This is a genomic window from Haloferax sp. Atlit-10N (assembly GCF_003586325.1).
Lineage (GTDB): Archaea > Halobacteriota > Halobacteria > Halobacteriales > Haloferacaceae > Haloferax > Haloferax prahovense.
The window spans coordinates 114,395-170,347 of record NZ_PSYX01000007.1 but is presented as its reverse complement, the minus strand read 5'-3'; the positions used below and the strand labels follow the sequence as shown (position 1 = coordinate 170,347).

Sequence of the window (55,953 nt, the reverse complement as noted above, 5' to 3'; positions counted from 1 at the left end):
CGCGCGGTGAGCGTCTTTCCCGACCCGGTCTTTCCGAAGATAAACAGGTGGGTCGGTTCGCGTCCGAAGATGGCGGGGTTGAGCGCCTGTGCGACTTTCGACATGTGCTCGTCGCGGCCGACAATCTTGTCGGGACCGGGGAGATGAGAGATTTTGAGGATATCCTCGTTCGCGAAGATAGGCTGGTCGTAGCGGAACAGCGGGTCGCGAGTCCCGCCCTCGCTCTCGTCCGATGTCATGTGAGTTCGGTATTCATACTCACCCGTAATAAAGGTGAAGGGGTGGACTCGCGTTTGTAACAGCGACAAATACGGCCGTTTGAGCGGTATTTCAGTCCCGGTTTTGGATTCGACGATCAACGAGTAGTATCGCGCAAGTAAGGCTGTCAGACACCACCCTCGCGTTTGTAACGCGCGAGACGGTCTCGGGGGAACCACTCACTGGAGGGGTACGCTCGCGTTTGTAACTCGAGTCGCGAGAGACCACCCTCGCGTTTGTAATTGAACGGGGGGAGTACCGTCGCGTTTGTAACGTTGAGCGTCGAAAGCACCGGTGCAGACACACCACCCTCGCGAATGTAACGCGAATCGGCGTGGGGGTGGTCCGCAGGTCGAGTGATTTCCGGATGTTTTTGCTTCTATATTTACAAACGCGAGGGGGGTGTGTCGAATTCCTCTAGGGTCTGGCGTAGCCGTTACAAACGCGAGGGGGGTGTGTGTGTACTCCCGAGCGCAGACGGACGAATCATGAACAACACCCATTTCGAAGAACAGCCACGACACCTCGACACGCATCCAACGACGCGATGCCGTTCTCCTCACTGACGCACCGAACTAACACTAGTAGCTAGACTACTAGTTCTACTACTCAACACAACACCACAACACCACAACAACAAGCAACGAATCAGAGACTAAAGGAAACAGGACGGACGAGAAGCGGGAGCCGACGGACAACAACCCGAAAACAGCCACCGTCAGCACCGATACCGTCTCCCGACCTCCAGTTAACCGCCTTCCCAGCTTCGCCAACACGCCAGTACGTCACCCGGTGTCTCAACGGCCACCGAGTACCCGTCGACTACCCACCGAGTGCTCACCCGAACAGTCCGAGCTCGCGAACGTCCTCGTCGACCGTCTTGAGCGCTGCTTCGGCGTCGGCAGTCCGCTTCGCCCCCGTAATCACAATTTTTCCGCTTCCGAACATGAGGACGACGACGCTCGGTTCGTCGAGACGGTAGACGAGTCCGGGGAACTGCTCGGGTTCGTACTCGACGGCTTCGAGACCGAGACCGATGGCCAGCGCGTTCAGGTTGAGCGCCTCGCCGAGGTCGGCGCTCGAAACGATGTTCTGGACCGTAATATCCGCATCCTCGGGAACGGGCACGCCGAGGTCGGTGAACTCGTCGAACAGCGTTTCGATGGCCGTGCTCACGTCGTCGACGCTGTCCGCGCCGGTACAGACGATTTTCCCAGACCGAAAGACGAGACACGCCGACTTCGGGTCTCGGGTTCGATAGACGAGTCCGGGGAAGTTCTCGGGGTCGTAGTCCGTCCCGTCCATATCGAGCGAGAGTCGTTCGAGGTCGAGTTCGACCGGAACCTCCGTCGAAGCGACGACGTTCTGAATCTCGATGGACCCGACGGCGTTCTCGTGCGACATCTTGTGGATTCGTTGACACTCGCTCGACTTAAACTACCGGGGTCGTTCACACGCGTTAATCACCGGACAACTAGACAACTGGACGGCTAACCCACCGCTGACCGGGCGGCCGGCGTACTGGGCGAGTTGAGACCGGCGGTCGGACAACAGTCGGGACGGGCTCCACATGAGATAACCAATGAATACCACTTCATCATAATTCTTTTTAGCGTCTTCTTCGATTACTCGCCATGGCGTTCACAGACACGATACACGACGAGGCCGACGAGTTCTGGTCGGCCATCCTCGACCATCCGATGGTCGTTCGACTCGGGGAGGGGAGCCTCGACGAGGAGCCGTTCCGCTACTGGGTACGGCAGGACTACGTCTACCTCGTCGAGTACAGTCGGCTCTTCGCGCTCGGTGCTGCGAAGGCCCCGACGCTCGACTCCATGGGGACGTTCGCGAGCCTCCTCGAATCGACCGTCAACGAGGAGATGGACCTCCACCGGAGCTACGCCGCCGAGTTCGGCATCGACCCCGCCGAACTCGAAGCCACGAGGCCGTCGCCGACGACCCGGGCCTATACTGACTTCCTCGTTCGTACCGCGACGCTCGGCTCCTTCGGCGACATCGTCGCCGCCCTGCTTCCGTGTATGTGGGGGTTCAACGAGACGGGACGCCGGCTCGCCGACGCGGGGGCTCCGGACCACGAGCAGTACGCCGCGTGGGTCGAGATGTACGCCGGCGACGAGTTCACCGAACTCACCGACTGGTGTAAGTCGCTCATGGACGACGTGGCCGCGAGCGCGACCGAGTCGGACCGCGAACGCTACCGCGACCTGTTCCGCACGTCGGCGCAGTACGAGTACCTGTTTTGGGACGCCGCCTGGCGGCGAGAGGAGTGGCCCCTATGACCGACACGGACTCGTCGACCCCCGAGACGTACGACGAGTTCGCCGCGTCGCGGTCCGACCCGCGCTTTACCGACTGGCTTCGCGAGCGCGCGGGCGACTCGTGGCGCGACGCGACGAGACATCGACTGACGCGGGAACTCGCCGCCGACGAACTCACAGACGACGTGTTCAGACAGTACCTCGTACAGGACTACGCCTTCGTGGAGACGCTCGTCGGCGTCTTCGGCCACGCCGTCGGTACCGCGCCGACCATGGAGTCGAAGTCGGAACTCGTCTCGTTCCTCGGCGTTCTCACCGACGACGAGGACGACTACTTCCTCCGGGCGTTCGACGCGCTCGACGTGCCCGAGTCCGTCTACTCCGACCCGGAGACTACGCCGGCGACGCGCGCCTTTATCGACCTGCTCGAACGCGCCGCGGGGCAGGGCGGGTACGCCGAGACGCTGGCGGTGCTCGTCCCCGCCGAGTGGGTCTATCTGTCGTGGGCGACCGCCGCGGCTGCGACTGACCCCGCGACCGATACCGGTGCCGACGAACCACCCTCGCGGTTCTACCTCTCCGAGTGGGTCGACCTCCACGCGGTCGACGACTTCGCGGCGTTCGTCGAGTGGCTCCGGACCGAACTCGACCGCGAGGGCGCGGCCGCCTCCCCGCGTCGGCAACGGCGGCTCGAGCAGTTGTTCCGTCGCACGGTCGAACTGGAAGTCGCGTTCTTCGACGAGGCGTACGAACTGGCTCCGTCCGGCGATTTGACGGTACCTACGACTTCGTCCGCGTCCTCGAAGTCGAGCGGTCGCTCTTCTCAACCGGGTGACGGCCGATGGTGAGTTCGACCGTCGCGCTCGGCCTGACCGTCGCGACGCTCGTCGCCTTTACCGGCGTCGGCGTGTGGTTCTCCCGCGGTCGCGTCGGCTCCGTCGAGGACCTCATCAGCGCCCGCGACTCCGCGGGGAGCCGGCGGACGACGGCGACGCTCGTCGCGTCCGTCATGGGCGTCTGGGTGCTCTTTTCGGCTCCGGAGGCGGGTGCGAGCTTCGGTATCGCGGCCGTCGTCGGCTACGCGGTCGGCGAGGCAGTCCCGATGCTCGTCTACGCCCGCCTCGGCCCGCGAATCCGGGAACTCATCCCGGAGGGTCACTCGCTGACCGAGTACGCCCACGCCCGGTACGGGTCAGCGATGTACGCCTTCGTCCTCCTCGTGAGCGCGCTCTACATGTTCATCTTCCTCGCCGCCGAGCTGACCGGCATCGCGGGCGCGCTCTCGCTCGTCGCGGGCGTCCCACAGTGGCAGACCGCGCTCCTCGTCGGCGGCTTCGTCCTGCTCTACACGAGCTACGGTGGCCTCCGGGCCAGCATCGCGACCGACGCGGTCCAAGCGGTCGTCGTCATCCCGCTCTTGCTGCTCGCGTTCGCCGGCGCGCTTGTCGCGCTCGGCGGTCCCGCCGCCGCCATCGACGGTATCACGGCGACGAACCCCGCCCTTCTCGACCTCGGCGCGGTCGCCGGCCTACAGTTCGGCCTCGCGCTCGCGTTCGCCATCCTCGGCGCGGAACTCATCAACCAGACGTGGTGGCAGCGCATCTACGCGGCCGATTCGTCAGAGACGGTCGGACGGAGCTTCCGTACCGCGGCGCTCGCCAACGGCGCCATCGTGTTCGTCACCGCCTTCTTCGGCGTCGTCGCGGTCGGTAACGCCGCCGTCGTCACCGACCCCGCGAGCGCGGGCTACAACGCCGACGCCGCCTTCTTCGTCCTCCTCGGCGAGGCGTTCCCCGAGTGGCTCGTCCTCGCGGCGGTCCTCCTCGCGCTCCTGCTCGTGATGAGCTCCATCGACACGCTGTTCAACGCGCTTTCGAGCCTCGTGACCGCCGACCTCGCCCGCCTGCTCGCGGAACCGAGCGACCGCCACCTCGCGCTCGGGTCGAGAGCGCTCACAGTCGTCGTCGCGGCCGCTGCGATTTACGTCAGCCTCCGGGCCCAGAGCGTCCTCCGGCTGTTCTTCTTCGCCGACCTGCTCGGCGCGGCCGTCGCCTTCCCCCTTGTCTACGGGCTGTACTCGACGCGAATCACCGGCCCCGGCGCGCTCGCGAGCAGTCTCACCGGACTCGCCGTCGGCCTCGCGTTCTTCCCCGACCTCCGCGGCGTCATCACGTCGATTCCGGTCGTCGGCGGCCTGCTCCCCGCCGCCGACCCGCTGTATCTCAGTTCCTTCGGCGGGGCGTTCGTGGTGTCGACGGCGGCGGCGCTCGTCGCCGCCCGACTCACGGACGCCGGGTTCGACCTCGGTCGGCTCTCGCGGGAGATTCGCCGGTTCGACGACGGCCGAACTGAGGCGCCGTCGTCCGACTGAGGCGCCGTCGTCTGACTCTCTCGCCTCACTATCCTGGCTGGACGGCTTCAGTACTCGCTGACCGTCACGGTCCCCACCGAGACTCGGACGAGTTCGTTTTCGGGCCACGCGGATTCTTCGGCCCCGTACTTCCGGTTGATTCGCCGGGTCGCGTCTTTCCGGGGGTCGTCGTCGGTGACCACGGTGGCCGTCCCGAGAATCGTCACCTTCCACTGCGCCTGTCCGTTCTCGTCTTTCTGGATTGAGAGCGCGACGCGCGGGTTCTCGCGGATGTTTTCGAGCTTTCGACCCGTGGTGAGAACCTCGATTACTCCGCGGTCGTCCGCGTAGTCGAACCAGACGGGTGCGACGTGGGGACGGTCGTCGACACTGGTCGCGAGGTGCGCCATGAGCGGTTCGCTCGTCACGAGCGCCGCGGCGCGTTCGGAGAGTCCTGCCATATGCTAACTATCGTCGTGTCGGCGTAAAACGGTGACTTCGCTCCGGTTTTACAAACGCGAGGGTAGTCCCCGCGCTGCTGGTCACGTCCCGTCGAGTCGCTGGTCGCGCCACGTTCCGCCTCGTGGACGCTCGCGACTCCCGTAATCTCGCTCACCAATCTGCCCTGTTCACTCGCTCCTAACGCCAGCCGAAACGCGGTTTGGCTCCGTCCAAATTCGGTGAAATGGGCCTCATAACGGGTTCATAACAAAGTGGTATGACGCGACAGTTCAGGCACCCCACTCATGAGTATCGAGGTTCGACGGGCGACTGGAGACGACGTCCACGGCTGGGACGCGTTCGTCGAACAGTCCCCGCACGGCAACGCGTTCCATCAGTACGACGCGCTTGAGATTCAGGCGGCCCACGCCGGCGCGGAGTTGATACCGCTCGTCGGACGCAAAGGTGAGGAAGTCGTCGGACTGTTTCCGATGTTCCGCATCGACAAAGGACCCATCGCGACGGTGTTCTCGCCGCCGCCGGAACTGCGAGTCGCGTATCTCGGACCGGTCCTGTTGAACATGGATCACATGAAACAGCGAAAGCGCGAGGGCCGGCACCACGAGTTCATCGACGACTGCCTCGAATGGGTCCGCGACGAAGTTCGACCGCGCTACACCCATATCCGCCTCGACGGCCGGTACGACGACCTCAGGGCCTTCTCGTGGAACGACTACGCGATAACGCCGCAGTACACCTACCACGTCGACCTCTCGCCCGGCGCCGACGACGTGTTCATGAGTTTCAGCAGCGATGCCCGGTCGAACATCCGGAACGCGCCCGACGACGCGTACACCATCGAGGAGGGCGGTCCCGAGGAAATCGAACAAATCGTCGAACAGGTCGCCTCGCGCTACGAGGCACAGGGCATCTCGTACCGGTCGACCCCGTCGTTCGTCAAGGACCTCTACACCACCCTCCCCGAGGGACAGATTCGACCCTACGTTCTTCGGACCGACGGCGAGTTCGTCGGCGGCATCCTCGCCGTCGACTACAAGCAGACGGTGTCGCGGTGGCAGGGCGGCGTCCGTGCCGACGTGGACTCCGAACTCGCCGTCAACGACCTGCTCGACTGGCGCATCATGCGCGACGCGATGGACCGCGGGCGGACGACCTACGACCTCGTCGGCGCGAACAACCGCCGCATCAACCGGTACAAGGCGAAGTTCAACCCCGAACTCCACCCCTTCTACAGCCTCGAACGGAACGCGGCGGGGATGAAGACGCTCGCGCACCTCTACAAGACGATTCGCGAGGGCGTGTAATACTTCGCAGATTGGCCGTTAGAGCCCCGCGTAGGGGTCGGGCTTCGCCTCAGTCAGGCGGTCGACCTGCTCGTCCGTGAGGTCGATAGTCGCGGCTTCGAGGTTCTCTGTTAGCTGTTCGACCGTGCGCGCGCCGACGATGGGGGCCGTGACACCGTCGCGGTGCATGAGCCACGCGAGCGCCGTCTGGGCGGGCGTCGCGTCGACTTCCTCGGCGACCGCGTCGAGTTCGTCGTGCACGTCGAAGTTCTCCGCCGTCAGATACGACTCCTCGAACCGGCTGGACTCCGCGGCGCGGGACTCGCCGGTGAGGCCGTCCTCGCGGGTGTACTTCCCGGTGAGGAAGCCCTGTCCGAGCGGGCTCCACGGACAGACCGCGATGCCGTACGAGCGAGTCATCTCGAGGTAGTCTCCCTCGATTTCGCGGTCGACGAGGTTGTACCGCGGCTGGGCGACGGTGAACGGCTCCCAGCCCTCGGCGCGGGCGATTTCGTTCGCCTTCGCCACCTTCCACGCGTTCGGTCGGAGGGTCGACGCGCCGAGGTAGTGGACCTTTCCGTCCTCGACGAGGCCGTTGAGTGTCTTCATCATCTCGCGGGTGGGCGTCTCGTCGTCCCAGCGGTGGATGTAGAGCACGTCCACGTAGCCGGTGTCGAGGCGGTCGAGCAGGGCGTCGATGCGGTGACGGATGTTCTTCCGGTTCGTCCCGCGGCTGTTCGGGTCGCCGTCGCGAATCTGCCAGTAAATCTTGGACGCGATGGTGAACCGTTCTCGGTCTCGGTCTTCGAGCCAGTCGCCGATCCAGCGCTCGCTCGCGCCGCCGCCGTAGATGTCCGCGGTGTCGATGAAGCGTCCGCCGGCCGCCTCGTAGGCGTCGAGCAGTTCGTGCGCGCGCTCCTCGTCGATCTCGACGTTGCCCTGTTCGGTCTCCTTGCCGAACCGCCACGTCCCGAACTGGAGTTCGCTCGTCTGGAGGCCCGTCTCGCCGAACGGCACGAAGTCCAGGTCGATGTCTTCGGGTGTCGTCATGCCCGCACAGATACGCCGAATCGACGCAAAAACGTTGGGTAGCCGGAAGGCGATTGGGGTGAGTCGCCGCTGTCTCCGCTCTCAGGCGTTCGCGCGAATCAGCGACTCCAGTTCGTCGCGCACCTCACCCGCGTCGGTGGTCCGGACCGTCGTCTGGACCGTCCGCTCGTCCAAGTCGCTAAGCTCGCTCAGCACGCCGCCGCGACGGTCGACTTCGATGTGCAGTTCGAGCGCGTCTTCGCCCGGTCGCGGCACGACTTCGAGCTCGTCCAACTCGCCGGCGAACGGCCCCGACGTGGGTCGGAACTCGAACTCCTGGACGAAGCGCCGAGTCGCGGTGAACACGCCGTGGGGGTCGGCCTCGCACTCGGCGCTGTGCAGCGAGAAGCCGAGGTCGTCGAGCGCGTCGAAGACGGCTTGAAGCCGCGGCGTCGGCTGGACGTTCAGGTAGTCTTTGTCTTCGGGGTCGACGGCCAGTTCGATGTCGAGTTCGGTTTCGACCCACACGTCGACGTTCCCGAGGGTGACGGGCGTTCCGCGAGGGATGTCGAGCGAGACCGCTCGCGTCTCCCGCTCGTCCGGTTGGATAGTGAGGCTCTCCGCGAGGGTGTACTGCGCGATATCGACCTCTCGGTAGCCCTCTTCGGTCCGGTAGCGGGTCTCCAGTTCGAACCGAATCTTCCCGATTTCCTGTTCCGTCGAACCCCCTTCGATGTGCACTTCTGCATCGACCGTCTCGCCGGCGCGGACGGTGTCGGAGGGGAGGACGGTATCGACGGTTGCGTTGCCGATTCCGATTCGTGCGAGGACCTTCTTCATGATGCACGCCGACCGTCTCGCTCGCGGTGTAAGTATCTCGTGGCCTCGCGCGATTCTCGTGACGGATACGTGCGTCTCAGGAGTCGAACGGGCGTTATATAGTCGAGCATTTTCGCGTGTCGCAGGGTAGTCACCCCCGACCCCCGCGGAGGGTCACGGGTCGGCGGGTCGGTGTCGCGCCGCCTCGCGCTAGGTTCGGTGGCCGGCCTTTGCGCTCGGTCTGGATGGCGCGACACGCCTCACGTCACGTACACGTCGCCTTCGACTTCGTAGAGGTAGCCCTTGTTCAGGAGCTCGTCGACGGTTTCGGGGTCTTCGCCCGCCGAGCGCACCCGGCGGCGCGCGTCCGCCACGGGCATCCCCGAGTCGCGGTCGGCGACGAGAGGCCGAAGGTGTTCGAACGCTCGCGTCGCGCGAGGAGAAAGCGGCGTGTGTCCGCCCTGTTTCGATGTCATCGAGTCCTCTATTCGCGACCACGGAACGCTCCGTAAAGAAGGTGGGTGCCGATTCGGTCTCTCGCGGGGTGGCCGGGTTCCGTCGCGCTTCGCTCTCCGTTTTCGACTCCGTCGGCGAGCCCCGCCCGAGGCAACCCATTGGCCTCGTTCTCCATATCGACAGTGCTGCCGAAAACGGTGTATCGGTCGACCTTCTCGCCGCGAAGGAGGTTCACCGTGCACACTGCGAAACAGTAGTTATCGGCGGAACCGAGCCAGGATGTATCCTCACCGCTGTCCGAACCGGTGACCCCGAGTGGACGAGAATCACCCCCGACGGTGGGCGATGACACGCTACCGGCTGAACCATGATGGCTGTTAACATCGTGGAGCACGATATCTGCGTATGTCTCGTCACGTGGCTTCCTTCGACATCGACTCAAAGACCGATTCGTACGCCGCTCGACGCATCTTGGAGCGAGTCTACGATACGATTCGAGAGGAGTCGTCGAGCGGCCGAGATGACTCGACCGGCACAAGCGAACTCCTCGAATCGTTCAAAACGCTCCGAGACGCAGCGAAACGTCCAACGGCAGGCAAGCTAACGATTACCTACGAACAATACGACGACGGATTCGAGAACTGAGCTCGCGGAACATCCGTCGCCGGAAGAGACGCGCAACCTCAGTGTCCCGCCCGCCAGCGTCCCCCAAGTTCTTCACGTTCGCGATCAGTATATTCTCCACTCCGAAAGACGGTCACACGTCCGTTCTCTTCGCTCAGCGTTACACTGGCAAGAACTTCTTCTCGGAGAGATACTTCTAACGCACTGAGATGTTTGGTTCCCATCCAAGCGGCAGAGGCGATGGGTGTCTCTTCGACCGCTTCAGTAGTATTTGGAGTCCGAACGCGAACCATCTGTTCTTGGATTGTCTTATCTGCGGCAATAACGACTGCTCCATCGCAGCTGAATGCCACGTTGCGGGCTGCGTCGATGAACTCATTGGATGTGATGCCGACTGACCGGCACTGTTTGACGGGCCACGTGTTGTCTCCCAGTGGATCGGTGTATTTTCCGAAATCTATGTCCGCGACGACAATAAAATAGAGACTCGGTCCGGTCACGTATGGTTCGTCCCACCGGCTGAAAGAGAGGCTCAAACTCTCCGCGACATATCTGAGGATGTCGATAGTCTCTGGAATTGTGGCGTACTCCGCTTGACTGTCGTTAGCTTCTACGATAGCTCTCTCACCGACATACTCGATGTACGGGGAGACGCTGTTTGAATGCTCTGCCCGTGATAGAGACGCCTAAGGGACATCACCGCTGACGTACCTACCATCCGTAGACGCTGTACAAACACTCATTCGGCTTGCACCCCTTCTAGAAGCATGGCCGAATTTCCAGACGAACGACAACTCGTACTACGGGCGCGTTCCCGGTTGGACCAGTGGACGAGAAGTGCCAGGATGGAGGCGTACACTGAACTGTTCGAAGGTGACGACCCCATCCTCTCCCTCGAGGAAGTGCAACTGCTCGATGCGCTCGACTCCGAACTGGAACGAGAGGGAGGCGATGGTGTCTGGGGAACCGATCAGTACGGAATTCACACGGCGGGAACCTCGAGTTCGGACTCCTCACTCGGCGTCGTCTGTGTGTACCACCCACAGATCACCAAAGACTCCGTCCTTCGCGGGGCAGACGACCTCGACGACGAGGCCGAAGAGCGACTCAACGCGGCACTCTGGCGGTACAGTGAACGGGTTGCGACGCTCATCGAAGAGGCACTCGGTGAGTTCACCCGTCAAACACAGAGCTGAGGTTCGTCTCGCCACTTTTACTACACTATCTCCGGTGTGCGACTACCGTCTGGTTCGCCCGTGTTCCGGTTCGAGATTTAAAAATACGTCTTCCTCAGCCCCGCACTCTGGACAGGCGTGCATGAAGTGGAGACCGTCCTCGTCGCGCTTTTCGATCCGCCACTCCGACTGAGCGCGGGCTTCGTTCCCGCATACTGGACAGCGTTTGGGATGGTCTTGGAGATATGTGCTCATGAACTCGATGAACGATTTCGTCCCATGGCGGTATGACCGCATATCCGCATGTATACTGCGGCCACGCTATTAGTTATCACTCACCTGATTGGCCGTTTGCACGCGGGAGAGTGGGCGATAACCGTTGCTGAACTCCTCGAACTGGATTCGATATCGACTCCTCCGAAGCACCGAATTACCCGCCGAGAGTCGTGATCTAGACGTGTCTCGGTGAATCCCTGTTTCGGAGTGCGGATAGTGTGTCCGCACTGTGCGAACGGACGACAGGGTAAACCGTCTCCCCGGCGTATCTCAAGTGGTAGCCGTACTGCCGAACCGGTGACGACGCGTGTCGATGCAGTCCGTGTCTGCCAGACGGATATGGGCCACTCGGTAGAACACACAGCAAGCCGACTCACTTTCCGCTCGCTGCGTCCGGTACACCAAAGCCGCCAATTATGACTGAACACACAAAGAAAACGATAGAAACGCGAACGATCGACGGCGTCGAAGCACTGGTCAACGTAGATTCGGAAGAGATCTTCATCGATCTCCCCGCGTCGAATCCACGGTACATCCGCGTTCAGAAAGGCGGCCGTATCCAAGAAGGCGACGTCGGTACTCAGTCAACTGCTGAGATGGCTGGGCCGCTACTCACGCACTGGGTCGTCGAATCGATAACCGAAGAAACCGTAATAGGGAGAGATACCGAGACCAACGAGACACGGGAATGGGACCGCGAACAGCTCATTCAGCGCCTTGGGACCGGTGGACTCAGCGCAGAGCTGGCGACGTTCGGACGGGTAAGCGTCACCGAACTCGAAGAGTGGCGCGGGAGGCACACCTCCGAAGGTTCTGAAGAGGCTAAGCCGTACGTGGTTGTTACTGCGTACGGCAACAATGGGGAAAAGTTCACACAACTGTACGCGGCGACCGAGACTGGCAACTGGGATTCACTAGAAGTAGTACAGCAAGATTCACACGTCCAGGCGCTCAGCGACGAGCTACGGACACGCTTCGACGACGCCGTCCGCGAGGCGCTCGAAGTCGAACAACGGTATCAATAGATTCGCCCTTAGTGCAATCTGCCCCTCACGGATTATCGGTCAACCGACCATACTGGTTGTCCGTCGATCGACGCCGACCAGCCCTCTCGTGGGAAGGTGAGTTCGTCACCCGCTGAGCCACCAGCCGTAGAGGTGCTCTTGAGACTCAGCGTCGGATTGCTTCTTCGACTGACCGTACGTCTTCCCCTTGAGGAGTTGGCGTTCGACCGCGTTCGCGGCGAGTCGGAGCGCGTGGGTGGCACCGTAGCCTTCGCCATCGGCCGTGAAGTAGCCGCGGTCAGTCACCAGTCGAATCCGTGCCAACACGAGTGGTACACCCCGGCTCTGTTCTTTGTGTTCCTGTAGTTCGATACTGGCCTTGATGACGCTCATCTCGCCGTACTTCGAGGTGACGCTCTCGATCAACGTGGAGACGTCGTCGTAGTCCATCCCCTCTAGCAAGTCGAGTCCGAACACTTGCACGGCGTTCCGGTCGTCGCGTTCCCAGGTGAGCGCCTCAATGACGTCCGTCTTCGTGATGATACCGACTGGGTCGCCCGTTTGGTCGGCCGTGACGACGAGCGATGAGACCTCGTGTTCGAACATCGTTTCGACAACCTCGTCGAGGGGGGCGCTTCGGCGGACCGTCACAACTGCATCGGACATCAGATTCCTGACCGGAAGGTCGAGCATCCGGTCTGAGTCGCCCTCACGAGCACCGAATCCACCGTGAGACCCTCCAGAGCGTCCGCGGCCACCGAAGCTGCCCGACGACCCACCCTGGCTCTTGCTTCCACCTCGCGTCGTGAATTCGATAACGTCGTACAGACTTACCATCCCCACAAGGTCGTCCCCGTCGATAACAGGGAGGTGGGCGATACCGGATTCCCGAAGCACGTTAAGGGCTTTTCCGATCGTCGCCTCGGGAGTCGTGCTGACGAGCTTCGGCGAATACGCGTCTTCGACGGTCACGGCATCGAGAAACGGACGCACGGCTTCGAGGATAGCATCTGCGGTCACCACACCGAATATACGCTCTTCATCGAGTACGGGAAGCGTTTTGGCGTCGCTCCCGATCATGAGTCGCGCGACCTCCCGAACGTCCTCGGTGCGTTCGACGGTCGGGACGTGCTGGGCCTGTGAGCCGACCTTTGCGGAGGGCTGATTGGACGAGGAAGCCAACTGTCGGCGGCTGACGACACCACGATACTCGTCACCGTCAGTCACCACGACGGCATCGAGTTCTTGATTCTCGAATGCGCCGGCGACCTTCGACAGCGGCGTCCCGATATCGAACTCGGTGAACTTCGTGGAGAGAATTTCGGAGATATCCATGAGTAACTCTCTAGTGAGAGGGGCGCTGGACGGTTATGCCTGTCCCACACTTGGGGGTCGGAGGTGTTCGAAGGGCGGCGTTAGGTCGACGGAGAACGCCAGCAGTGTAACGAGAAGGCTACACCCGACGGCGACGACCCCCGTCGCTAGCACACTCACGTCGCCACGCGAGGCAGCTGAGTGCGTTCAACCGCCGAATCCGGCCGAGTGATGTCCACGACCCGGTCCGTGTGAACGCTCTTCCTTCACGAATCGTCGGTGCGCCACCCGCGCGGCAGTACGTTCATCCCTACTCACCACGAAGTGTTCTCTCATGCCGGTCAACGTTCTCGTCGCCTTCGATGGCTCTCCGCTTTCAGAGCGCGCGCTCGCATATGCCATCGAGACCTTTCCGGACGCGTCCATCACATCGATGTACGTGATTAATCCGCTCGACTCGGTTATCGACGTGGAGGCTGGCGGCTTACCAGTCGCCGAAGACTGGCACGAGAATGCGAAAGAAGTCGCAACCGAAATCCACACGACGGCCACGGACCTCGCGGCGGAACGGAATACCGAACTGGTTACCGTCACGGAAGTCGGCAAACCGGCACGAGCAATCTCGGAATACGCCGACGACCACGACGTCGATCAGATCGTCATGGGCAGCCACGGCCGCTCGGGAATCGACCGTGCGCTCCTCGGGAGCGTTGCCGAGACGGTTACCCGCCGAGCGCGGATTCCGGTGACGATCGTCAGTTGAACCATTCGGACCAGAAGGACTCGAGGGCGGTCGATAGTGGGGACCCGCTTCGTCTGCACTGAGACAGGGACACGATGACAGACCGACAATACAGAATCAGGATGCAGTGTATGGAGAGACCGCGTGACCGTTACTAAATCACCCTCGCTCTCGACGTGTGCTGTCCAGATCGAACGACGAGGCGGTCGCGGCGAAGCGGGGGCGCGAGCCCTCGCACGACACCTCTGGGACACGCCCGGCGTCCACGACGTCGACGTCTCGTTCCGAACGGGGAGCGTTCGAATCACCTACGACGAGAGCGTCACCTCGGAGGAACAGCTTCGAGAAGCGGTTCGCGACCGCGACGTCTCGATTCGGGACGACCCCGACACGGCACCCGGCGAGGCGACCACCCGCTCGGACCTCAGGCGGGAGGCCGTGTTCGTCGGGCTGACGCTGGTCGGCATGGTGACCGGCCTGGCGACGGGATGGCTCGGTGGACCGTCACTCCTCATGTGGGCCGGCTACGGCGTCGCGTACGCCTTCGGTGGCTGGTACGGGCTCAAGGGGGCGATCGAGACGCTTCGTCACGGCGCTGTCGACATCGACCTGTTGATGATCGTCGCCGCGCTCGGGGCGCTCTCTATCGGCGCACCGTTCGAGGGAGCGATGCTCCTCTTCCTGTTTTCGCTGTCGAACACGCTCCAGCACTACGCGATCGGCCGCTCGCGCCGGGCGATCAAGTCCCTCGTCGAGATGCGGCCGGACGAGGCGCAGGTCCTCCGCGATGGTGCGGAGGTGACGGTTCCCATCGAGGAGGTCGCCGTCGGCGACGTGTTCGTCGTCCGCCCCGGCGACAGAATCCCGCTCGACGGCATCGTCACGTCCGGCGAGGGAACGGTGGACCAAGCCTCGCTCACCGGCGAATCAGTTCCCGTACCCAAGGTGCCCGGTGACGAGGTGTTCGGCGGCACGATAAACGAGAGTGGGAGCCTCGAAATCGAAGTCACGCGGCAGGCACACGAGTCGGCGATCAGCCGTCTCATCCACATGGTCGAACGCGCTCAAAGCGAGAAAGCCCCGACACAGCGGCTCATCGACCGTCTCGAACAACCGTACGTCCTCGGCGTGTTCGGGCTCACGATTGCAGCTATCGCCGTTCCGGTCGCGCTCGGGAACGACTTCACCGGGACGTTCTACCGCGCGATGACGCTCATGGTCGCCGCCTCGCCGTGTGCGGTCATCATCTCGACGCCCGCGGCAGTCCTCTCAGCTATCGCCTCCGGAGGCAGACAGGGCGTCCTGTTCAAGGGCGGCGAGCACGTCGAGACCGCCGCGCGTATCGATGCGGTCGCCTTCGACAAGACCGGGACGCTCACGCAGGGAGACACGCAGTTGACTGACGTGTTCGTCCGTGACGGCACGGCAGACGAGACGCTGACCGAGGACGAACTCCTCTCTATCGTGGCCGCGGTGCAGGCCCGCTCGGAGCACCACCTCGCCCGTGCGACGGTACGGGCGGCAGATGCTCGCTCACTCGACGTCCCCGACGCGGAGCGGTTCCAGTCGGTCGCCGGGAAAGGGGTCAAAGCGGACGTCGACGGCACGACGACGCACATCGGGAACCGCAGTTACTTCGAGACCGTCCTCGGGGACGCGGCGATCGACGGTCTCGAACCGGGCCTCGACCGTCTCCAGACGTTAGCGGCGGAGGGGAAAACGAGCGTCCTCGTCGCCCGAGAGCACCACGGCGACGTCAGCGTGTCGGGGTGGCTCGCCTTCACCGACACCGTTCGCCCTGGCGCGGCCGAGATGATCGACGACCTCCGCTCGCTCGGTGTGGAGCACATCGTCATGCTGACGGGCGACAACGAGCGCGTCGCACAGCGCATCGCCGACGAAGTCGGCATCGACGAGGTACAAGCCGAACTGCTCCCGGAGGAGAAAGTGGCGACCATCGAGGACCTGGTCGGGCGATTCGAGAACGTGGCGATGGTCGGCGACGGCGTCAACGACGCGCCGGCGCTCGCCACGGCGACCCTCGGCATCGCGATGGGCGGTGCGGGAACCGACGTCGCGCTCGACACCGCTGACGTGGTGCTGATGGGCGACGACCTCAGCAAGATTCCCTACGTGCTCGGTCTCGGACGCAGGACTCGCCGGACGCTCACCATCAACCTCGCAATCGCCTTCGGCGCGATTGCACTCATGGTCGGTGCGATCCTCCTCCGAGGTATCCCGCTCCCGCTCGCAGTAGTCGGCCACGAGGGCTCGACGGTCATCGTCTCACTGAACGGCCTTCGGCTGCTCGGCTTTCGTGGGTGAGCACGTCACGGGCGACGGAGGCGAACTCCCCCAGGTCGCTCGGAGGACCGCCGGTCTGTCGCGATGACGAGAGGCCGGCGGGCTTTCCAACCAGCCTGTTCATCTACACGCAGGCCGTACGTTCCAGTATGAAGACGGTTCACCGGTTCCTCGCGGCTGCGGGCTTCGTCGCGCTGTCCGGTATCGTGAGCTTGCTTGCCGCGCCATCGCTCCCCGCTGAGCTCGTCACGAACTGGGGGTCGGGTGGCGAGCCCAACGGGACGATGCCGAAGCTGCTTGCCCTCTGGCTCATTCCCGCTCTGACCGCGGGGCTCCTTGTCACGTTCGCCGCCATCCCGCGAATCGACCCGCTCCGAGAGAACATCGCCGAGTTCCGGTCCTACTACGACTGGTTCGTCGTCATCTTCACCGTCTACATGTCCGTCGTTCACGTCGGCATCGTCGCCTTCAATCTCGGCTACGAGTTCGACTTCACCTCCCTGATTCTCGTCGCCGTGGCTGGGCTGTTTTACTATAGTGGCGTCGTACTCGCGCACGCCGAGCAGAACTGGTTCGTCGGTATCCGGACGCCGTGGACTCTCAGTAGCGAGGAGGTCTGGGCACGGACTCACGCACTCGGCGGCCGACTCTTCAAACTCACCGCCGTCCTCACGCTCGTCGGTCTGTTGTTCGGTGACTACGCGCTCTACTTCCTCCTCGTTCCTGCGCTTTTGACAGCCGGCGTTACCGTCGTCTACTCGTACTACCTGTACGAGCGAATCGACGGAAGCTCGGATACCGCCCCGGGCTCGAATCTGTGAGTCACTCTGAGAGCAACAGGTGCGGCGTGCTGAATAGCGCGGCTGGACGTCGCACCGGTCGCTTGTCTCGCATCGTTTAACGCGAACCGGCCGTCTGGTGGATGAGCGAACCTACCTCTCGGTTGGACGACTGTCGTTGGTTACGTTCCCGTCTCCTGACGACTCCTGCGGTCCCGTTCGCCCTCACTCCCACGGGTTCGTCTCCAGCGCGTGGACCAACAGAATCGCCCCGACGGCGATGCCGACGAGGACGAGCGCGACCGGGAACGCGGCGTCGAGGCCGGTCGAGAGGTACGACACCCAGATCTGCACCGGGAGCGTCCGCGGGTAGTACGCCAGCATGAGCGTCGCGCCGAACTCGCCCATCGCCCGCGCGAACGTCAGGGTCACCCCGGCGAGGATGCCCTGCTTCGCCAGCGGGAGCGTCACGCGCCGGACGCTCCCGATGCGGTCCTCGCCGAGCGAACGGGCCGCCGCTTCGAGTTGCCTGTCCACGCCGTCGAAGGCCGTCTTCGCGGTCACGACCAGAAATGGCGAGGCGACGTAGGTCTGCGCGAGGACGACCCCGACCAGCGAGCGCGTCAGCGGGACGCTCGTCAGCTGACCGAGGCCCGCGGGGCCGACCAGCTTGAGCAGTAACATCCCGCTGACGACCGGCGGGAGGACGAGCGGGAGCATGACCATCGCCAGAATCACGTCGCGGCCGCGGAACGACGTGCGCGAGAGCCAGTAGGCCAAGGGGAGGCCGAAGGCGACGGCGACCAGCGTGCTCAGCGTCGCCGCGACGACGGAGTTGGTGGCGGCGGTCACGACGACGTCGCTCGTCACGTCGCCGACCAGCGACGCCGGCGACTGCGCGAGGACGAGCGCGCCGATGGGAAGCAGGTAGTAGACGAGGAGCATCCCCGCGAGAAGCAGGGTCAGGCCTCGCCACGTCTCGGGGAGGAGTCGCGTGACGCCGCTCTCGCGGCGGTTAGGCGCTCGGTGGGACATCTCCGAAGTAGTGTGGCTGGCTCGCGCGCACGGTGAACCCGGAGGGTTCGAGGAACTCGTCGGCGGTCCCGACGAGCGCCCCGAACACCGACTTCGCCGCCGTCGTGTCGGTCCGTCGCGTCGCGGCGTACCGGATTGGGCCGCCGCGGACGGTGACACCCTCCGGGAGCGTGTAGGAGACCGTCGCGTACGCCGACGCGTGTTCGGGGTCGCTCAGGTTGATTTCGGCCGGGAGTTCGAGGTACGGGTAGTCGCGTTCGACGGCCATGCTCCGGTAGACGAACGCCGCGTCGATGCCGCCGGCGTCGAACTGCGCGAGCAGTTGCGTCTCGGGGTAAATCTGGTCGCGGCGGAGCAGGTCGTTGGCGAGCGCCGGCCGGCCGTAGTAGTCGGCGGCCAGCGCGAGCGCGAACCGCGTCCGGTAACCCAGCGGGTCGAGGTCGGGGTCGGTTCGGCCGAGGCTGACGCCGTCGTCGAGGAGGGCGTCGGGCCACGACGCGGCGTCGGCGACTCGCTCGCCGCCGTCGGTCTGGGGGTTGTACGCGACGACGAGCGCGTTGTTGGCGAACGTCGCGTACCACGGGACAGAAAGCGGCGCGTCGAACAGCGTCGGGTCCGCGAGGGCGACGATGTCGGGGTCGCGTTGGTCGTCGTCGACCATCCGCGCCACGCGGGCGGAACCGTGTGCCTCGACCTCCACGCGGGTTCCCTCGGGCGATTCGAACTCGGCGGTGAGCGCCCGCTGGAGGCTCCCGGCGGCGAGAATCGACACGGTCGGCGTCGACCCGGCTCGACCGAGACAGCCCGCTGTCGCGGTGAGGCCGGCCGCCGCGACCCCACCGACGGACGCGAGGAACGCCCGCCTGCTCGACCCGTTCGCGGAGTCGCTGGTGTTCTCCGCCGCGTCCGTTCGGGTCGGCCGACTCCGTCTCTCTCGCGTCATCTGGTCAGGGTCTCTTGGAGATGTCTTCGAGCGATTCGGGGTCGGTAGACGGGTCGAGCGCGCGTGCTTCGACGGCGCGGACGCCTTTCACCGTCCGCGACCCGTCGACGTCGGGCGCGATAAAGCGCGTCTCGTAGTCGTGCTCCTCGCCTATCGGCGTCCCGTCGCGGGCGTAGGCGAGCACGGCGTCGAGAGCGTCGTACACGTCGATACAGACGCGATACCCGTCGGCGCTCTCGACGACGAGGTGCGTCGTCTCGTCGTCGAGGTCGACGTCATCGAAGAGGTCGAAGACCGGAACCCCGGTCCACGTCGCGGTGTGGCGCGTCCCCGACGCGCACGCGACCGTCACCGTTCGGTCCTCAGCGGGGAAGTCGAGTAACTCCGCGCCCGACAGCCACGCTCGGTGGTCTCCGCGGAGGAGAATCGGCTCGGACGGGGCGGTCGCCGGACGCGACCGGTCGTGTTGTGCGTGCATGCGTATTCACTAGTCCGATATTGGTTGATTCTAACGGTGTGTGTAACCTCAAACAATTAAGGGTTTATAACTGTCTGAAAATGAGTCTCCCGACGTGCTGGGTAGACGGACGTCGGAACCCGGGCGCGCGGTTTCGACTCGGTTGCGAGTCGGCCGATTCCGACGTCCGAACATTCATTATTTCAAGAATGTATGTTTAATCTATATGTTTGGGGTCCAGTCCGAGTTGGCGGTGTTCGTCCTCCTGATGCTCGTCTGGACCGTCTTCGTGCTGTATTCGGCCTCGGTGTTCACGTGGTTCGTCGAGGTGCTCGTCCTCGCGTGGCGACAGACCATCCCCGCCGGGGACGTCGCCTACGGCTACGACGACATCCAAGTTCGCATCATCACCATCGACGCGGCCAACATCGTCCAATCGACGGTGAATGCGGTCCCCGACGACCTCGCCGACGTTCGGGTCGTCGCCGAGAAGCCGATTTCGGTCGACGGCGCGACGGTCCACGCCGTCCCGGAGGAGTTCACCTGCACGGCGTCTCACAAGGGCCGCGCGCTCGAATGGGCGCGCCGCGAGATTCCCTGCGACAAGGAGTTCGTCCTCTACCTCGACGAGGACACGCTGATGGCGAACTTCGAGGGGTTGCCGGAGGGCGACATCATCCAGATAACCGAACTGCCGGTGTACACCGGGTCGTGGGTAACGTACCTCTCAGAGGTGTTCCGTATCGGCTACCAGCGCGAACAGCGGGCGTTCGGCCGCTTCAGCTTCCCGCTGTACGCGTGGGGCGGCGGCATCGCGATTCGGACGAGCCTCGAAAACCGCATCACGTGGGACTCGAAGACCATCACCGAGGACACGGACTTCGCGTGGCGCGCCGCCGCCGCCGCCGACCTCGATTTCAGCGTGCTGAACTGCAAGTTCCGCAATCAGGCCCCGCCGTCGGTGATGACGATGCTCAAGCAGCGTCGACGGTGGTTCTCCGGGACGCGACAGGATTCGGACCTCCTGCCGCTGCACTATCAGCTGTTTCTGCAGTTCCGCCTCGTCGCGTGGGGCTTTTCGCCGCTCATCCCGCTGATAACGCTCGTCACGTTCGTCATCCCCGGCGCGCTCCCCGACTTGGTGCTCTATCGGGTCGGCTCCCTTCTCGAGTTCGCCACGCTGTTCGTCGTGACGGGTGCTGGCGTGGCAAGTTACTGGTCGGAGTCGAAACTCACGCTCCTCGCGGTCCCGTGGACGCCGATTCTCGTCGTTCTCAACACGGCGGGCGCGCTCTGGGGGTTCGTCTCCCCGGTCGAGCACTTCGCCGTCACGACCAAGGTGCCGCTGGAGACGGTCGAAAAGCGCAACCCCGCGTTCGAGCCCGGCTCGCTCACGAAACACGACGGGCGGAACGACTTACCCGAGCATCTGGACGTGAACCGGCTCACGAGCGAACTCCGCGAATCGCTTCACATCCCTGATGATTGATGTGAGACTCTCGTTCCGTCTCGTTCCCCGGGACCCGATGATCACGGGCCCAACGACCCTCCGGTGGCTGGCTCTCGCGCCGTGACAATCGAGTCGCCGATTGATGCCCTCGCAGCGCGTCTCTTCGCGCATGAACGCGCACGCGAACACCGGCCCCGACCGCGCTCGCAAACACGAGCCCTTCCCGGCGTACGGGCCCGTGGACGCGGCGCTCGGGTTCGTCGTCTTCTATCTGTTCGTCGAGCGCGCCACACCGACTCTCGTCGACACCGTGACGGGTGTCGTTCCCGGGCTCTCGGCGTCGGCGGTCGGCTTCGGACTCGCGGCGTTCTTGTGGTTCATCTTCGTCGTGACGACGCTCGACCAACTCCGCCGGCAACTCGCGGCGCTCGGGGTCGTCGCCGGGGACGCCGGCCGACCCGACCGCGTAGCGTCGGGATGGGCCGTCCCCAGCGTCCCGCGACTTCTCGTGTACGCCGTCGTCACCGTCGTCGGCGGCTCTATCGCCGTTCTCACGTTCGACCGCGCCGTCGATGCGGGCATCGCGTTCATCCGGCTCGCCACGGACCTCGGTGTCGGCGTATTCCCGTTCGGCGCGTTCCCGCTCGTCGAGTTCCTCGTCATAGTCGTCTTCTTCGTCGCGTTCGGCGCGGCGACGCACTCGCTCGACAGGGTCGTCATCGGGAGCGTCAGGACCGCGTTCGCGACGGTCCGCCCGTAAATCCGTCAGCGGACACGACGTTCTCTCCGGCGAGACGTATCGAACCACAAGACTGTTATCCTAGTTTTCTGATTGACAGAGACGAGAGTCCCCATGAAGCGTCGTACGTTCCTCCAACTGACCGGCCTCGGGGCCGTCGGCGGACTCGCCGGCTGTCTCGGTTCGAACTCCCCTCCCCCGCGAAAGTCGAGCGTCGTCTCCGACTTCGAGGTCTCCGACGGCTCGCTCGTCGTCGACCTCGCCGACCAGACGTGGGTGATGTCCCGCTACGAAGCCAACGAGCAGTCGTCGCTGTCAGGGTTCGACCCGCAGTCGCTGGCCGCGCTCAGCCCCGTCGGGGTTGCGAGCGCGAAAGGCAAGGGCGGCGGCGGTGGCGGCCGCGGCGCGACCGGCCGCGGCACGGGCGGCTACGCCTCCGCCCCGCGGACGGTCCACGGCCACGCGTGGTACCACGGCGGCGACTACGCCGACGACTGGTACGAGAACAACGCCGGCAAAGTGAGTCGGTTCCCCGTCGGCGTCGCCGCGCTCGGTATCGCCTACCTCGGGTCGACCGCGGCGATGCGAGACGACGCGCCCGACGCCGGCCCGGTCCCGTGGGACCGTGAGATACAGGACCCGAACGAAACCGTCGAGTACGACATGGCGAACGGGAGCCAACTCGGACGAGACGGCTGGTACCGCGTCGGCGCGCACGTCGTCGGCGACGACGTGAACCACGACTTCCGCTGGGAGTGTTACGACCTCGAAGTCACCGACGGTATCGGTGACGTGGGATACTCCATCGAGGAAGAGTGGAAAGTCTCTCCGCGCATCTGAGCGCGGCTGACGCGCGCTTTCCCTCGCCCTCTATCATTCACCCACTCGCCCTTCATCGATGTCCAACACGCGAATCGACACGGCGACGCTCCTGACGCTCACCTTCGTGGTGTCGTTCTGTAGCTTCGCCTACGAGTTCGTCTACTCCGAACTGCTGACAGTGATGTACGGCGGGACGGTCACCCAGTACGTCATCACGGTCGGGCTGTACTTCTTCAGCCTCGGCATCGGCGCGGCGCTCTCGGACGACCTCGACGGCGCGAACCTCGGTGGGAACTTCTTCCGCACCGAGGTGCTCCTGGCCGCGGCCGCACCCGCGGGCTTCCTGCTCATCGTCGGTCTCAACAGCGTCCGCATCCCGCAGGCGGTGCCCGCGGAGGTCATCTGGACCGTCGCCCGCCTCCCCGTCGTCGTCGTCGGATTCCTCTCGGGGTTCGAACTCCCGCTTTTGACCCGCATGTTCGACGAACTCGACGACGACGGGTCGGCGACGCCCTCGTGGCTCCGAACCGCAGGCGCGCGAATCCACGATTTCGTCGTCGCCGCTGTCGGTACCCTCTGGACCGTCGAGCGGACCGAGGGCCGCAGAAGCGGGCTGTCTGTCATCCTCGCGATGGACTACGTCGGCGGCCTCGCCGGTGCCGTCGTCTACGCCCGCGTCCTCTACCCGGGTCTCGGCCTCATCCCGACGATATTCGTGCTGGCGCTCCTCAACGGGGTCGCCGCGCTCGTCTTCGTCGCCCACTTCGGCGAGTGGTCGTGGTGGCCCTTCAGCGACGCCGCCCCGTCCGCAAGCCCCGCCTCGTCCGCCAGCGCCGCACACGGCGGGAACGCGACCGACAGCGCCCGAGCCGACCGGTCGCTCTCGGCCGCCCGGGTCTCGAAGACGCTCCTCGTGGTCTGTCTCCTCTTGACGGCGACCTACGCGGGCGTCGTCGCCAAGCACGACGTCGCCGACGAGCGCCTGTCGCAACTCTACCTCGAACAGCAGATAGAAAACGAGTATCCGCCGGGCGCGATGCGCGCGACGGTCACCTCACAGGAGACGACCGCCTACCAGCACGTCATCAGATACAACCGCACGTGGACCGGCACCGGCCCGAACCCGCACTTCGACGGGCGGACGGAACAGTGCCTCCGCCTCGGCGCGGCCGTCCAACTCTGCGAGAGTTGGGCCGACAGCTACCATCGGGGACTAGTCGACGTGCCGATGTCGCTGGTCGAACCCGGCCCGGAGACCAAGGTACTCGTCGTCGGCGGCGGCGACTGGATTGCCATCGACCACCTGCGGGAGTACGGCGTCACCGTCGACCACGTCGACCTCGACGGCGAGTTCATGCGCGACGCGAAGACGGACCCCTTCTTCGGCCGCTGGCACGACGACGCCCACGAGTACGACCGGCTGAACACGACGGTCGCCGACGGCTACCGGTACCTCCAAGAGACGAACGAGACGTACGACCTCGTGTTGCTCGACGTGCCCGGCGCGACCGACGACGACCTGCTCACGCTCTACTCGACCGAGTTCTACCGCTCCGTCCGGACCCACCTCTCCGAGGACGGCGTCGCGGTGACGTGGGGCTACTCGCCCGACGCATACCCCGAACACCACAAGGCGTTCGTCAACACCGTCGGGGCCGCGGGTTTCACCCAAGAACTTTCCTACTGGGTGCGCGAGGACCTCGACGACGACGGCGAGACCGAGCGCGTCGAGCAGTTCTACGTGCTCGCGCCCGGCGACCGGCCCCGGCTCACCGGCGACGGCGCGACCCGGTACGTCCGCGCCCGCGAGGAGCACTACGGCTCCGCCGAGTGGCACGCGGTCCCGCACTACCGCGGCGTCCGCGAGAACTCCATCTTCCACCCGAACTACGACATCCTCGTCGACACCTGATTTCCCATGCCCTCCCAACCACCTTCCACCACCGAACCGCCCGCCGCCTCCGCCCCGTCTCCGCCGGCCGAGACACCGACCGAACTGTACTTCGGCTACAGCGCCGACGCGCCAGACCTGACGACCGTGGACGTGAAGACGGTCTCCCCGGCGACGCTCGCGGGCGAACCGGCGGTCCTCACCGTCATCGGCGAGTCCCACTACGTCGGCCTGCCGGCGCTCGACTTCCACGAGCTGTGTTCGTGCAAGCCGCTACCACACGAGCGAACCCACGAGACGCCGCTTTCCGTCGGCTCGGAACGCGAGTTCAGCTTCGAGAGCGACCGAATCGACGCCCAAACGGTCGTCGAAGGCCGGCCGCTTGACGCCTTCCCCGGTCCGGACGACGCGACCGTCGCCTATCGGTTCGGCCCGGAGGCGTGGACCACCATCCGCGTCGGCGACGGCGGCTACGAGACGTACCACACCTACCCGGAGCACGACCTCGCGCTGTACACCGAGACGACGATGACGCCCGAACGAGAGGCTCAGCGATGACTCCCGAACGAACTACCCAACGATGACCCGAAACGCCACCACCTACGACGGCGACGTGACGCTCAACGGCTCCGAACGCCCCCCGGTCGAACTCCGCGACCCAGCGGACGTGTTCGTCGGCGGCGCGAGCGTCGCCGGCGACCTCACCGTGCAGAACGCCGAGTACGTCTTCACCCACGCGCCGGTGACCGACGACGCGGCCGTCGGCGACGCGACCGTCGAGACCGAGATTCGCGGCAGCCTCGAAGACGGCTACGTCCAGTCGGTCGACGGCGACGTGCTCCTCGGCGACGCCGAAGACGTGTTCATCGCGGCCGCCGCCGCCGACGGTGCGGTCTCGGCACCCGGTGCGGAGAACGTCTACGCGGGCGAGGCGACGCCCGGCGCCGCTCCCGACGACTACGACGTGTCCACCTTCGGCTGGAAGCAGTCGGGGAGCGCGACCGACCCCGATACCGGCGTCTACGCGGTCGGCATGGCCCACGACATCGACCTCACGAAGGTCAACTCCGACGTGGAACTCTACCTCGTCGGCCACGGCCACGAGGTGCGGGTCGAGGGCCGGGGCGCGGCGGTCTCCGTCCACTTCGTCGGCTACGACAACACCGTCAGCGTCGGGCCGTACCTCGCGTCGAGCGTCGAGACCGACACCGGGTTCGACAACGCGGTCGACGCCGACCCCTACCCCGCCGAGGACCTCGTCGAGATGTCCCGAAGCGAGGCCTACTCGAACGCCGGGTTCGGCCGCCGCAAGGTGACGTTCCAAGAGCCGGCCGACGGCGACGAGTGGTGTCCGAACTGCGGCAAGCCCGCCGAGGCCATCATCGAGCGCCACCAGATGGAGGCCTTCTTCCTCTTCGGCTGGCCGCTTTGGAGCTTCGAGCAGAGCACCAACCCCGCCCGCGAGTGCGAACACTGCTCGCCCAACGCGATTCACGCCGAACTCTCGGCGTCCGAGCGCCGCGAGATATTCGACTGACGCCGACGGCGGTCCGAAGATATATATCAAAACACCAGACAATGTTGCACATACGACTGTCCGCGCGTTCGACCGTCGCCCCGAAGACCGAACGCGCCCGCCGGGTCTGCACCCTCAGCTGCACCCGCCACACCCGCTGTCCCCGGCACACCCGTCCACCCCTCCCCAGCCATGTCGAGAAATGAGTCCACGCCGGCGTTGATGTCCTCCTCGTCGTGCCGGTACACGTTCGACCCGTCGGTCCAGACCGACGCCCACCTCCAGACGACGTGGGAGTGCCCGCACGAAGCCCACCCCGAAAGCGAGTTCTGCGTGTTCCACATGAGCCGCGACGAGCGCGCCTCGCTCGACGTGACCGGCGACGACATCGTCGGCGAACTCCGGACGAACCTCCAGTCGCCCGACACCCGCGTCAACGAGTACGTCGGCGCGGACCTCCCGCACCTTTCGCTCACCTACCAGGACATCAACGGCGCGACGAACCACGTCCTCAACTTCCAGCACGCCGACATCGAGGGGTTGGACCTCACTCACGGCCGCCTCGACCAGGGGTTGATTCTCCGCGAGGCGACGGTCGGCCGCCTCAAACTCGACGAGGCGGTGGTCACCGGCGACGTGGACGCTCGGGAGGTCACCGTGACCGGCGCGGTGACGACCAACGAGGCGACGTTCGAACAGGACGTCCGCTTTTCGGAGGCGGCCTTCCGCGGCGAGGTCCGCTGCGACGAGACGGTGTTCCAGGGCGACACCAGTTTCGCAGACGCGACGTTCCACGGCACGGCGCGCTTCCGCAACGTCGAGACCAGCGGGAGCAGCCACGTCCTCGACGACAACATCACCTTCGCGAACGCGACGTTCCGCGACGACGCGAGTTTCAGACAGGCCATTTTCAATTACGTGACGTTCGAGGGCGCGCGGTTCACCGCGGGGTCGGATTTCGAGCACGTCGAGTTCGAGGGCGACGCGCGGTTCGACGGCGTCCGCTTCGACGAGATGGCCGACTTCGACGAGGCGCGGTTCGACGACGACGCGAGCTTCGCCGACGCCCGGTTCATGCAGTTGGCCGAGTTCCGCGGCGTCGAGTTCAACGGCGGGAGCCGGACGACCCACGACGACGTGACGTTCGAGGGCGCGACGTTCGAGGGCGAAGCGGACTACAAGCTCGCGCGATTCCGTTATTCGGACTTCAAGGACGCCGTGTTCAAGGGCGCGGTCAACTTCGACCGCGCGACGTTCACCGCCCGCACCGACTGCTATCGCCTCCGCGTCGACGGCGCGTTCGACCTCTCTTTGGCGTCGTTCGGCGGGCAGGCGAACTTCGACGAGAGCGAGTTCCGCGACGCCGTCGTCGCCGAGGAGGCGACGTTCGGGTGCGACGCCTCGTTCGAGGGGGTCGAGTTCGAAGCGAACGCTCGGTTCGGCGAGGCCCGGTTCGAAGAGGACGTGAGCTTCAAGACCGCGGCGTTCCACGGCCTCGCCTCCTTCCGCGGGGCGTTCTTCGAGGGCGAACTGCAGCACCTCGAAGCCAACGCCTCGTTCAACGAGGCGACCTTCGAAGCCGGCGCGGAGTTCGAGGCGGCGAACTTCACGAGCGCGTCGTTCTGGGAGACGACGTTCCACGACCGGGCGGACTTCCGGCAGTCTGACTTCGAGACGGCGCGCTTCCGCGTGCTCGTCGGCGACCGCGACACCTACCTCGACTTCACCGACGCGACGCTCTCCGGCGGCACGATTTCGCAGGGCTCCGGCGAGCCGACGCCGTACGACCTCACCCGCGCGACCATCGGCGACCTGACGCTGGAGGGCGACGGCAACGAACACCAACTCTTGGACCACTTCCGCTTCTGTCTCACCGAGTTCGACCGCTTCGACTTCAGCGACCACCACGGCTACCTCGAACGCAACGACTGGACCATCCACGACTTCGTCGGCAACGGCGCGACCGGCCAGTTCGCCGTGGAACTGACGCCCGATATCATCGAAGAAACGTACCGGAAGGCGCAGGACAGCGCCAACGCCGTCGGCGACACCCCGGCGAGCCGCGAGTTCGAGTTCAAGCGCTACTACTACAACCGCCAGAAGAACTTCGACATCATCCTCAACGAGTACTCGCTGAACACGTGGGCCCGCGGCAAGAAGGTCGCCAGCGTGGGACTGAACACGCTCATGCAGGTCACCTGCGGCTACGGTAACCGCCTCCCGCGAATCGCGGCGTTCACGTTCCTCCTTCCGGCGCTGTTCGGACTGTGTTACGCCCTCGGCGGGCCGTTTCTGACGCAGGCTGGGAGCGTCTTCGACCCCGCCGCCGTCGACAAGACGACGATGGAGGTGCTCTTCGACAACGTCTACTACAGCTACATCAGCTTCAGCACGGTCGGCTACGGCGACATCAACCCGCTCGGCCCGGCGGCGCGCGTGCTCGCGGCGAGTCAGGGGATGTTGAACGGGCTGTTCTTCACCCTGCTCACGTTCACGCTGTTCAAGCGCGTGCTCGGCGGGAGCTAATCGAGCCGAGTCGCCCGCGTCCCCTCCTCACTCGTCCGACCGCTCGTACACGTCCGGTCGCGCGTGCTGGAGCGTCTGCATGTCGCGGCGGATGTCATTCAGATGCGACAGGTCGATAGTCGCCGTGACGACCTCCTCGCGGTCCTGCGCCTTCGAAACCACGTTCCCCCACGGGTCGACGACGAGCGTGCGGCCGTAGGTCTCGACCCACGACGGCTTGTCCCCGATTTGGCCGGGCGCGATGACGTACGCCTGGTTCTCGATGGCTCGGGCGCGAAGGAGCGGCTCCCAGTGGTCTTTTCCGGTGTGCATCGTGAACGCCGCGGGGACGAGAAGGACGTTCGCGCCGGACTGCGCCATCGTTCGGTAAAGCTCCGGAAACCGGAGGTCGTAGCAGATAGAGAGGCCGAACGTCGCGAGGTCGGTGTCGACCGTCACCGCCCGGTCGCCGGGGGCGACGTGGTCGGACTCGCGGTGTTCGACGCTCCCGCCGATTTCGATGTCGAACAGGTGGACCTTCCGGTAGGTGTCGAGCACCTCGCCGCTCGGGCCGATGAGCGCCGACGTGTTGTAGACCCGGTCGCTGTTCGGAATCCGTTCGAAGAAACTCCCCGTGTGGACGAAGACGCCGTGTTCGCGGGCCTTCTCCGAGAACCGTCGTACGGTGGGTCCGTCAAGCGGCTCTGCGACCTCGGCGAACCGCTCTTCCGGGCCGATAAAGGTCGTCATCTCCGGGAACGCCACGAAGTCCGCACCGTCGGACGCGGCCTCGTCGAGGAGGCCGAGCGCCCGCTCAACGTTCGCCGCCTTGTCGTCTCGCGAGTCTAGCTGGCACGCGGCCGCCACGAATCGGGACATCTCGTCGGGAGGCTACGTGGACCGACGATATGGTAGTCACGGTTACTCGCTCGGGTCGAACTCGAGGTAGACCAGTCGCTCGTCGCCGACCGTCCATCCGCGGTGTCCCGGCGGGATGGTCGCGGCGCAGCCGGCGGCAATCTCCGTCTGCGTCCCGTCGTCCAGTTCGAGGCCAAGCGTCCCCGAAACGACGTAGATGTCATGGGCGTTCTGGCAGTAGGCGGCTTCCGCTCCATCGTGGTCGGCTTCCGCTCCCCATTCCGGCTCCAGCGTCGCTCGCGTGACCGCCACGTCGCTTAGGTCGACCGACTCCGTGCGGCCGGCTTCGAGCGCTGTCGGGTTTGTGTCGGAAAGCTCTGTGACGACCAGCTCGTCAACTTCTGTACTGTCTGCCATGGAAGACGTTCTCCGGGGATAGTCGTCTCTTTTGTCGCTACTGAAACTCGCGACAGAAATATAAAAATGTTTATCACTATGTGTTAATATACAAATTCCGACAGTATTTGACGAGTGCTCTGTCGGCTCGACGGTCTTCCGTCTGGAATGGTGTCCGGTGCGACCTAGAAGCCGACTCCGAATCGGCAACCCCCGCCAAGCTATATGAACTTTCAGCCGACTTACATAGTTGAATATGGTTTCGACTCCTCGCGTTCGAGCCCTCCCCTCGTCGTGGCAATTCGCGTTCGTCGGGGCGGTCGTCTCGCTCCCCGTCAGTACGGTCCTGAACCGACTGCCGAACTCGGAGGCGACCGTCGGTGCCGGTATCATGATATTCGGGGCGTTCGTCGCGGGCGCTATCGCCGCAGTCCGCTCGGCGGACCCGGACGCCGCCGGACTCCGCGCCGGTTTTCTCGGCGGCGCGCTCGAACTGCTCGTGTTCATGGTGACGTCGGGAACGACGACGGCGTGGCCGCTGTCCAGAGTCGCGTTCTTCGCACTCGCCAGCGCATTTGTTCTGTGTCTCGCCCCCGTCTTCGGTCTGGGTTGCGGTCGAGTCGGTGGGTGGGTGGTACGCTCCGTCGCTTCACGGTGGAACTCTACTGCGAGTACGTCGTAGCTTCCTTGTGATTCCTTGTGCAGAATTACCAAATAATAAAGATACACAGATAACTGATGTGTTGGCTATAATACTCGCTTTTGGGTTCGAACATCGCCTCCGTTCTCACAGCGAAGTGATTTCGAACTCGTTCAGCAACAATAGTCACGTTTGTTCCTCTGTGGGGAACAGAATCGTTGCGACGCGCGCTCCTGTTCTCACTCCTCGACGGGTTCGAGCGGGTCGGTTTTCCCCCACCGCGCCGACGCGCCCTCGGTCGGTGTCGCCCACCCGACGGCGTTGTCGATGACTCGCTTGATCTCGTCCTGGTGGAAGATGGGATACTCCTCGTGGCCCGGTCGGAAGGCGAAGATTCGCCCGCGGCCGCGACGATAGCAGACGCCCGAGCGGAACACGTCGCCGCCTTCGAACCACGAGATAAAGACGGTTCTGTCTGGTTCCGGGATGTCGTACGGCTCGCCGTAGGTCTCCGTCGCCGGGATGACGAACTGCTCGTCGAGGCCGTCGGCGATGGGGTGGCCGGGGTCCGCGACCCAGACGCGCTCGCGCTCGCCGCCGTGGCGGTACTTGATGTTGCAGGTCGTGCCCATCAGCCGCGTGAACGGTTTCGAGTTCTTCCCCGAGTGCAGCGGGATGAAGCCCATCCCCTCGTGGACGCGGTCGACGACGCGCTCCGCGACGGCGTCCGTCACCTCGTCGTTGGCGCAGTGGGACCACCAGACTAGCACGTCCGTCGCGTCCAGTGTCTCCTCGTCTAAGCCGTGTTCGGGCTCCTGTAACGTCGCCGTCCGAACCTCGCGGTCCGGCCCCTCCAGATGTTCCGCGATGGTGCCGTGGATTCCCTTCGGATACCGCTCTGCGACCTCTGGTTCTTCCCGTTCGTGGACGTTCTCGTTCCAGACTGTGACTCGTGTCGGCATGCGCCATAGTGTTCGCCCCCGTTGATAAATTCTCCTCCCGAGCGAGATATTGGGTATCAATCGCTGCTCTAAACTGTTCCCCTAAAGGGAACTTATTGTCAATTGTCGACACATGGGCTGTAGCTGCAGAATCTGGAATATTGTGGTTTTGAACGCCACGTGACGAGGGAATATCCTCGTTTTCCCGGCCAACAAGCATTACGATTATATGGTTGTAATCTATCTGCGGAACCGCCTCCTCGATGTTCCCGAGACGGCTTTGAGAATAGTTCTCGATTAATAATTCCCAATAGGGGAACGCCACTCGACTCGATTCCAACTCTCGTGAGTCACCTCCACGTCGAATCGCCCGCCTCGGACCTCACCAATCCTTCTCTTGAATATCTGCCGGTACACCCCGAATATCGTCGTTCCCTCGAAGGGAACGAGAATTGCTATATTGATTTTTCGTGCGCTTCTCCCGAACCCCGCGCGTCGCCGCCGCGGGACCTTACGACGCCGTTTCCGACCACGGGCGTTCGTAACTCGGGTCGTCGACGAAGCGGTCGAGACCGGCGCGAATCGACATCCGGCTTCCGGCAGGGAGCCGCACCCGGAGCGCGCCCGTCCCTTCGTCGCCGTCACTTGCGCTGTCGGAGTCTTCCTCGCCGACGCCGCGCTCCACGCCGTCGGTCTCGACCGTAGTAAAGCGGTGTTCACCGTACGCGCCCGCTTGGACGACGACCTCTTCCTGTCTCGCCCCGGTGTTGACGAGCGTCAGTTCGATTCCGTCTTTCGTCACCGACTCCACGAGCGCGGCGACGCCTGCCGGTAGTCCTGGCCGTTCCCGGCGCGCGTCGAAGTGTCTGACCTGCGCCATCACGAGGCCGCCGTAGTAGACGGGTTGTGGCGCTCCCATGGTGAGTTGGAGCAGTGCCTTGTGGAACGCCGGGTTTCGGTCTCTGAGGTAGTCTTCGTCCACGGTCGTCGGCTCGTTCCCCTCGGCGTCGAACAGGCGCAGTCGCTCGTCGACGTGCTCGCGCGTCGCTTCGAGGATTCGGTCCGGGTAGTCCTGGAACTCCCCGTCGAGGTAGGCCAGCCACGCGTACTCGTGACCGTCGTCGTGTTTCGTCTTCGCCCGCGGGTCGACGCGTCGCCAGTCCTGTTCTCCCCAGTCGCGGAGCCGACGCAGTCGATTTCGGTCCTCGTCACGCATCGACATGTACCAGAGGTGAACCGCGTAGGGGTCGTCCGTAAGCGGCTGGAACTCGTACCAGCCGTCCCGCCACAGCACCTCCCCGTCGTCCTCCGTGAGGACGCCCGAGGCGTCGTAGTGGTAGTCGCCCTCGCCGCCGTACTTGTGCGGGATGTGGAGGGTGCTGTGTACGTCGTCTTCGGCGACCTCGATGCCGTTTTCGATGAGCACGTCGAGTTGCGACCGCGGGAACTCGAGGTACTCCCGGTCGCCTTCGAGCAGGACCGCGTTCTCGGCGGCGACCGTCGGCCCGATGCCGATGTAGTGCCACCCGCCCCACGACCAGCCGTAGTAGCCGCCGTACCACGACCCGTCTGTGTACTCGCCGATTTCGCCGGAGCGCCCGACGTTGTCGGGGATGATGCCGCCGTTTTCGGCCGTCCGCTCCCGCCACGCGTCGAGGTAATCGGTCACCCACTCGCGGTAGTCGTCGTCGCCCGTGTGGAGATAGGCGTTCGTCATCAGGCTCGTGATGTTGAGGTTCAGTGGGATGTCGCCCTTCGCGCAGCGCTCGTTCAGCACCTCGAACAGGCGCTCTTCGTTCGCCGGGTCGAGGAGGTCCGCGGCCTCGTCGAACTCTAAATCCCGCCACGGGAGGCCGTGTCTGGCCCAGCGGTAGTCCGCGCCGTAGGGGTGGTGTTCGTAGGCGGAGAAGTCGCAGAACTCCGGGCCCATGCTCCCGTTCATCGGCCCGCGAACCACTCGGTTTTCGGCGTCGTAGTTCCCCGTGTCCGAGTCGGCGGTGTAGAGGTCAGCGAACTTCGTCGCTCGGTCGACGACCGCGTCGTCGTCGGGCGCGGCGAGGCCCATGTTGTACGTGTAGAGGTTGCCCTCCCCGAGGTGGAACCAGTCGCGACACTGTTCGAACTCGTCGACGACCATCGGATGGCCGAACGGCGTCTCCGTCGCCGCGCCGCGTTCCAACGCGGACTCGTACACGCGACGGGCGTGGTTGAGCAGGCGTTCGTCGCCGCCCATCGCGTACACGAGCGGCCAGTTGTAGAACCCCTCGACCACGTCGTCGAAGCCGTCGACGCCCACGTGGTCGTCTGGCGGCCAGAACGGCTCCCCGTCGGGGCCGGTGTAGTCGTCGACGAACCGGTCGACTGCGTCGGCCGTCAGGTCGAACAGTGCTCGCTGTTTGTGCGCCCACGTCGGCGGTCGAGTCGCCTCGGCGGTCGCTTCGAACTCGCGCATGCCACCATACCCCGCGTCTCGGGTGATGAATATTTGGGTCGCGCGAGTCGCGGCGCTCCGGTCGGTTCGGGCGACGACGATCCGTCCGGCCGCGTTGTCGGCGAACCACTCGATTCAGTTGTCACTCGCCGTGCCGACACCGCGCGGCTCGACCTCGTCGCTACCGCGGTTATGCCAGTCGCTCTCGCGGCCCTCGGTCGGTCGGTCGCTGGTTGTCGTCGGTCGTTGGTTGTCGTCGCTCGGCGTCTTCTGTGGGTCGCGTTCAGTCGATGAGGCGCTCGATGTCGTCGTCGAGCTGGTCGTACAGCTCCTCCGCCTGGCGCTCGTCTTCGGCCGACAGCGGGCGAATCGGCTCGCGGACGTTCCCGCCGCGCAGGCCGGCCAGTTCGAGGCCTTTCTTCACCGCCGGGACGCTGATAGCGCCATCGAGGGTGTTGTTCTGTCCAGTCTGGTCGCGGAAGTTCTGGTAGGGCAGACAGATGTTCCGAAGCTCACGGGCGCGCTCCCAGTTCTCTTCGGTGAGCGCCTCGAACAGCGCGAGGCCGACTTCCGGCCGGAAGTTGCTCACTCCCGCCGAGAATCCCTCGATGCCCTCGTTCCAGAACGAGACGGCGAAGGGTTCGGCGAGGCCGTCCACCCAGACCACGTCGTCGCCGGTGGCGCTGGCGGCCGCGCCGAGTTTCACGGCGTCTTCGATGGCGTACTTGATGCCGACCACGCCGTCGAGCCCCGCGAGGTCACGGAGATAGTTGATTGACGGGTCGAATCCCTTGACGTACGGCACCAGCGGGGCCGACGAGGCGTCTGCGAGCTTTTCGTAGTAGCGAAGCAGGCCGCGCTCGTGGACGTACGTGTGGTCCGGCGGCATTATCATCATCCCGTCGACGCCGATGCGGTCGTAGGCGTCGATGAGTTCCCGCGCACCCGTCGTGCTCCCGCCGACGCCGGCGAGGACGCACACGTCGGAGGGGAGCGCATCGACGGCCGTCTCCGTCACGTCGACGCGTTCCTGCTGGGACAGCGAGTGATACTCGCTGATGTTCGCCGACGCGAGGAACGTGCGGATTCCCTCGTCGTAGAGGGTCCTCGCGTTCGCTGCCAGTTCGTCGTGTTCGATGTCGAGGTCGTCGTCGAACGGGGTGAGGAGCCCGGCGGCGACGCCGCGCAGGTGCTCGCGCACACCGCTCTCTGCGAGTGGCATACCCGAACCACCGTGCACTCGCGCATAAAATCTTCGGACAGGGGGGTCGCACGCGACGACGAGCGCCCGAGGACCGTCAAAACAGTTATCTGCCCCATCTCTGTAGTCGAACCCATGCCGCGTCAGACAGACTCGTCTCCAATCGCCGTCGGAGTCGTCGGCCTCGGAAGCCTCGGTCGTCGGCTCTGTCAACAGTTCGTCGAACTCCCCCGGTCGGAACTCGTCGCCATCTCCGACGTGGACCCAGACGGCCTCGCCGAGGTCGGTGACTCCTTCGACGTTCCCGAGGCGCACCGCTACCCGTCGTTCGAGGCGTTCCTCGATTCGGCCCCGATGGACGCCGTCGCCGTCGCGACGCCTAACGGCCTGCACTACGAGCAGACCTCGGCCGTGTTGGACCGCGGCCTGCACGTCCTCTGCGAGAAGCCGCTCGCGACCGACGCCGAGGAGGCCTACGAACTCACGACCCGCGCCGAGGCGAGCGACCAAACCGTGATGGTCGGCTACCAGCGACACTTCAATCCGGCCTACAAGCGCGCCCACGACCAGTGGGCCGAGGGCGACCGCGTCCCGCGATTTATTACCGGTGAGGTGACCCACGACTGGCAGTCCTACTACGAGAAGGAAGACGACTGGCGGATGAACCCCGAACTGAGCGGCGGCGGTCACCTCCTGAACGTCGGCACGCACGTCATCGACGCCATCCTCTGGACGACCGGACTCACCCCGACCCACGTCAACGCCTACGTCGACTTCCACGACGACGAGCAGGTGTTCGACCGCCAGTCCTCCATCATCATCGAGTTCGCGGAGGGCGCGGTGGCGAACGTCTCCGACACGGGCGTCGTCGCGCGGACCCGCGAGCACGTCCACATCTGGGACGACGAGGGGGCGATATACCTCGAAGGCCACGAGTGGGACGACCGGACCGGCTACGTCATCGACGACGAGGGGACCGAACACCATCCCTACGACGGCTACGAGCGGTGGCTGAGCAAGGGCACCGCGTTCCTCGACGCGATAGAGACCGGCGAGACGCCGCCCGCGACCGCCCGCGACGGCCTCAAGGCGGTGCTCATCACGATGGCGGCCTACGAGTCGGGTCGGCGGAACGAACGCGTCGCACTCGACGAACTCTACCCGTTCGCGTCCGACGTCTTCCAGTAGCGCGCCTTCGTTCTCTCTCGACTGTTTCCACTCCGCGTTCTCCCGCGCGAGGCGGAGTTTTATCGTGGTGGCCGATTTTGTAGAGGTATGCGAATCGCGACTATCAGCGGATACGCTCTCTCGTCACCTATCGAACCGCCGCAGGACCGACCCTTCCACGGCGGCGTCCGTCGCCTCCTCAAACGCGACGTGGTGCTCGTCGTCGTCGAATCGGCCGACGGAACCCGCGGCATCGCCACCGCCGGCGCGAGCAGTTCCGCGATGCGGGAGTACTTCGAGGGCGAATCGCAGGGCACCTTCGCGGACGTGGTAAACGGGGCCGTCGCCGACGCGCTCGAAGGCGAGACCGTCGAGGAGGTCGAAGACGCGCACGCGATGCTCCGCGACACCGACCTCCCCGACCGACTCCGCCATCAGGCCATCTCGGCGCTCGACGTGGCCCTGTACGACATCCGCGGGAAGGAGGTCGGTGCGCCCATCTACGAACTGCTCGCCGACGAGTACGGCACCGACCCGACGACGGAGATGCCCCTGTACGCCAGCGCCGGGATGTACATGGAACCCGAGGGGTACGCCGAACAGGCGGCGACCATCCGCGACCTCGGCTTCTTCGGCTACAAGTACCGACCGGGCATCGGCCCCGACGGGGACCGCCGCACTGTCGAACTGCTCGCCGACGTCGCGGGCGACATGGAAGTGATGCTCGACGTGCACACCTGGTGGAAGATTCGCGACGGCTACGACCGCGAGACGGTCGAAGACCTCGTCACCTTCGCCGCCGAGCGGGACTGCTACTGGGTCGAAGAGCCCGTCTCGCCCGACGACCACGCGGGCTACGTCGAACTCGCGGAGACGGGCGCGCCGCTGGCCGGCGGCGAGAGCGAACCGACGCCCGAGGGCCTCGTCGCGCTCGGCGAGACGGGCGCGGTCGACTTCCTGCAGGGCGACGTTCGGCACCACTGCGGCTACACCGGCTGTCGCCCCGCGGTCGAGTCCTGCGTCGGCCGCGACGTGGAGTTCGTCCCGCACAACTTCGGGACGTGGGTCGGCCTGCTCGCCAACGCGCACCTCGTCGCGGCCGCGCCCGAGGTGTCGCTCCTCGAATACCCGGTCTTCGAGGACGACCCGCTCCTCGACGCCGAGACCGACCCCGGAATGTACCCCTTCGACCTCGCGTTCGACATCATCGAGGGCCAACCCGCCGTCGAGGACGGCGTCCTCTCGCTGTCCGACGAGCCGGGACTGGGAATCGAAGTGAACTTCGACGCGCTCGACGACTACCCGTTCCGCGACGGGCCGTGGACCGAGTTCCACTACGACGAGGACTGAGTCGACGGTTCGAAGCGACTCGCCGCCTTCGTCCCGTCTGTCTCGCCGCGTTCGCCGTCTGCACAAGCTATAATGCGTCTCTCCGTGGTACATTTTTCATGCACGTAACCGACATCGAAGTCATCCCGATATCGCACCGCCTCCCCGAGGGCGAGGGCCTCGGCGACGCGCGCGGGTTCGGCCACGACAGGGCGACGACGCTCATCCGCGTCGACACCGACACCGGCGACGTCGGCTGGGGCGAGGCGTTCGCCCCGGGGAGCGTTATCGCGCCCGTCGTCGACGAGTTCTTCCGCGACGACGTGGTCGGCATGGACCCCTTCGACGTGCGGCGCCTCGCGGAGGCGTCGTACACAGACCCATACCACTTCGGCGGGAGCGTCTTCGTCCAGAGCGCCCTCAGCGGCATCGACGTGGCCCTGTGGGACCTCGTCGGCAAGGCGACCGGCAAGCCCGTCCACCGACTCCTCGGTGGGACGCCGCGGGAGACGCTCACCGCCTACGCCTCGACGATGTACTTCACCGAGGCGGACCGCGACATCGCCGAGCCGATTCGGGACGCCGTCGACGAAGGATTCTCCGCGGCCAAGATAAAAATCGGCAACGGCACCGACTCCGACGTGGAGCGGGTTCGAACCGCCCGCCAACTCCTCGGCGACGACGCGCGGCTGATGGTCGACATCAACGGGAACTACCGGCCGCGACAGGCGATTCGCACCGCGAAGGCCATCGAGGAGTTCGACATCACGTGGATGGAAGAACCCGTCCCGCCGGAGAACCTCTCGGGCTACCGCGAGGTCAAACGCGGCGTCGACGTGCCCCTCGCGGCCGGTGAGGCGCACTACGGCCGCTTCGAGTTCAAGCGCCTCGTGGACGACCGGACGGTCGACGTGGTCCAGCCGAACCTCGGGCGGTGCGGCGGGCTCTCGGAGGCGAGTCGCATCGCCGACCTCGCCAGCACGGAGAACGTGGCGGTCCGGCCGCACATCTGGAACAGCGCGGTCGGCCTCGCCGCGGCGGTCCAGTTCGCGGCGTCGGTCTCGGACTACCCGCACACGCGGCACGTCCCGGACCCGATGATGGTCGAGTTCGACCGGAGCGAGAATCCGCTCCGCGACGAGATTCTGCGGACCCCGTTCGACCCGACCGGCGGCGAGGTGGACGTGCCGCAGGCCCCCGGCTTGGGCGTCGAAATCGACGAGGACGCGGTCGAACGGTACCGCGCCGACCGCTGAGCGCGGGTCGCTCGTTCGTCTCCCCGCCGCTGCACCGCCGAACCGACCTCGCGCTGTTCCGACTCGCGGGATAGTTTTATGCGTTAAAGCACCGTGGCACCGGTATGCAGTCATCGCTAGTGGTAGTCGACAGCACGGACTCCAACGAGCGCCTCCTCGTCGAGGCGGGGCAAATCGCGGCCGGCACGGACACGCCGCTCGTGCTCCTCACGCGAATCACCGAGGACGAAATCGTCGAGAACGCCGAGACGTTGCAGGCGATGAGCGACGCCGCCAACACGCCGCTGGAGTCGAACTCGGCGCGGGAAGTCGCCACCCGATTCGCGTCGCAGGCCGCCGACGAGGCGTTCGAGTCGGTGAACGGAACCGTCGAGTACGACGCCGTCACCGTCGTCGCCGACGAGGGCGAGTTCGCGGACGAGGTGATTCGCGTCGCCGACGAGCGCGGCTGTGACCACGTCTACGTCGCCGGTCGACAGCGCTCGCCGACAGGGAAGGCGCTGTTCGGCGACACCGCACAGCGCGTCGTCCTCAACTTCGACGGCCCGGTCACCATCCTGACCGAGTGACGGAGCGGCCGGACCCACCGAAACGACAGCTATTTGCGACCGCGACTCGTCACGTGTTATCACATGTATCAGCTGTCGGAGCAAGCGGAGCCTGTACCGTCGGGTTCGTCCCGAACCATCGACATCGGCTACATCGGCGGCGGGAGTCAGGGGTGGGCCCACACGCTCATCAACGACCTCGCGCAGTGTCCGGACCTCGCGGGGAGCGTCACGCTGTACGACGTGAACTACGAGATGGCGTCGAAGAACGCCCTCCTCGGAAACCGCGTGATGGACCGCGAGGAGGCGGTCGGCGACTGGTCGTTCGAGGCGACCCGGAGCATGGACAAGGCGCTCGACGGTGCCGACTTCGTCATCTGCTCGATTCAGGACCCGCCGGGTGAGACGTTCGTCCACGACATCGACGTGCCCCAGGAGTACGGTATCTATCAGACGGTCGCCGACACCGTCGGCCCCGGCGGGGCGATTCGGGCGCTGCGAGCGATTCCGCAGTACCGCGAAATCGCCGCGACGGTCCGCGAGCGCTGCCCGGACGCGTGGGTCATCAACTACACCAACCCGATGACGGTCTGCACGCGGACGCTCTACGAGGAATTCCCCGACATCAAGGCCATCGGGCTCTGCCACGAGGTGTTCAAGACCCAGAAGCTGTTCGCCGAGATGGCGGAGCGCTACATCGACGAGGCCGAGGACGTCGCCCGCGACGAGGTTCGGGTCAACGTCAAGGGAGTCAACCACTTCACGTGGGTCGACGAGGCGCGGTGGCGCGACCGCGACGTGTTCCAGTACCTCGACGAGGAACTCGAACGTCGGGAACCGCTTTTCGACCGCGAGTCGGGCGACCTCGACGCCGAGTCCTACTGGGTGAACAACGAGGAAGTCGCGCTCGACCTCTACGACCGCTTCGGCGTCCTCGGCGCGGCGGGCGACCGTCACCTCGTGGAGTTCGTCCCGTGGTATCTGAGCATCGACGAGCCGGCGGAAATCCAGCGCTACGGTATCCGGCTCACGCCGAGTTCGGCCCGCGTCTCCGACGACGAGGGCCCCGACGAGATGGAACGCTACCTCGAAGGCGACGCGGAGTTCGAGTTCCACGAGTCGGGCGAGGAAGCGGTCGACATCATGCGGGCGCTCTCCGGCGAGGGGACGTTCGTCACGCACCTCAACTACCCCAACGAGGGGCAGGTCGACGGCATCCCCGAGGGCGCGGTCGTGGAGACGAACGCGCTCCTCTCCGGAGACGACGTGACACCCCTCTGTGCGGGCGGCTTACCCGACGAGGTCGAGAGCATGGTCGAGCGCCACGTCACGAATCAGGAGACGCTCGTGCGCGCGGGCTTCGAAGGCGACCTCGACCTCGCGTTTCAGGCGTTCCTCAACGAACCGCTCGTCACCGTCTCGCGCGACGAGGCCCAAGAGCTGTTCGCCAAACTCGTCGAACTGGAGCGCGAGTACTTCGCCGACTACGACCTCGACGCGTCGGTCCTGCGGGCGTAAGCCGGCGTTTCGAACCCTCGCGAACACGTCACTCCCCACCTCCGGGGTCAGCTATTTATCCCGCGGCCCAGTCGGTACACGCGATGTCGAGCGCCAATAGCCGCGGTTTGAGCTTCGGCTGTCAAGTTGTCAGCTACGGAAACGTCGAGAAAACCATCGAGCGAGCGGTCCGAGCCGAGACGGCCGGGTTCGACACCGTCACCGTTCCGGACCACCTGTTTCACCCGACCGGCTCCGAGGAGTATCTGGTGGACCCGCCGTGGGAGGCGTTCTCCGTCCTCGGGGCGATAGCCCAGCGCACCGAGGAGGTGACCCTCATGCCCGGCGTCGCGGACTCGGTGCGCCGCCACCCGACCGAACTCGCGCACGTCACGGCCACGCTCGACCGGATGACGGACGGCCGCGCCGGTCTCGGTATCGGGGCCGGCGAGGCGTTCAACTTCGCGCCGATTTCGGACATCGACTGGGACGACCCGTACACCCGGTTCAGGGAGTGTGTCGCCGTCATCGACGGCCTGTGGAACTCGACGACCGACGAGCCGTTCTCGTTCGCGGGCGACTACTTCGACCTCGACGAGGCACACATGGGGCTGAAGCCCGCACAGGAGCCGCGCCCGCCGCTCTGGATAGGCGGTTACGGCGAGAGCATGCGCGGTCTGACGGGCGCGGTCGCCGACGGCTGGTTCCCGTGGATTTACTCGCCCGACGAGTACGCGGCCGACCTTCGGAAAGTCCTCGACGTGGCCGCGGACCGAGGCCGCGACCCCGACGCCATCGACCGCGCGGTGATGGTTCCGACCACGGTCTCCGAGGACGGCGACGAGGCTCGCGCGGCCGGCATCGAGCGCAACCGCGTGAACCTCGCGCTCCGACCGCCGCTCCTCGCCGACATGGGCTACGAGGACATCGCGGAGTCGACGCCCATCATGTGGCAGATGGCGTTCGACGAGGAACAGGAGCGTCAGTTGTCGGCGGCGGCCGAGCGCATCCCGGACGGGGCCGTCGACGATATCTGCGTCGCCGGCGACCCCGAGCGCGCCATCGAGCGAATCGAGGCGTTCCGCGACGCGGGCGTCGACAACCTCGTTCTCATCCCCGTCGGCGACTACGAGGAGACGATGCGGCACTACGAAAACGAGATTATTCCGTACTTCAGCGAGCGGTAGCGCGGCGGGACGAGTCGGAGCGTCGGTCGCCGACACCGGCTGATGCGGTTAGTCGGTCACTCCTGTGCGCCGTCGCTGACGCCGGGTTCCTGCTGGTTGTCGTCGTCGTCTCCTCTGCTCGCATCGATTCGCGGTTCTACCCCGAACCGGTAGTACGCCGTCCAGACGGCCGCTACGACGGCGACGATGGCGAACAGCGTCGGCGACCACACCATGCCGAACTGCTGGGCCAGCCACATTCCCGAGAGCATGACGCCGAGGACGAACACGAACACGGTCAGGTCGGCGGCTCGAAGATTCATGTACCGACGTTCGGAACCGACCGGGATAAACGTTCACACGGCGACGCGCGAGCGCTCCGCTCAGTCGCGGACCAGCCAGCCGACGGCGTTGCGGAGCAGTCGCCGGTAGTCGTCGTTCTCGAAGGCCTCGGCGGTGTGTCCGAGCGACGCGTAACAGACTCGCCCCGCGCCGTACTCGCGGACCCACGCGACCGGGTAGTCGGTGAGGTCGGGGTGGGCCATGCGCGCGAGCACGGTCACGTCGTCGTCCACGTCGACCTGATACGGCTCGTCGAACACCTCGAAGTCGTCGACGCCGTCGGTCACGGCGTGGTCGGAGACGATTTCGACGCCGAACGTCGATTGCTCGGGGTGGGTGAGGAAGTGGCCGCCGAGGAGGTCGCGGAGGTCGGGAAACGGCTCGTCGCGCTTGTCGAGGCCGCCGTCCCCGTCGTGGACGTTGATGAGGTCGGCGGCGCAGTGGAGACCCAGATAGGCTCCGCCGTCGCGGACGAAACTGAGGAGACCGTCTAACTGCTCGGGTGTCAGGGTGGCGTCCGTCAGGTAGTCCACGACGAGGTCGTAGCCCGCGAGGTCGGCGAGGGCGTCTTTGTCGGTCGTCGCGGTCACCTCGGCGGCGTCGCCGATGGCGGACTCGATGTGCGGTCGCATCTCCTCGAAGTCGTGGAACGAGAAGGTCGTCTCTCCGATGACTAACGCGGACGGCTGCTGCATGGGCTGTCGTTTAGTTCCCGCGCGAAAAGTCGTTTCGGTGCCACCACGGCTTGCTCGGCGACTTCGTCCGGGGCACCCGTCCGAGGCGACCGCTCACTCGAACTCGATGCGCCCGAAGTACGTCGGCGAGTGGTACGTCGGCTCCGGCAGTTCGATTCGGTTCCACGTCCCCTTCTGCGCGTCGGGCAGACCGCTCCGGTAGAAGTTCCCGCGCCAGACCGTCTCCGAGTCGAGTTCGAGCGGGAGGCCGGTCAACGACTGGAGCGTCGACCGCGGGAGCCGCGCCGCGAGCCACCACGCGTCGTCGTCCGGGGACGCGGTTTTCGTGGGGCCGGGGACGGACGTTTCCACCTCGACGGCCGCCGCGTCGGTCGGCGAGACGAGGTCGCGGCCGATGTCGCGCTCGCGCCAGTCCGGCTCCTGCCACGCGAGTTTGAACGTACCGCAGCAGTTCGCCTCGAAGTTGAAGTACCGCCCCGGCGAGCCGTCGTCGGGCGGGGCCGGCGTGGCGAACAGTTCGACCGAACTGTCCTCGAACGTCGGACCGTTCAGCTCCGTCACGTCGGCGGTTATCTCGTCGTCTTCGACGTGGAACTGCAGGTAGAGCGCCTCCGCGTCGAACAGCGCCCTGACCGTCGCCTCCGGGCCGGGTTCGTCGCCCCACGCGTACTCGTCCAGTCGGGCGACGTTCGCCCGCTCCCACACCGTCCCGTCGACCGCGCCGGTCAGCGGGACCGCCCTGTCCGCGTCGATGCGGCTGACCTCGTAGGTTCGCATATGTCTCACTCACTCGACCCGCCCGCAAGAGCGTTCCGCCCGCACCCGACGAAACCACTTTGTCGGGCGCTACCGAATCGCGTGGTATGAGACGAGAGTTCACCGGCTACCGCCGGGAGAGCGGCCGCATCGGGGTCAGAAACCACGTCGCCGTCCTTCCGACCTCGGTCGCGTCGTCCTGCGTCGCCCGCGGTATCGCGGCCGAGGCGGGGGCGTGGGCGCGCGCGACGCCGCACCAGATGGGAGCGAACCAACCGGACGAGGCGCGAGCGCAGACCGAGCGGGTGCTGGTCGGCGTCGGGCGCAACCCGAACGTCGGCGCGGCGCTCGTCGTCGAGTTCGGAACCGAGGACATCGACGCCGCCGACCTCGCGGACCGAATCGCCCGAGACGGCAAGCCGGTCGAGACGCTCTCGGTCCGCGAGGTCGGCGGGACGGCCGCGGCCCTCCAGCGCGGGCGCACCGCCCTCGACTCGCTGAACGAGGCGGCCGCGGACGCCCGCCACGAGTCGGCCGACGCGAGCGAACTCGTCGTCGGCGTCGAGTGCGGCGGGAGTGACGCCACCTCGGGCATCGCCGCCAACCCCGCCGTCGGCGACGCCTGCGACCGTCTCGTCGCGGCCGGGGGAACCGCCTCGTTCAGCGAGACGCCGGAGTTCATCGGCGCGGAACACGTCCTCGCGGAGCGATGCGCCGACGAGGAGACCCGCCGCCGACTGCTCGACCGCGTCGAGCGCCGCGAGGCGACCGCCGACCTGATGGGGGTCGACCTCCGGGGCGCACAGCCCTCGCCCGGCAATCAGGAGGGCGGCCTCACGACCATCGAGGAAAAGAGCCTCGGAGCCATCTCGAAGGGCGGGACGACCCCCGTGCGCGGCATCGTCGACTACGCCGAGCGCTTGCCGGTCGGCGGCGGCCTCGTCCTGATGGACACGCCGGGCTACGACGTGGAGAGCGTCGTCGGCAAGGTCGCCGGCGGCGCGCAGATTATCGTCTTCACCACCGGGCGCGGGAGCACCACTGGCAACCCCGTCGCGCCCGTGGTGAAGGTCACGGGAAATCCCCGGACGTGGGAGCGCATGCGGTCGAACATGGACGTGAACGCCGGGGCGGTGGTCGAGGGCGACGCGACGATTTCCGAGGCGGGCGAGCGCGTCTTCGACGAGGTGCTCGCCGTCGCCGACGGGAAGCGAACCGGGGCCGAGACGCGCCGGATGGAGGAGTTCGCTATCACGGAGGTCCACCCGCGCGAACTCGCGGAGGTGCGGGGCAAATGAAGGGCCGCGTCCTCGACGGGGGCGCCCTCGTGCTGGCCGACGGCGACAGCGTGGCGACGGCGCTCGAAGACCTCGACGCCGGGCGCGAGGTCCGCGACGGAGACCGCGCGGTGACGCTCGCCGACGACGTTCCGTTCGGCCACAAGTTCGCCCTCGACCCGCTGTCGGCCGGCGAGACGGTCCGCAAGTACGGTGAGGTCATCGGGCGGACCACGGCGGCTGTCGCGGCCGGTGAGTGGGTCCACACGCACAATTGCGAGAGCACCCGCGGCCGCGGCGACGTGGCGGCGGAGGTGGAGCGATGACCCGGAACCCACACCCGGACCGCCGCCGAGTCACCCCAGACTCGTTCGCGGGCCACCGCCGACCCGACGGCCGCCTCGGCATCCGAAACCGGGTGCTCGTCCTCCCGTCGGTCATCTGCTCGCACGTCGTCGCCGAGGAGATAGCCGCTGGTTCGCCCGATGCGGTGGCCGCGCCCCACGACCACGGCTGCGGGCAGTTGGGCGCGGACGCCGAGCAGACCGAACGGACGCTCGTCGGCCTCGCCGGGAACCCGAACGTCGCGGGTACGGTCGTCGTCGGCCTCGGCTGCGAGACGGTCCGGAGCGACGTCGTCGCCGCGGCGGTCGAAGAACGCGGGCTTCCAGTCCGCGAACTCACGATACAGGACGCCGGGGGGACCGACGCCTGCGTCGACCGCGGCACGGCCGCCGTCGCCGACCTCCGGGAGTCGGCCGCCGCTCAGGGGACGGACGGGGCGACCGCGACAGCCGACGAACAGACGGCGACCCTCGGTGACCTCACGGTCGGCGTCGTCGTCGACGACCTCGCGGACTCGACCAGACGGCACGCCGACCCGCTCGTCGCCGAGTTGGTCGAGCGGGTCGCGTCAGCCGGCGGGCGGGTCGTCGTCGCCGGCAACGAGCGGTTCGCCGCGCACCCCGAGGAGACCCGGTCGCTCGTCGGCGACGCGGCCGCCGACCGACTGCTCGACGCGGCGGGCCGCCCCGCGAGGGCGACGCGCGTCGGAACGGAGGCGGCGGCCCGTGGATTCGACGCGGCGACGGGATTCCTCGGCAACGCGCCGGTCACGGGAGTCGCGGCGTACGGCCAACGAGTCGATGAAACGGACGCTGCCGATGCCGCCGCCGGCGCGGTGACGCTGCTCGACGCGCCCTCTCGGGTCGAGGAGGCCGCGACCGGCCTCGCCGCCGCGGGCGCGCACCTCGTCCTCCACGTCACGGGACAGGGGACGCCCGCCGGCCATCCCATCGTTCCGGTGGTGAAACTCTCGGGCGACGCGGACACGCTCGCGGCCGTCCCCGACGATATCGACCTCGACGCCCGCGAGACCGACGCGGACGACCTCGAAGCGTATCTTCTCGCCGTCGCCGACGGCGACCGGACGTGCGCCGAGCGACACGGACTCACGGAGTTCGCCATCGCCCGCGCCGGCCCGTCGACCTGACGGTCGCATCGAGTCTCGCGCCGCCGTCCTCGGCGCATCGCCTTCCGGCTCGCCAATCTTTATTGGGTGGTAGTGTCACACCGAGTCGTAGTGGTAGTCAATCAGCAGGCTCGACCAGCGAGTCGAGGGCAGCGGAGCGCACTCGCGCTCATCGGTATCTCTCGCGTCGCGTGTGGGTCGCTCTTCGGCACGGCGATGGCGCTCTACATCGGAGAACAGGGGTCGCCGTTCGCGGTGAGCCTCGCGTACGCGGCGTTCTCCTTCGGACTGTTCGTGTTCGCCCCGGTCTGGGGCGCAATCGCCGACATCACGGGTCGGCGGCGAGCGATACTCATCGCGACCGCGTTCCTCTCGACGCTCGCCATCGCCCCGCTGACCGTGACCGCCTCGGTCCCGCTCCAAATCGCCTGTCGTGGCCTCTTCGCGGTGTTCACCGCCGGCTTCCAGTCGGTGATTCTCACCATCGTGAGCGAGTCGGGCGGCGAGTCGGAGCGCGGACGTTCCATCGGTTTCTACAGTAGCGCCCGCTCTAGCGGGGCTATCAGCGGTCGGCTGTTCGTCGGCTATCTCGTCGGCCTGCTCGTGCCGACCGACCTCTATCTCGTCGTCGTCGGCCTCGGCCTCGTGGCGACGCTCCTCACGCTCCGCATCGCCGACCCGACGCCCCCGTCCGAAGAGACGCTGACCACGGGTCGACTCCTTGGGGAAGTCCGCGGGCGACTCCTCCCCGGCGGCGCGCGGCGGGAACTGTTCGAGCGGACCGGACTCGGCTGGCTGTACGTCGGTATCGTCCTCCGGAACATGACCGAGAAGGGCTTCATCTCGGTCGTTCCGGTGTTCCTCGTCGCCGACGTGGGGCTCTCGAACGTCGTCATGGGTGCCGTGCTCGCGGTCAGTCCCGCGGTCCGAGTCGTCTCGATGTACAGCTTCGGTCGCCTGAGCGACAGCATCGGCCGGAAGAAGCTCATCGTGGGCGGACTCGCCGGCAGCGGCGTGCAGGCGCTCGTCGTCGTTCTCGCGCTCGTTCCCGACGGGCAGCTCGCCCGCATCGGTATCAGCAGCACCGCCTTCGTCGTCCACGCGGTCACGTTCTCGATGCTCACCGTGGGCACTATCGCCTTCGTCGCCGACGTGGCCCCCGTCGACCGCGAGTCGGAACTGATGGGGCTCCGGTCGACCGCCCGCGGCCTCGGCGGCGTCCTCGGACCGCTTCTCGTCGGCGTGCTCGCCACCCGGTTCGACTACGCCACGGCGTTCGTCTGCACCAGCGTCCTCGCGTTCGTCGCCGCCGGGTTGGTCGGGCGGACGCTCACGGAGAGTTTCTCGCCCGAGTGAGCCGCGCCGTGCGACCGCTCGGCCCCGCTGGTAAACGCTTATCACGCCGCCCGCTGACGTTCGAGTCGATGACGCCTACAGTCGCTACTTCCCCTTCGCCAGACGGTGAGCGCCGATGACTGAGACGCCGATTCGGGTCGGCATCGTCGGCTGTGCGAGCATGGGACGGTCCCACGCCGAAGCGCTCGCGGACACCGACGGTGTCGAACTCGCGGGCTGTGCAGACCACACCCCGGAGACCGCCCGGTCGTTCGGCGAGACGCACGACTGTCCGTCGTACACCAGTCACGCCGACCTGTTCGCCGACGCCGCGCTCGACGCCGTCTGCGTCTGCACGCCCAACGGGGCCCACCGCGACATCGTCGTCGACGCCGCGGCGGCGGGCATCGACGTGCTCTGCGAGAAACCGCTGGAAATCACGCCCGGCCGCGTCGACGACATGGTCGCCGCCTGCCGCGACGCCGGTGTCACCCTCGCTTGCGTCCTTCAGCGGCGGCTGTTTCCCACGATGCAGTTCGCCCGCGAGGTGGTCGGCGACGGTCGGCTCGGACGGCTCGTGTTCGCCGACGTGCGGGTGAAGTGGCACCGCGACCGGTCGTACTACGACGACTCGTCGTGGCACGGCAGCGCGGACCTCGACGGGGGCGTCCTGTTCACGCAGGCGCTCCACGGTATCGACCTGCTTCAGTGGGTCGCCGGCGACGTGTCACGGGTTGCCGGCACCGGCGACGCGCTGTATCACGACATCGAAGCTCCCGATACGGCCGCGCTCTCGCTCCGGTTCGAAGACGGCGCGCTCGGGCAGGTGTCGGCGACCACGGCGACGCGGCCCCAACAGCCCATCAGCCTCGAATTCAACGGGACGGAGGGAACGCTTCGCGTCACCGAGACGGGCGTCGAACTGTTCGAGGTGAACGGGGAGAAACAGCCCGTCGACCTCCCCGACCCGCGCCCCGACGGCCCGCACGTCGCCCAGATACGCGATTTCGTCGAGGCCGTCTCCGCGGGCCGACCGCCGATGGTGCCGCCGGACGAGGCGAGAAAGGGAGTGGACATCATCTTCGCCGCCGAGCGCTCGGACAGTCGCGGCGAGTGGGTATCGGTGTCGTCGGTCGGCGACCTCCGCGACGCGGACGACTGAATTCGCTGACTCGCTCGACTGCGACCTCACGACTGAGTCGACCTCACGACCGACCTCACCGCAACCGGTCGTTCGACCGACGCGGCGTTTTCGCGGAGCCTGATACGCCCTGAGTGGCTGGGATTCGACCGTTTACGTCTCGATAATGATTATCCGCCAACAATTTTTATTACGGGGCGGGTTCTGAGTCTTGTTGGTGTCATAACATGACTCCCAACAGACGCACGTTCTTGCGTGCACTCGGAGCAGGTAGTATCGGTACCGTCGCGACGTTCAGCGGAACTGCTGCGGCGGCGACCACCGTCACTGTCGAGGGGGCGGGCGAAGACATCTGGGACGCCGCGGACGGGTTCCACTACTATTACGAGGAAGTGAGCGGCGACTTCGACGTCGTCGTCCACAACACCGCCTTGGAAAACACCGATAGCTGGGCCAAAGCGGGCCTCATGGTCCGGCAGACGCTGAACGCCGACGCCGAGAACGCCATGGTTCGCCGCCGACCCAACGGCGAGGCATCGCTCCAGTGGCGCTCGGCCGCCGGCGCGGACACGGTCAGCACGACGTCCGACGGCGGGAGCGGCGAGAGCGAGGTGAGCGGCGGGTCGATTACCGCCGACTGGCTCCGCCTCACACGAAGCGGTGACACGATTTCCGCGTACGGGTCGACCGACGGGAGCAACTGGACGCTCATCGCCGACATCGCCCCCGGAGAAATCGACTTCGCGGAGGACGCCTACGTCGGCCTCGCGGTGACGAGCCACAGCGCCGGCACGCTCTCGACGGCCGAGTTCGAGAGTCTCTCCGGCCTGTCGCCGTCGAGCAACGACGACGTGGGCGACGTGGACGTGGCCGGTAGCGTCTCGACCAGCGACGGCGGCGGCGGGTCCGGCGATGGAGGCTCCGACGACGGCGGGTCCTCCTTCGACGTGGACGCCGGGTTCGCTGACGCCTCGTGGTTCGACGACAGCGTGACCGTTCACCGCGTCCAAGAGGTGACCGAGAGCGCCGTCCGCGCGGCGTTCGAGGCGAACGGTCCGCGCCTCGTCGTCTTCGAGGCCAGCGGTGTCGTCGACCTCGGCGGCGGCGACCTCTCTATCACGAACGACAAGTGCTGGGTGGCCGGCCAGACGGCTCCCTCGCCGGGCATCACCTTCATCAACGGGATGATTCAGGTCGACGCGAACGACTGCGTCGTCCAGCACCTCCGCATCTTCCGCGGGGAAGACGGCGGCGCGGCCGAGGGCGCGGACCCGATGAACAACGCCGACGACACCTCGAACGTCATCTTCGACCACTGCAGCGCCTACTGGGGCCGCGACGAGAACCTCTCTGTCGGCTACAACACGACCGACACGACCTTCGCGAACTGCCTCGTCGCCGAGGGGCTCGACGAACCCGAGGAGAACTCCAACGGTTCGCTCGTCGGTAACGGCGCGCAGAACGTCGCCATCCTCGGCACGGTCTACGCCGCGAACAACGACCGCAACCCGCGGCTGAAAGACGACACCCAGTCGGTCATCGCCAACAGCATCGTCTACTACTTCGACAAGGCCATCTGGGCGTCTCCCGGCGCTCAGTCCAGCGTCGTCGGCAACGCGTACCTCGGACGGTTCGACTGGTCCGACGCGATTGTCAAGGGTGACGGCAGCGTCTACATCGAAGACAACATCGTCGCCGACCCCGGCCTGAACGGGCGGACGTTCTGTTCGGCCACGCAACTCGGTTCTCGTCCCCTGTGGCCCAGCGGACTCACGGCGATGCCCGCCACCGATGTCGAGAGCCACAACCTCGCGTACGCGGGCGCTCGCCCGGCCGACCGCATCAGCCACGAACAGCGCGTCATCGACAACATTCGCAACCGAAGCCTCGACACCGACGTCTCGGACCCGGCGAACGCCCCCGGCATCCCCGGCGACGAGGGCGAAGTCGGTGGCTACCCCGACCACGGCGGAAGCACGCGCTCGCTTTCGGTCCCCGACAGCGGTCTGCGCGACTGGGTCGCTCAGTGGGCGCTCGCCGTCGAAGAGTCGGGCGCGAGCCCTCCCTGACCCGCCGAGCTGACACGACTGTAACGAACCCCGGCTCGAATCGAGACTCGACCAGCTGCCGTGTGCGCCATCTTTTCCAGTTGTAACAACTGCTCGACTCCGCTCTCGCGCTCGCTCCGTCAACAACTATTAGGACTTCTCCCGCGTCGCCCCGGTATGGAGAGTGTGACTCTCGGTATCATCGGTTGTGGAGCCATCAGCGACGTGTACTTCGAGGCGGGGAACCGCTTCGACGCCCTCGACATCGTCGCCTGCGCCGACCTCGATGAGGACCGCGCGAAATCGAAGGCGGACGAGTACGGCATCCCCCGCATCCTCCCGACTGAGGACCTGCTCGCCGACCCCGAAATCGACGTTGCGGTCGTACTCACGCCGGCGGGCACCCACGGCGACCTCGTGTCCGCTGCCCTCCGAGCGGGCAAGCACGCCTACACGGAAAAGCCGCTCGCGGCGACCAAGGCCGAAGGCGAGGCGATTCTGGAGACCGCCGACGAGCGCGGACTGACCGTCGGCGTCGCGCCCGACACCGTTCTCGGCACCGGAATCCAGACCTGTCGCGACCTCATCGACGAGGGCCGCATCGGCGACCCCGTCGGCGCGACGGCGTTCTGGTCGAACCACGGCCACGAGCACTGGCACCCGGACCCCGACGGCTTCTACGCGGAAGGCGGCGGTCCGCTTTTCGACATGGGGCCGTACTATCTCACGTCGCTCGTGACGCTCCTCGGCCCGATTCGGTCGGTCGCCGGGACCGCGAACACGCCGTTCGCAGAGCGCGAGATAACGAGTGAACCGCGCCGCGGCGAGCGGATTCCGGTGTCGGTGCCGACCCACGAGACGGCCGTCGTGACCTTCGAAAGCGGCGCGACGGGGACGCTCCTGACGAGTTTCGACGTGTGGGGGTCAGAACTACCGGGATTCGAGATATACGGCACCGAGGGGACGCTGAGCGTCACCGACCCCAACCGGTTCGACGGGACGCCCCGCGTCCACCTCAGCGACGACGACGACGGCGAGTGGCGCGAGATTTCCGTCGAGCGCGACCACCCCGGCCAACAGCGCGGTCTCGGCCTCGTCGACCTCGCGTACTCGCTCGACTCCGACTGGGACCACCGGACCAGCGGCGACCTCGGGTTCCACGTCCTCGAAGCGATGGACGGCATCCGCGAGTCCGCCGAGGAGGGCGCGTACGTCGAACTCTCGGCGCAGTGCGAGCGTCCGCCGTCGGTCCCCGACGGCTTCCCGACTGACCTCGGCCCGGCGGGCGACGCGGAGTGAATTCGGGAGTGAACGCAGGAATCGGTGCGGGAGTGAAAACGGGCGTCAGTGCGGGAGCGAAAACAGGTGTCGGTGCCGGTACCGGTTTCGGTGTTGGCGACGGCGTCTGAACGACGGTCCGAATCGAGGTTTCTCTTTCAGTCGGCCGGCTGTTCCGCGTCGTCCGCGACGTCGATGTCGAGGTCGTCGGTGATTGGCTCGCTGTTCCGGTAGTCGATTCTGTCGTGCGCGTCGAAGCAGGCCGCCTCGTGGCGGTCCGACGGGCCGCTCATGCCGGAGAGGTCGGGCGTGTTCGACGTGCAGTACTCCCGCGCCTCGGGACAGCGGGTGTGGAACCGACAGCCGCTCGGCGGGTTCTCCGGGTCCGGGATGTCGATTTTCCTGACCGGCGGCGTCTCGATGGGATCGTTTATCTCCGAGAGACCGGAGGTCGCCCACAGGAGGCTCTTGGTGTACGGGTGCTGGGGGTTCTTGATAATCTCGTCCGCCGGGCCGATTTCGACGATGCGGCCGAGGTACATGACGGCGATGCGGCCGTCGGCGCGACCGGCGAGGTACCGGGCGTTCGCCATGTTGTGCGAGATGAAGACGAACGAGGTGCTGAACATCTCCTGCAGTTCGAGGAGGAGGTCCATCAGGTTCACCCGCAGCGACACGTCGAGGGCGCTCACGGCCTCGTCGGCGAGGATGAGGTCGGGTTCGAGGAGCATCGACCGGACGATGACGGTCCGCTGGGCCTCCCCACCGCTCAGTTGGTGGGGGTACCGAGAGGCGTAGTCGTCTGCGGGCGTGAGCCCGACCGTGTCGAGCATCTGGTGGACGAGCTCCCGGCGCTCGACGAGGTTGAGTTCCGGCCGCCACTTCTTCAGCGCCGGGTTGAGGTTCTTGAATATCGTCCGGTTGGGGTCCAGCGAGTTCCCGGCGTCCTGGTGGACCATCTGGAGCGACTTCCGAATCTCCTTGTACGGGATGTCGCCGGGTTCGAGGTCGGACTTCCAGATGTCCTGTCCGCGGAAGCGGACCGTCCCCGAGGTGGGGCGCTGGAGGCCGATTATGGCCTTTCCGAGCGTCGTCTTGCCACAGCCGGACTCGCCGACGAGCGCGACCACGTCGTTCTCGCCGATGTCGAGCGAGACGTTGTCGACGGCGCGGACGACGCCCTTGTCGTCGCCGAGGAAGCGGTCGAGGATGCCCTCGTTGCCGCCGAAGTGGACGCTCAGGTCGTCGACGCGGAGCAGGGGGTCGTCGCTCATTTCGAGACCTCCTTCTTGAGGGGAATCCTCTCGCGGGCTTCGTCCGTGTAGAAGCACGCGGCCCCGTGGTCCTCGGACACCTCGATGAGGTCCGGGTTCGTCGCCCGGCACTGCTCGTCGGCGAGCGGGCATCGCGTGTGGTACGAACAGCCCTTCGGGACGTTCAGCGGGTCGGGGCTCGTCCCCTCGATGGACGCCATCTCGTCGAGGTCGGCGTCGATGTCGGGTATCGAGTTGAGTAGCTCCCGCGTGTAGGGGTGGGCGGGGTCCATGACGATATCTTGGACCGGGCCGAGTTCGAGCAGTTCGAAGGCGTACATCACCGCGAGGCGGTCGGAGATGCGCGCGACGTGGCTCAGGTCGTGCGTCACGATGACGATGGTGAGGTCGTACTCGGCTTTCAGCTCCGAGAGGAGCTTCAGAATCGACTGCTGCATCAGGAGGTCGAGCGCGGCGGTCGGCTCGTCCATCACGAGCACGTCGGGGTCGAGGATGAGACTCAGCGCGATGAGCGCGCGCTGTTTCATCCCGCCGGACAGCTCGTGGGGGTACGCGTCGAGGACGCGGTCGGGTTCGAGGTGCACGTCGGAGATGAGCTGTCGGGCGCGTTCCATCCCCTCTTGGATGTCGTAGTCGTGCGCGCGGAGCGTCTCGACGAAGTGGTCGCCGATGCTGAGCGTCGGGTTGAACGAGTCGAGCGCCCCTTGGACCACCATCGAGACGCGCTCCCAGCGGAACCGGCGAAGCTCCTCCTTGCTCAGGTCGTTGACCTTGATGGGCTCGCCGCCCTCCGGCGGGTTGAACACCACGTCGCCGGTGAGCGTCCCCGGCGAGTCGATGGCGTCGAGCATGGAGTCCGCCAGCATCGACTTGCCGGAGCCCGACTCGCCGACGACGCCGAGGACTTCTCCCCGCCGGACGTTTATCGACACGTCGTCGAGGACTCGGGCGTCCCCGCGTTCCATCGCGAACGCGACGCTCGCGTTCGTTATCTCTAGCACGTTGTGCTCGGCCGTCGGCTCGTCTGGCATCTTCTGTTTGGTGTGTTGTGTCGCCATGGTCAGTCCCTCTCGTCGGTTCGTACGGCGGGCGAGCGACCCCACCCGTCACGCGTGCCTATCGTCAACATGTGACCGTAGTAGGAATCTATCACGTTCAATACTACTTAATACTTTCCGCCAGCGCAGTCCATGCGCGTCGATATCGGAGTCTTCGGGCGGTTCGGCTGCCGATACCGGCAAACTATAAGTTCGTCCGCGATGTCCGTGCTGACATGGCGCAAGCGCAAACGCGACAGAACGTGCTGTGGACAGTTCGCTCCAAAATCGGCGGTGTCACCTCGACGGTGGTTTTCCTCGGCGCGCTGTTGATTCTCTTCGGTGCCGCCCTTCAGACCGGCGTCTGGGCGGGAATGTTCGGAATAATCGGTGGATTGCTGGTGTTCGTCGCCGTCGCGTTCCGGGTACTGCTCTGGGCGTACCGACTGTTCTGATCACATCATGGTGAATCCGTAGTACACCCCGATGAGCAGGATTACGAGTATCACGAGGCCGAGCAGGTACCGCGTCGTATTTCCTTCTTTCTCCACTTTCATGGTTGAAGTCCGTTTCGTAGGTCGATAGCGCGTGTGTTAACCTTTTCCCTGAGACAGCGTGGCACGACCGCTCTCGGGTCGAGATAATCGAAAAAAGCAGCGACGCGAAACGGACCGGCTGGTCCGGTTGGTTAGTCCGCGGCCGATGCGGCACCGTCGCCGCCTTCCGAGCCGCCGCGACCGCCTTCCATGTCGTCGGTCGAGACGGTGGCCGCGTGCCGCGCGCGGAGGCGGGGGTTGAACAGTCGGTCCGTCCCCTGCGCGAACAGCTGGAGGCCGTACGTCATCGTGACGATGAACAGTATCGGCGCGAGCAGCCAGTGGAAGCGGTCCATGCCGGACAGCGCGCCGCCGTTGCGGGCGATGTTGAGGACGACGCCCCAGTTGCTCGTCGTGAACGGCAGCACGCCGATGAAGTACAGGCCGACGGACTCCATCAGGATGTTCCGCATGGAGCCGACAGTCCCCATCGTCAGCATCGGCATGAGCCGGGACATGACGTTCTTCGAGAGGATGCTCGACGTTGGCAGTCCGAGCACCCGCGAGGCCTCGACGTGGGACTCACTGCGGATAGTGAGCACCTGCGAGCGGAGCTGTCGGGCCAACCGTGGCCAGTTGTCGATGGCCAGCACGACCCCGACGAACACCGGGCTCTTCGGTTCGAGAATCACGGCGAGGACGATGACCAGCGCCAGGCCGGGGATGTTCATCATCACGTCCGTCACCGTCATGAGCACCTTGTCGATGACGCCGCCGAGGTAGCCGGCCGTGACGCCGAGAAGGATGGCCAGGCCGAGCGT

54 protein-coding genes (2 of these 54 only partly in view) are annotated in these 55,953 nt (G+C 65.9%); 32 read left to right on the top strand and 22 right to left on the bottom strand.

The genetic code is table 11. From position 1 onward, the window contains the following. Positions 1-239: the 5' portion of a Cdc6/Cdc18 family protein gene (locus C5B91_RS17885; RefSeq protein ID WP_004041152.1), read on the bottom strand. The gene continues 994 nt to the left of window position 1, outside the view; only the first 239 of its 1,233 coding nucleotides appear in the window; its start codon is at positions 237-239; the stop codon falls past the left edge of the window. 856 nt (positions 240-1,095) lie between these two features. Continuing rightward, positions 1,096-1,662, bottom strand: a complete 567-nt coding sequence (locus C5B91_RS17880; RefSeq protein WP_115820082.1) for a TATA-box-binding protein — start codon at positions 1,660-1,662, stop codon at positions 1,096-1,098. Positions 1,663-1,892: 230 nt separating this feature from the next. Here C5B91_RS17880 and tenA point away from each other — a divergent pair, with 230 nt between their 5' ends. Genes tenA through C5B91_RS17865 form a run of 3 tightly spaced genes read left to right on the top strand, consistent with a single transcriptional unit; the run spans position 1,893 to position 4,908 of the window. Next, complete coding sequence (gene tenA, locus C5B91_RS17875) at positions 1,893-2,558, top strand: thiaminase II (RefSeq protein WP_049968747.1); 666 nt, start codon at positions 1,893-1,895, stop codon at positions 2,556-2,558. Further along, the gene (locus tag C5B91_RS17870; protein WP_049968748.1) at positions 2,555-3,385 is read left to right on the top strand and encodes a TenA family protein; all 831 of its coding nucleotides are present in this window, start codon (positions 2,555-2,557) and stop codon (positions 3,383-3,385) included. The genes tenA and C5B91_RS17870 overlap by 4 nt, the downstream gene beginning before the upstream one ends. Further along, positions 3,379-4,908: a sodium:proline symporter gene (locus tag C5B91_RS17865; RefSeq protein ID WP_049968749.1), complete on the top strand. Its 1,530-nt coding sequence runs from the start codon at positions 3,379-3,381 to the stop codon at positions 4,906-4,908. The genes C5B91_RS17870 and C5B91_RS17865 overlap by 7 nt, the downstream gene beginning before the upstream one ends. Positions 4,909-4,955: 47 nt before the next feature. Here the strand turns inward: C5B91_RS17865 and C5B91_RS17860 are convergent, their stop codons facing one another. Then, positions 4,956-5,348: a pyridoxamine 5'-phosphate oxidase family protein gene (locus tag C5B91_RS17860; RefSeq protein ID WP_008097107.1), complete on the bottom strand. Its 393-nt coding sequence runs from the start codon at positions 5,346-5,348 to the stop codon at positions 4,956-4,958. 285 nt (positions 5,349-5,633) lie between these two features. Here C5B91_RS17860 and C5B91_RS17855 point away from each other — a divergent pair, with 285 nt between their 5' ends. Continuing rightward, on the top strand, positions 5,634-6,653 hold the full coding sequence (locus C5B91_RS17855; RefSeq protein WP_049968750.1) for a GNAT family N-acetyltransferase: 1,020 nt from the start codon (positions 5,634-5,636) through the stop codon (positions 6,651-6,653). 18 nt (positions 6,654-6,671) lie between these two features. Here the strand turns inward: C5B91_RS17855 and C5B91_RS17850 are convergent, their stop codons facing one another. From C5B91_RS17850 to C5B91_RS17840, 3 genes are all read right to left on the bottom strand, one after another. Then, positions 6,672-7,682, bottom strand: coding sequence for an aldo/keto reductase (locus tag C5B91_RS17850; protein WP_049968751.1), 1,011 nt, complete (start codon positions 7,680-7,682; stop codon positions 6,672-6,674). An 81-nt stretch (positions 7,683-7,763) separates the two neighbouring features. Next, positions 7,764-8,501, bottom strand: coding sequence for a sporulation protein (locus tag C5B91_RS17845; RefSeq protein WP_115820083.1), 738 nt, complete (start codon positions 8,499-8,501; stop codon positions 7,764-7,766). Between the two features lie 239 nt (positions 8,502-8,740). Continuing rightward, positions 8,741-8,956, bottom strand: a complete 216-nt coding sequence (locus C5B91_RS17840; RefSeq protein WP_004971465.1) for a hypothetical protein — start codon at positions 8,954-8,956, stop codon at positions 8,741-8,743. 385 nt (positions 8,957-9,341) lie between these two features. Between C5B91_RS17840 and C5B91_RS17830 the strand changes: the two genes are divergently transcribed. Continuing rightward, positions 9,342-9,581, top strand: a complete 240-nt coding sequence (locus C5B91_RS17830) for a hypothetical protein (protein ID WP_049913727.1) — start codon at positions 9,342-9,344, stop codon at positions 9,579-9,581. A 38-nt stretch (positions 9,582-9,619) separates the two neighbouring features. Here C5B91_RS17830 and C5B91_RS17825 read toward each other — a convergent pair whose 3' ends face one another. After that, positions 9,620-10,060 (bottom strand): diadenylate cyclase, encoded by a 441-nt coding sequence (locus C5B91_RS17825; protein ID WP_342339227.1) that lies wholly within the window; start codon positions 10,058-10,060, stop codon positions 9,620-9,622. Positions 10,061-10,327: 267 nt separating this feature from the next. Here C5B91_RS17825 and C5B91_RS17820 point away from each other — a divergent pair, with 267 nt between their 5' ends. Beyond that, complete coding sequence (locus C5B91_RS17820; RefSeq protein WP_049913728.1) at positions 10,328-10,756, top strand: hypothetical protein; 429 nt, start codon at positions 10,328-10,330, stop codon at positions 10,754-10,756. 671 nt (positions 10,757-11,427) lie between these two features. Further along, positions 11,428-12,036, top strand: a complete 609-nt coding sequence (locus C5B91_RS17810) for a hypothetical protein (RefSeq protein WP_115820084.1) — start codon at positions 11,428-11,430, stop codon at positions 12,034-12,036. A gap of 105 nt (positions 12,037-12,141) precedes the next feature. Here C5B91_RS17810 and C5B91_RS17805 read toward each other — a convergent pair whose 3' ends face one another. Then, positions 12,142-13,350 carry a CBS domain-containing protein gene (locus tag C5B91_RS17805; protein ID WP_115820085.1) on the bottom strand — a complete coding sequence of 403 codons (1,209 nt, stop codon included), beginning with the start codon at positions 13,348-13,350 and terminating at the stop codon, positions 12,142-12,144. A gap of 313 nt (positions 13,351-13,663) precedes the next feature. Between C5B91_RS17805 and C5B91_RS17800 the strand changes: the two genes are divergently transcribed. The 3 genes from C5B91_RS17800 (at position 13,664) to C5B91_RS17790 (ending at position 17,196) form a co-directional block, all read left to right on the top strand. Further along, positions 13,664-14,092: a universal stress protein gene (locus C5B91_RS17800; RefSeq protein WP_008097119.1), complete on the top strand. Its 429-nt coding sequence runs from the start codon at positions 13,664-13,666 to the stop codon at positions 14,090-14,092. 123 nt (positions 14,093-14,215) lie between these two features. Next, positions 14,216-16,396, top strand: a complete 2,181-nt coding sequence (locus C5B91_RS17795; RefSeq protein ID WP_115820086.1) for a cation-translocating P-type ATPase — start codon at positions 14,216-14,218, stop codon at positions 16,394-16,396. A 128-nt stretch (positions 16,397-16,524) separates the two neighbouring features. Then, on the top strand, positions 16,525-17,196 hold the full coding sequence (locus C5B91_RS17790) for an SdpI family protein (RefSeq protein WP_115820087.1): 672 nt from the start codon (positions 16,525-16,527) through the stop codon (positions 17,194-17,196). 183 nt (positions 17,197-17,379) lie between these two features. Here the strand turns inward: C5B91_RS17790 and C5B91_RS17785 are convergent, their stop codons facing one another. Genes C5B91_RS17785 through C5B91_RS17775 form a run of 3 tightly spaced genes read right to left on the bottom strand, consistent with a single transcriptional unit; the run spans position 17,380 to position 19,610 of the window. Then, positions 17,380-18,189: a molybdenum ABC transporter permease gene (locus tag C5B91_RS17785; protein WP_115820088.1), complete on the bottom strand. Its 810-nt coding sequence runs from the start codon at positions 18,187-18,189 to the stop codon at positions 17,380-17,382. Then, the gene (locus C5B91_RS17780) at positions 18,170-19,132 is read right to left on the bottom strand and encodes an extracellular solute-binding protein (RefSeq protein WP_115820089.1); all 963 of its coding nucleotides are present in this window, start codon (positions 19,130-19,132) and stop codon (positions 18,170-18,172) included. Before C5B91_RS17780 ends, C5B91_RS17785 begins: the two co-directional genes overlap by 20 nt. Positions 19,133-19,136: 4 nt before the next feature. Further along, positions 19,137-19,610 carry a molybdopterin-dependent oxidoreductase gene (locus tag C5B91_RS17775; protein ID WP_115820090.1) on the bottom strand — a complete coding sequence of 158 codons (474 nt, stop codon included), beginning with the start codon at positions 19,608-19,610 and terminating at the stop codon, positions 19,137-19,139. A 205-nt stretch (positions 19,611-19,815) separates the two neighbouring features. Here C5B91_RS17775 and C5B91_RS17770 point away from each other — a divergent pair, with 205 nt between their 5' ends. The 7 genes from C5B91_RS17770 (at position 19,816) to C5B91_RS17735 (ending at position 28,533) form a co-directional block, all read left to right on the top strand. Continuing rightward, positions 19,816-21,078 carry a glycosyltransferase family 2 protein gene (locus C5B91_RS17770; RefSeq protein WP_008097124.1) on the top strand — a complete coding sequence of 421 codons (1,263 nt, stop codon included), beginning with the start codon at positions 19,816-19,818 and terminating at the stop codon, positions 21,076-21,078. A gap of 130 nt (positions 21,079-21,208) precedes the next feature. Next, positions 21,209-21,799, top strand: coding sequence for a hypothetical protein (locus C5B91_RS17765; protein WP_233514286.1), 591 nt, complete (start codon positions 21,209-21,211; stop codon positions 21,797-21,799). A gap of 93 nt (positions 21,800-21,892) precedes the next feature. Beyond that, positions 21,893-22,618, top strand: a complete 726-nt coding sequence (locus C5B91_RS17760) for a hypothetical protein (RefSeq protein WP_115820091.1) — start codon at positions 21,893-21,895, stop codon at positions 22,616-22,618. A 58-nt stretch (positions 22,619-22,676) separates the two neighbouring features. After that, positions 22,677-24,512: a spermidine synthase gene (locus C5B91_RS17755; protein ID WP_115820092.1), complete on the top strand. Its 1,836-nt coding sequence runs from the start codon at positions 22,677-22,679 to the stop codon at positions 24,510-24,512. 6 nt (positions 24,513-24,518) lie between these two features. Continuing rightward, complete coding sequence (locus tag C5B91_RS17750; protein ID WP_115820093.1) at positions 24,519-25,049, top strand: hypothetical protein; 531 nt, start codon at positions 24,519-24,521, stop codon at positions 25,047-25,049. 22 nt (positions 25,050-25,071) lie between these two features. Then, positions 25,072-26,028 (top strand): hypothetical protein, encoded by a 957-nt coding sequence (locus tag C5B91_RS17745; protein WP_049968760.1) that lies wholly within the window; start codon positions 25,072-25,074, stop codon positions 26,026-26,028. Between the two features lie 201 nt (positions 26,029-26,229). Then, a complete protein-coding gene (locus C5B91_RS17735; RefSeq protein ID WP_115820095.1) occupies positions 26,230-28,533 on the top strand; it encodes a pentapeptide repeat-containing protein in 2,304 nt (767 codons plus the stop codon). 27 nt (positions 28,534-28,560) lie between these two features. Here C5B91_RS17735 and C5B91_RS17730 read toward each other — a convergent pair whose 3' ends face one another. Next, positions 28,561-29,391, bottom strand: coding sequence for a carbon-nitrogen hydrolase family protein (locus tag C5B91_RS17730; protein WP_115820096.1), 831 nt, complete (start codon positions 29,389-29,391; stop codon positions 28,561-28,563). Positions 29,392-29,433: 42 nt separating this feature from the next. Then, positions 29,434-29,787 carry a hypothetical protein gene (locus tag C5B91_RS17725; RefSeq protein WP_008097140.1) on the bottom strand — a complete coding sequence of 118 codons (354 nt, stop codon included), beginning with the start codon at positions 29,785-29,787 and terminating at the stop codon, positions 29,434-29,436. A gap of 235 nt (positions 29,788-30,022) precedes the next feature. Here C5B91_RS17725 and C5B91_RS17720 point away from each other — a divergent pair, with 235 nt between their 5' ends. Continuing rightward, positions 30,023-30,448: a DUF5518 domain-containing protein gene (locus tag C5B91_RS17720; RefSeq protein ID WP_115820097.1), complete on the top strand. Its 426-nt coding sequence runs from the start codon at positions 30,023-30,025 to the stop codon at positions 30,446-30,448. Positions 30,449-30,645: 197 nt separating this feature from the next. Here C5B91_RS17720 and C5B91_RS17715 read toward each other — a convergent pair whose 3' ends face one another. From C5B91_RS17715 to C5B91_RS17705, 3 genes are all read right to left on the bottom strand, one after another. Continuing rightward, positions 30,646-31,368: a ThuA domain-containing protein gene (locus C5B91_RS17715; RefSeq protein WP_049968762.1), complete on the bottom strand. Its 723-nt coding sequence runs from the start codon at positions 31,366-31,368 to the stop codon at positions 30,646-30,648. Positions 31,369-31,858: 490 nt separating this feature from the next. After that, the gene (locus C5B91_RS17710) at positions 31,859-33,799 is read right to left on the bottom strand and encodes a hypothetical protein (RefSeq protein WP_115820098.1); all 1,941 of its coding nucleotides are present in this window, start codon (positions 33,797-33,799) and stop codon (positions 31,859-31,861) included. 262 nt (positions 33,800-34,061) lie between these two features. Continuing rightward, positions 34,062-35,000, bottom strand: coding sequence for a dihydrodipicolinate synthase family protein (locus C5B91_RS17705; RefSeq protein ID WP_115820099.1), 939 nt, complete (start codon positions 34,998-35,000; stop codon positions 34,062-34,064). A 114-nt stretch (positions 35,001-35,114) separates the two neighbouring features. On the opposite strand from C5B91_RS17705, the gene C5B91_RS17700 reads away from it, so the two are divergent. The 6 genes from C5B91_RS17700 (at position 35,115) to C5B91_RS17675 (ending at position 41,963) form a co-directional block, all read left to right on the top strand. Then, the gene (locus tag C5B91_RS17700) at positions 35,115-36,167 is read left to right on the top strand and encodes a Gfo/Idh/MocA family protein (protein WP_115820100.1); all 1,053 of its coding nucleotides are present in this window, start codon (positions 35,115-35,117) and stop codon (positions 36,165-36,167) included. Positions 36,168-36,254: 87 nt separating this feature from the next. Continuing rightward, positions 36,255-37,496 carry a mandelate racemase/muconate lactonizing enzyme family protein gene (locus C5B91_RS17695; protein ID WP_008097148.1) on the top strand — a complete coding sequence of 414 codons (1,242 nt, stop codon included), beginning with the start codon at positions 36,255-36,257 and terminating at the stop codon, positions 37,494-37,496. 98 nt (positions 37,497-37,594) lie between these two features. Next, on the top strand, positions 37,595-38,731 hold the full coding sequence (locus C5B91_RS17690; protein ID WP_008097149.1) for a mandelate racemase/muconate lactonizing enzyme family protein: 1,137 nt from the start codon (positions 37,595-37,597) through the stop codon (positions 38,729-38,731). Positions 38,732-38,850: 119 nt separating this feature from the next. Beyond that, positions 38,851-39,300: a universal stress protein gene (locus C5B91_RS17685; protein WP_049968833.1), complete on the top strand. Its 450-nt coding sequence runs from the start codon at positions 38,851-38,853 to the stop codon at positions 39,298-39,300. 63 nt (positions 39,301-39,363) lie between these two features. Beyond that, positions 39,364-40,797 carry a glycoside hydrolase family 4 gene (locus tag C5B91_RS17680; RefSeq protein ID WP_115820101.1) on the top strand — a complete coding sequence of 478 codons (1,434 nt, stop codon included), beginning with the start codon at positions 39,364-39,366 and terminating at the stop codon, positions 40,795-40,797. A gap of 83 nt (positions 40,798-40,880) precedes the next feature. After that, positions 40,881-41,963 carry an LLM class flavin-dependent oxidoreductase gene (locus C5B91_RS17675; protein WP_049968767.1) on the top strand — a complete coding sequence of 361 codons (1,083 nt, stop codon included), beginning with the start codon at positions 40,881-40,883 and terminating at the stop codon, positions 41,961-41,963. Positions 41,964-42,019: 56 nt separating this feature from the next. Here C5B91_RS17675 and C5B91_RS17670 read toward each other — a convergent pair whose 3' ends face one another. The 3 genes from C5B91_RS17670 to C5B91_RS17660 form a co-directional block, all read right to left on the bottom strand. Then, on the bottom strand, positions 42,020-42,265 hold the full coding sequence (locus C5B91_RS17670; protein WP_004041200.1) for a hypothetical protein: 246 nt from the start codon (positions 42,263-42,265) through the stop codon (positions 42,020-42,022). A 60-nt stretch (positions 42,266-42,325) separates the two neighbouring features. After that, positions 42,326-42,979, bottom strand: a complete 654-nt coding sequence (locus C5B91_RS17665) for a ThuA domain-containing protein (protein WP_049968768.1) — start codon at positions 42,977-42,979, stop codon at positions 42,326-42,328. A 93-nt stretch (positions 42,980-43,072) separates the two neighbouring features. After that, positions 43,073-43,756, bottom strand: a complete 684-nt coding sequence (locus C5B91_RS17660) for a carbohydrate-binding family 9-like protein (protein ID WP_115820102.1) — start codon at positions 43,754-43,756, stop codon at positions 43,073-43,075. Positions 43,757-43,842: 86 nt separating this feature from the next. Between C5B91_RS17660 and C5B91_RS17655 the strand changes: the two genes are divergently transcribed. The 7 genes from C5B91_RS17655 (at position 43,843) to C5B91_RS17625 (ending at position 52,306) form a co-directional block, all read left to right on the top strand. Beyond that, positions 43,843-45,033 carry a UxaA family hydrolase gene (locus tag C5B91_RS17655; protein WP_008097160.1) on the top strand — a complete coding sequence of 397 codons (1,191 nt, stop codon included), beginning with the start codon at positions 43,843-43,845 and terminating at the stop codon, positions 45,031-45,033. Then, the gene (locus C5B91_RS17650) at positions 45,030-45,338 is read left to right on the top strand and encodes a UxaA family hydrolase (RefSeq protein ID WP_008097161.1); all 309 of its coding nucleotides are present in this window, start codon (positions 45,030-45,032) and stop codon (positions 45,336-45,338) included. The genes C5B91_RS17655 and C5B91_RS17650 overlap by 4 nt, the downstream gene beginning before the upstream one ends. Continuing rightward, on the top strand, positions 45,335-46,504 hold the full coding sequence (locus tag C5B91_RS17645) for a UxaA family hydrolase (protein ID WP_115820103.1): 1,170 nt from the start codon (positions 45,335-45,337) through the stop codon (positions 46,502-46,504). Before C5B91_RS17650 ends, C5B91_RS17645 begins: the two co-directional genes overlap by 4 nt. Positions 46,505-46,654: 150 nt before the next feature. Then, positions 46,655-47,839 (top strand): MFS transporter, encoded by a 1,185-nt coding sequence (locus tag C5B91_RS17640; protein WP_115820131.1) that lies wholly within the window; start codon positions 46,655-46,657, stop codon positions 47,837-47,839. A 115-nt stretch (positions 47,840-47,954) separates the two neighbouring features. Beyond that, positions 47,955-48,980: a Gfo/Idh/MocA family protein gene (locus C5B91_RS17635; protein ID WP_049968772.1), complete on the top strand. Its 1,026-nt coding sequence runs from the start codon at positions 47,955-47,957 to the stop codon at positions 48,978-48,980. Between the two features lie 206 nt (positions 48,981-49,186). Then, complete coding sequence (locus tag C5B91_RS17630; RefSeq protein ID WP_115820104.1) at positions 49,187-51,028, top strand: hypothetical protein; 1,842 nt, start codon at positions 49,187-49,189, stop codon at positions 51,026-51,028. A 156-nt stretch (positions 51,029-51,184) separates the two neighbouring features. Further along, a complete protein-coding gene (locus C5B91_RS17625; protein WP_115820105.1) occupies positions 51,185-52,306 on the top strand; it encodes a Gfo/Idh/MocA family protein in 1,122 nt (373 codons plus the stop codon). Positions 52,307-52,443: 137 nt separating this feature from the next. Here C5B91_RS17625 and C5B91_RS17620 read toward each other — a convergent pair whose 3' ends face one another. Both C5B91_RS17620 and C5B91_RS17615 read right to left on the bottom strand, forming a co-directional pair. Continuing rightward, positions 52,444-53,559 carry an ABC transporter ATP-binding protein gene (locus C5B91_RS17620; protein WP_115820106.1) on the bottom strand — a complete coding sequence of 372 codons (1,116 nt, stop codon included), beginning with the start codon at positions 53,557-53,559 and terminating at the stop codon, positions 52,444-52,446. After that, positions 53,556-54,617: an ABC transporter ATP-binding protein gene (locus C5B91_RS17615; RefSeq protein WP_115820132.1), complete on the bottom strand. Its 1,062-nt coding sequence runs from the start codon at positions 54,615-54,617 to the stop codon at positions 53,556-53,558. Before C5B91_RS17615 ends, C5B91_RS17620 begins: the two co-directional genes overlap by 4 nt. 215 nt (positions 54,618-54,832) lie before the next feature. Between C5B91_RS17615 and C5B91_RS17610 the strand changes: the two genes are divergently transcribed. Further along, a complete protein-coding gene (locus C5B91_RS17610; RefSeq protein ID WP_004041212.1) occupies positions 54,833-55,051 on the top strand; it encodes a hypothetical protein in 219 nt (72 codons plus the stop codon). A 233-nt stretch (positions 55,052-55,284) separates the two neighbouring features. On the opposite strand, the gene C5B91_RS17605 is transcribed toward C5B91_RS17610, so the two are convergent. After that, positions 55,285-55,953, bottom strand: the 3' portion of a protein-coding gene (locus C5B91_RS17605) for an ABC transporter permease subunit (protein ID WP_115820107.1). Its footprint extends 1,458 nt past the window's final position; only the last 669 of its 2,127 coding nucleotides appear in the window; its start codon lies off the right edge, out of view — the gene reads right to left on this strand; its stop codon occupies positions 55,285-55,287.

What these genes read in the sequence shown, in the direction of transcription:
- C5B91_RS17880 (WP_115820082.1), bottom strand. Translation starts at nt 1,662, where the DNA reads ATGTCGCACGAGAACGCCGTCGGGTCCATCGAGATTCAGAACGTCGTC.
- tenA (WP_049968747.1), top strand. Translation starts at nt 1,893, where the DNA reads ATGGCGTTCACAGACACGATACACGACGAGGCCGACGAGTTCTGGTCG.
- C5B91_RS17870 (WP_049968748.1), top strand. Translation starts at nt 2,555, where the DNA reads ATGACCGACACGGACTCGTCGACCCCCGAGACGTACGACGAGTTCGCC.
- C5B91_RS17865 (WP_049968749.1), top strand. Translation starts at nt 3,379, where the DNA reads ATGGTGAGTTCGACCGTCGCGCTCGGCCTGACCGTCGCGACGCTCGTC.
- C5B91_RS17860 (WP_008097107.1), bottom strand. Translation starts at nt 5,348, where the DNA reads ATGGCAGGACTCTCCGAACGCGCCGCGGCGCTCGTGACGAGCGAACCG.
- C5B91_RS17855 (WP_049968750.1), top strand. Translation starts at nt 5,634, where the DNA reads ATGAGTATCGAGGTTCGACGGGCGACTGGAGACGACGTCCACGGCTGG.
- C5B91_RS17850 (WP_049968751.1), bottom strand. Translation starts at nt 7,682, where the DNA reads ATGACGACACCCGAAGACATCGACCTGGACTTCGTGCCGTTCGGCGAG.
- C5B91_RS17845 (WP_115820083.1), bottom strand. Translation starts at nt 8,501, where the DNA reads ATGAAGAAGGTCCTCGCACGAATCGGAATCGGCAACGCAACCGTCGAT.
- C5B91_RS17840 (WP_004971465.1), bottom strand. Translation starts at nt 8,956, where the DNA reads ATGACATCGAAACAGGGCGGACACACGCCGCTTTCTCCTCGCGCGACG.
- C5B91_RS17830 (WP_049913727.1), top strand. Translation starts at nt 9,342, where the DNA reads ATGTCTCGTCACGTGGCTTCCTTCGACATCGACTCAAAGACCGATTCG.
- C5B91_RS17820 (WP_049913728.1), top strand. Translation starts at nt 10,328, where the DNA reads ATGGCCGAATTTCCAGACGAACGACAACTCGTACTACGGGCGCGTTCC.
- C5B91_RS17810 (WP_115820084.1), top strand. Translation starts at nt 11,428, where the DNA reads ATGACTGAACACACAAAGAAAACGATAGAAACGCGAACGATCGACGGC.
- C5B91_RS17805 (WP_115820085.1), bottom strand. Translation starts at nt 13,350, where the DNA reads ATGGATATCTCCGAAATTCTCTCCACGAAGTTCACCGAGTTCGATATC.
- C5B91_RS17800 (WP_008097119.1), top strand. Translation starts at nt 13,664, where the DNA reads ATGCCGGTCAACGTTCTCGTCGCCTTCGATGGCTCTCCGCTTTCAGAG.
- C5B91_RS17790 (WP_115820087.1), top strand. Translation starts at nt 16,525, where the DNA reads ATGAAGACGGTTCACCGGTTCCTCGCGGCTGCGGGCTTCGTCGCGCTG.
- C5B91_RS17785 (WP_115820088.1), bottom strand. Translation starts at nt 18,189, where the DNA reads ATGTCCCACCGAGCGCCTAACCGCCGCGAGAGCGGCGTCACGCGACTC.
- C5B91_RS17780 (WP_115820089.1), bottom strand. Translation starts at nt 19,132, where the DNA reads ATGACGCGAGAGAGACGGAGTCGGCCGACCCGAACGGACGCGGCGGAG.
- C5B91_RS17775 (WP_115820090.1), bottom strand. Translation starts at nt 19,610, where the DNA reads ATGCACGCACAACACGACCGGTCGCGTCCGGCGACCGCCCCGTCCGAG.
- C5B91_RS17770 (WP_008097124.1), top strand. Translation starts at nt 19,816, where the DNA reads ATGTTTGGGGTCCAGTCCGAGTTGGCGGTGTTCGTCCTCCTGATGCTC.
- C5B91_RS17765 (WP_233514286.1), top strand. Translation starts at nt 21,209, where the DNA reads ATGAACGCGCACGCGAACACCGGCCCCGACCGCGCTCGCAAACACGAG.
- C5B91_RS17760 (WP_115820091.1), top strand. Translation starts at nt 21,893, where the DNA reads ATGAAGCGTCGTACGTTCCTCCAACTGACCGGCCTCGGGGCCGTCGGC.
- C5B91_RS17755 (WP_115820092.1), top strand. Translation starts at nt 22,677, where the DNA reads ATGTCCAACACGCGAATCGACACGGCGACGCTCCTGACGCTCACCTTC.
- C5B91_RS17750 (WP_115820093.1), top strand. Translation starts at nt 24,519, where the DNA reads ATGCCCTCCCAACCACCTTCCACCACCGAACCGCCCGCCGCCTCCGCC.
- C5B91_RS17745 (WP_049968760.1), top strand. Translation starts at nt 25,072, where the DNA reads ATGACCCGAAACGCCACCACCTACGACGGCGACGTGACGCTCAACGGC.
- C5B91_RS17735 (WP_115820095.1), top strand. Translation starts at nt 26,230, where the DNA reads ATGTCCTCCTCGTCGTGCCGGTACACGTTCGACCCGTCGGTCCAGACC.
- C5B91_RS17730 (WP_115820096.1), bottom strand. Translation starts at nt 29,391, where the DNA reads ATGTCCCGATTCGTGGCGGCCGCGTGCCAGCTAGACTCGCGAGACGAC.
- C5B91_RS17725 (WP_008097140.1), bottom strand. Translation starts at nt 29,787, where the DNA reads ATGGCAGACAGTACAGAAGTTGACGAGCTGGTCGTCACAGAGCTTTCC.
- C5B91_RS17720 (WP_115820097.1), top strand. Translation starts at nt 30,023, where the DNA reads ATGGTTTCGACTCCTCGCGTTCGAGCCCTCCCCTCGTCGTGGCAATTC.
- C5B91_RS17715 (WP_049968762.1), bottom strand. Translation starts at nt 31,368, where the DNA reads ATGCCGACACGAGTCACAGTCTGGAACGAGAACGTCCACGAACGGGAA.
- C5B91_RS17710 (WP_115820098.1), bottom strand. Translation starts at nt 33,799, where the DNA reads ATGCGCGAGTTCGAAGCGACCGCCGAGGCGACTCGACCGCCGACGTGG.
- C5B91_RS17705 (WP_115820099.1), bottom strand. Translation starts at nt 35,000, where the DNA reads ATGCCACTCGCAGAGAGCGGTGTGCGCGAGCACCTGCGCGGCGTCGCC.
- C5B91_RS17700 (WP_115820100.1), top strand. Translation starts at nt 35,115, where the DNA reads ATGCCGCGTCAGACAGACTCGTCTCCAATCGCCGTCGGAGTCGTCGGC.
- C5B91_RS17695 (WP_008097148.1), top strand. Translation starts at nt 36,255, where the DNA reads ATGCGAATCGCGACTATCAGCGGATACGCTCTCTCGTCACCTATCGAA.
- C5B91_RS17690 (WP_008097149.1), top strand. Translation starts at nt 37,595, where the DNA reads ATGCACGTAACCGACATCGAAGTCATCCCGATATCGCACCGCCTCCCC.
- C5B91_RS17680 (WP_115820101.1), top strand. Translation starts at nt 39,364, where the DNA reads ATGTATCAGCTGTCGGAGCAAGCGGAGCCTGTACCGTCGGGTTCGTCC.
- C5B91_RS17675 (WP_049968767.1), top strand. Translation starts at nt 40,881, where the DNA reads ATGTCGAGCGCCAATAGCCGCGGTTTGAGCTTCGGCTGTCAAGTTGTC.
- C5B91_RS17670 (WP_004041200.1), bottom strand. Translation starts at nt 42,265, where the DNA reads ATGAATCTTCGAGCCGCCGACCTGACCGTGTTCGTGTTCGTCCTCGGC.
- C5B91_RS17665 (WP_049968768.1), bottom strand. Translation starts at nt 42,979, where the DNA reads ATGCAGCAGCCGTCCGCGTTAGTCATCGGAGAGACGACCTTCTCGTTC.
- C5B91_RS17660 (WP_115820102.1), bottom strand. Translation starts at nt 43,756, where the DNA reads ATGCGAACCTACGAGGTCAGCCGCATCGACGCGGACAGGGCGGTCCCG.
- C5B91_RS17655 (WP_008097160.1), top strand. Translation starts at nt 43,843, where the DNA reads ATGAGACGAGAGTTCACCGGCTACCGCCGGGAGAGCGGCCGCATCGGG.
- C5B91_RS17650 (WP_008097161.1), top strand. Translation starts at nt 45,030, where the DNA reads ATGAAGGGCCGCGTCCTCGACGGGGGCGCCCTCGTGCTGGCCGACGGC.
- C5B91_RS17645 (WP_115820103.1), top strand. Translation starts at nt 45,335, where the DNA reads ATGACCCGGAACCCACACCCGGACCGCCGCCGAGTCACCCCAGACTCG.
- C5B91_RS17635 (WP_049968772.1), top strand. Translation starts at nt 47,955, where the DNA reads ATGACTGAGACGCCGATTCGGGTCGGCATCGTCGGCTGTGCGAGCATG.
- C5B91_RS17630 (WP_115820104.1), top strand. Translation starts at nt 49,187, where the DNA reads ATGACTCCCAACAGACGCACGTTCTTGCGTGCACTCGGAGCAGGTAGT.
- C5B91_RS17625 (WP_115820105.1), top strand. Translation starts at nt 51,185, where the DNA reads ATGGAGAGTGTGACTCTCGGTATCATCGGTTGTGGAGCCATCAGCGAC.
- C5B91_RS17620 (WP_115820106.1), bottom strand. Translation starts at nt 53,559, where the DNA reads ATGAGCGACGACCCCCTGCTCCGCGTCGACGACCTGAGCGTCCACTTC.
- C5B91_RS17615 (WP_115820132.1), bottom strand. Translation starts at nt 54,617, where the DNA reads ATGGCGACACAACACACCAAACAGAAGATGCCAGACGAGCCGACGGCC.
- C5B91_RS17610 (WP_004041212.1), top strand. Translation starts at nt 54,833, where the DNA reads ATGGCGCAAGCGCAAACGCGACAGAACGTGCTGTGGACAGTTCGCTCC.